Here is a 55,565-nt window from a genome sequence, read left to right on the forward strand (position 1 = left end):
CACCCAGCTCCAACACCGTGGGCTTGAGCGCATCCCCGGCGATCGCCGCCACCGACTGCCCCGCCGGCCCGCTGCCGGTCAGCGTCGCGGCCACCACCCGATCATCACGCAGCACCCGCTCCACCGTCCCCGAGCCGATCAGCAGCGTCTGGAACACATCCGCCGGGAACCCCGCCCGCCGGAAGCACTCCTCCAGGTACAGCGCGGTCTGCGGCACGTTGCTGGCGTGCTTGAGCAACCCCACGTTCCCCGCCATCAACGCCGGCGCGGCGAACCGCATCGCCTGCCACAACGGAAAGTTCCACGGCATGACCGCCAGCACCACACCCAGGGGCTGGTGCACCACGAACGCCCGCTCCGCCCCCACCGCCGCCGCGTCCTTCGGTACGGGCTCCAGCATCGCCGGGCCGTGCTCGGCATACCAGCGCAACGCCTTCGCACACTTGCCCACCTCCGCCTTGGCAGAAGCCAGCGTCTTGCCCATCTCGGTCGTCATCAGCTCGGCGACGGCGTCGCTGTCGCCGTCCAGCACATCGGCCGCCGCCGACAGCCACCCCGCCCGCTCCTCCGGCGAGGTCAACCGGTAGCCCGCGAACGCCCGGGCCGCACGAGCCAGCTTCTCCTCCAACGCCTCCTCCCCCAACGGCTCATAGGTCTTCAGCGTCTCGCCGGTCGCCGGGTTAATCGTCGCGATGGCCATGGTGTTCTCCCGGGTGTCGTGGTCGGGCAGGGGTGCTGCGGTGGTCGGTGGGTGGGTCAGGCGTGCTGCTCGCGCAGCAGGTTCTTCTGCACCTTGCCGGTCGAGGTCTTGGGCAGGTCCCCGCGGACGAAGCGCTTCGGCGTCTTGAAGGAGGCCAGCCGCGACCGGACGAAGTCGGCCAGCTCCTGGTCCTCGACGTCGGCCCCGGCCCGCAGCGTCACGTAGGCCACCGGGACCTCGCCCCACTTCTCGTGCGGCTCGGCGACCACGGCGGACTCGACGACCGCGGGGTGGGCGTCCAGGGCGCGCTCGATCTCCACCGAGGAGATGTTCTCGCCACCGGAGATGATGATGTCCTTGCTGCGGTCGCGGATCTCCACGTAGCCGTCCGGGTGGACGACCGCGAGGTCACCGGTGCGGAACCAGCCCCGCTGCCCGTCCGGGTCGGCGAGGGTGACCGCCGCGGTGGCCTCGTCGTCCCGGTAGTAGCCGAGCATGACGTCGTTGCCGCGGGCCACGATCTCGCCGATGGTCGTCGCGTCGCGCGGCACGTCGGCGCCCTGGTCGTCCACGACGCGCAGCGGGTCGGCGACGACGTTGCCCACCCCCTGCCGGGCCTTGAGCTCGGCCTGCTGCTCGGCGCCGAGGTCGTCCCACTCCGGGTGCCACTCGTTGAGCGCCAGCGGACCGTAGGTCTCGGTCAGCCCGTACAGGTGCGTGACCTCCATGTTCAGCGCCGACATGCGCGCCAGCAGGGTCGGGGTGGGCGGCGCGCCACCGGTCTGCACCTGGACCCGGGGCTCCACCGGGCCCGCGGCCGCCTCGTCGGCGTTCAGGATCATGGTCAGCACGGTGGGCGCCGCGCTGAAGTGGGTGATCCCCTCGGTGCGCAGCAGCTCCCAGATGCGGGCGGGCTCGACCTTGGGCAGGCAGACGTGCGTGGCGCCGGCGGCCGAGACCGCCCACGGGAAGCACCAGCCGTTGCAGTGGAACATCGGCAGGGTCCAGAGGTACTGGCTGCGGGAGCCGATCCCGGTGTGCATCGCCATCGCGAGGGCCTGCAGGTAGGCCCCGCGGTGGGCGTACATGACGCCCTTCGGCCGCCCCGTCGTGCCCGAGGTGTAGTTCAGCGCGAGCAGCCCGGTCTCGTCCGCGCACGGCAGCGCCAGCGGCTCGGCGCCGGCCAGCAGCTGCTCGTACTCGCTGTCCGGGTCACCGGCCAGCACCAGCGGGATCCCGGCCGCGCCGGCCACCTCGGCCGCGGTCGCCGCGAACTGCGGGTCGGCGACCAGCAGCGAGGCCCCGGAGTGGTCCAGGACGTAGCCGAGCTCCCCCGGGGAGAGCCGGGTGTTCAGCGGCACCATCACCGCGCCCGCCCACGGGATGCCGTTGTGCAGCTCCAGCATCGTGCCGCTGTTGGCGCAGAGCGCCGCCACGCGGTCCCCGGGTGCGATGCCGCGCGCGGCGAGCCCACCGGCCAGCCGGCGGGACCGGTCGGCGAACTCCCGGTAGGTGTGGCGGCGCTCGCCGTCGATGATCGCGGTGCGGTCGGGGAACACCCGCGCCGACCTCTCGAGGTAGGCCGTGGGGCTGAGCTGGCTGAACGTGAACGAGGCCATCCGGATCTCCTGACGGGTCGGCGGGGAGCGGATCGTGCGGTGCGTGCCGGTCAGCCCCCGCCCGGCCCGGGGGCGGCCGGCTCGGCGGGCGTCGTGGCGGGTGCGAAGCCGTACCGGCGGGCCGGGTTGTCGACGAGGACGGCGTGCCGGACGGCGGGGTCGGGCACCCACCGCTCCAGCCGCTGGCGCATCCCGGCGGCGTCGGGCAGCGGCAGCGTCACCCCGACGTGCGGCCAGTCGCTGCCCCACAGCAGGTTCTGCGGCCGCACCTCGACGAGGGCTCGGACCCGGGCGGCGATCGCCTCCTCGTGCCGTTCCCACGCCTCGGCGAACGCGGCGCCGCCGGGCGTCCCCCCGGCCCCGGCCGGCAGCAGGCGCTCCAGCCCGGACAGGGTCACCCAGACCTGGTCCTCGGCGAGCAGCTCCAGCACGAGCTGCACGGCGGGGTCGTCGACGCCGACGTCCGACGGCAGGTAGCCGAGGTGGTCCAGGACGACCGGCACCGGGCAGCGGCGGACGGCGTCGCCGAGCCGGTCGAGGTGCCGGCGCACGTCGGTCCAGACCTCGATGTGCCAGCCCAGGGGCGCCACCGTCTCGCCGACCTCCACCAGCGACTCGACGGGCACGCCGCCCGGGTACCCGTCCTGCACGCGGGTACCCCGCACCCCGGCGGCGTGCATGACGGCCAGCTCCTCCGGGGGCGTGCCCGGCGCGACGCAGGCGACGCCGCGCAGCGCGTCGGGCCGGGTGCGCAGCGCGGCCAGCAGGCACCGGTGGTCGTCGCCGTAGGCGCTGGGCTGCACCAGCACCCCGCGGTCGCAGCCGGCGGCGCGGAGGTGCTCCGCGTGGTCGTGCACGTCGACCGGCGGCGGCTCGTAGGCGGCCCCGCCGACCAGGCGGGGGTCGCCCACGCCGTCGGCGACGAAGACGTGGCAGTGGGCGTCGATCGCGCTCATGGACGGTCCTCCGGGGGCTGGGCCGCTCCGTCGCCGGCGCGCACCGCGGCGAGCTCGTCGAGCACCGGCAGCAGGTGGGTGCGGAACAGGGGGTAGTTCTCCGCCATCGGGAAGTGCCCGATCCCCGGCATGGTGCCGCCGCGGGCACCCGGGATCGCCGCCAGCGCCGCGGCGGTGTCCTCGGGGGTGCAGGCGTGGTCGTACTCGCCGGTGAGCAGGTACACCGGGCACCGCGCGGTGTCGATCTCGCCGGCCCGGCCGCGCAGGTCGAGGTCCTCCGAGTAGAAGTACGTGTCACCGCGGTAGATCCCCGGGCCGCCCTGGCTGTAGGTCCACCACACCTCGCGGCGGAAGACCTCCGGGCTGGAGGGCGACATCAGGCTCGCCGTCCAGGAGGCGACGGCCTGCTGGGCGTTGATGTCGGGGTGCAGCGACCAGTCCTGGAAGCGCCCCTCGACGTGCAGCGCCCCCGACAGCCCGATCACCCCGCCCCAGCGACCGGGGTCGCGCCGGGCGAGCTCGATGACCAGCGAGCCGGCCATCGAGCAGCCGAGCACGACGGGCCGGTCCAGCTCCAGCGCCGCGCAGACGTCCTCCACCAGGGCCACGTAGCGGTCGGTGGTGAGCAGGTACTCATCGGTCCACCACCCGTCCGGCGGGAGAGAGCGGCCGTGCCAGGGGAGGTCGAAGGCGACGACCCGGTGCCGGCCGGTCACCTCCGGATCGCCGAGCAGGTGGCGGAACTGGCGGCTGTCCGACCCGGCGGTGTGCAGGGCGAGCAGCACCGGTCCGCAGCCGGCCTCCTCGAAGTAGACGCGGTAGGGGGTGCCGGACGACCGGAGGTTCACGTAGCGGCCGACGACGTCCTCGATCACCGCCCCCTCCCCCCGCCGGCGGCGGCGCCGTGCGCCGCTCCCCGGTCGTGCAGCCGCGCGAGCTCGACGAGGCGGGTGATGACCCGCAGGTGCCGGATGAGCTGCTCGCGGCCGGCGACCACCTCGAGGCCGTCGGGCACCTTGGTCAGCGCCAGCAGGTCGTGCCGGCGCGGCGCGGCTCCGGGGTCGACGAGCTCCCGCCAGGCGGACAGCGGCCCGCGGAGCTCCAGGTCGGCGCCGGGGCCGCCGTCCCCGATGCCGACCACGCCCCGGTCGTAGCGGACGAGGACGTCCCCGCCGCGGTCGTCGACGAGGCGGGCGGTGAAGACGGAGAACCGCCCGATGTGCGCGTTCTCGGGGTCCGCCGCCACCGCGCGGGCCCAGCCGGTCAGCCACTCGCGCCCGGTCACGCCGGCAGCCTCCCCAGCACGCCGGCGACGCCGGCCAGCTCCGGGGACACCGGCTCGAGCCGGTCGAGCACGCCGGGGTCGTGGCCGGTGAGCACGTGGTCGACCGCCCCGGAGGAGACCAGGTCGCGGACCGTCTGCAGCCCCCGGTACAGACCGGGCAGGTCGGTGACGGCGATGAAGGGCATGTCGCGCTCCAGCTCCTCGGTGAAGTGGACGGCGTCGGAGGCGAGCAGCACCACCCCGGCGGCGGTGCGCACGGTGACCACGGCCTGCCCCGGCGTGTGCCCGCCCACCTCGGTGACGACGACCCCCGGTGCGACCTCGCAGGACCCGGAGAACCGGCGCAGCCGCCCCTCGGCCTCGGCCCGGGTCAGGGCCGCCACCTCGTCGGCCTCGGTGAAGTGCCCGATCAGCGGCTTGGCCGCCATCGGTGAGGTCCAGAAGTCGACCTCGGCGGCGCTGACCACCACGGTCGCCGCGGGGAACAGCCCGACGTTCCCGATGTGGTCGTAGTGGGCGTGGGTGACCACCAGGGTGTGCGGCGCGGCGGTGTCCACCCCGAGCCGCCGGTAGGCGTCGGCGGGGTCGACGAGCACCGTTCGCCCCCGCGCCTCCGCCGGCCCGCGGGCGAACCCGGTGTCGACCAGCACCGTCGTGTGCGCGTTGCGCAGGATCCACAGGTGGTAGTCGACGGTGAAGTCGGCGTCCGGTTCGCCGTACTGGGCGTAGTTGAGGAACACCTCGCTCCGCCGCGCCCGGCGGGTGCCGTGCCGGACGACGACCACCTCGTAGACGTCCTCCGGCGGCGCACCCGCTCCCGCTCCGGCTGCCATGGCCGCCGCCTCCCCGGCCCCGCCCATCAGGCCCCGCGGCCGCCCTCGTGCACGGCGACCGTCGGCTCGAGGCCGTCCGCGCCGACGACCTCACGCCACGCGTCGAAGCCCGCCTGGAACGCCACGATCCCGGCCTCGGGGAGCGCGATCTCGATCGCCTCGAGGATCTCCTCGGGGCTGACGCCCAGGTCCAGCGCCACCCGGATGTGGCTCTGGATGTGCCCCTTGGACGCCCGGATCACCGTCAGGCTGACGATGAAGATCAGCTCCTTGGTCTTCCGGTCGAGCCGGCGCTGGTCGAGGTAGGCGGCGCTGACCAGCCCGTTGGCCGCCTGCAGCACCGGGAAGTCGTGCTTGGCCATGACCTTGTGGTAGTCGAGGACGTAGCCCCGGGATCGGGCCATGTCGTCGATGTAGGCCTGCGGGTCGTCGGTCACGGGGTCTCCTCGTCGTCGGTGGCGGGTGGTGCGGGCCGGTCTGCGGCCCCGCTGCGCAGCGGGGTCCCGTTGACCGCCTCGTAGTGGCGGGCGATCTCGGTGTGGTCCAGGCCGGTCCCGCCGAGCGCCTCGCGCGCCCCGACCGCCGCGGCGTACGCGGCGTCGGTGACCGGCGTGCTGGCGCCCTGCGCCGCGGCCAGGGACCGGGCGATGCCCAGGTCCTTGATCATCAGGTCCATGGCGAAGCCGGAGTCGTAGCTGCCGGTCAGGACGTGCTTCGGGTACTTGACCTCGGTGGCCTGGGAGCGGCCGGTGGAGGCGTTGAGCACCTCGACCATCACCTCGGGGGCGATGCCGAAGCCCGCGGCGACGGTGAGCACCTCGGCGGCGGCCGCCAGGTTCGTCGCCGACAGCAGGTTGTTCAGCGCCTTGGCGGCGTGACCGGCGCCCGCGGCGCCGACCACGAGCACCGCTCCGCCGAGCGGCTCCAGGTGCGGCCGGGCGCGCTCGACGTCCCCGGGATCGCCCCCGACCATGATCGACAGCTCCCCCGTGACGGCTCTCGCGACGCCCCCGGAGACGGGCGCGTCCACGTACCCGGTGCCCCGCGCCCGCGCGTCGGCGGCCAGCCGCCGGGTGCTCGCCGGCTCCGAGGAGCCCATGTCGATCACCAGCGCCCCCTCCGGCAACCGGGCCAGGAGCCCGTCGGTCAGGAGCACCGCCTCGACGACTCGGCTGTCGGGCAGCATGAGGACGACGGTGTCGACGTCGGCGGGGAGCTCGGCGAGCGAGGGCAGCGCCCGGCAGCCCAGCTCCTCCCCCAGGGCGGAGGCGACCGCGGGGTCGGCGTCGAACAGCACCGTGTCGAACCGGGCGGCGTGCCGGCGGGCCATCGGTGCGCCCATGCGGCCCAGCCCCACGAAGAGCGTGCTCACGAGGCCGCGAACCGGTTGCGCAGCTCCACCTTGCGGATCTTCCCGCTCGGCGTCTTGGGCAGCGAGTCGACCAGCTCCAGCCGCTCGGGCAGGAAGTGCTTGCTCAGCCCCTGCGCGAGGAGGAAGTCGCACACCTCCGCCAGCGTCGGCTCGGCGCTCCCCTGCGGCACGACGACGGCGCAGGCCCGCTCGCCCAGCCGCACGTCGGGGATCCCGATGACCGAGGCCTCGACGACCTGCGGGTGCTGGAACAGCAGGCTCTCGACCACGGTGACGGGGATGTTCTCGCCCCCGCGGATGACGATGTCCTTGGTGCGCCCCTCGAGCAGGACGTACCCCTCCTCGGTGCGCCGCGCGGTGTCGCCGGTGGTGAACCAGCCGTCGGCGTCGATCTCCCGGGCCGTCGCCTCCGGCAGGTCCAGGTAGCCCAGGAAGAGCCCGGGGCCCCGGATCCGCAGCGCCCCGATGACCCCGGGGCCGGCCTCCTCCCCGGCCGTGTCGACGACGCTGACGTCGGTGCCGGGCACGGGGACGCCGTCGGTCGCCTGGGCCGCCGCCGGCAGGGAGGGCGCGCAGGAGATCCCGATGCCGAGCTCGGTCATGCCCCACGCCGGGCAGACGTAGCAGCCGAACAGCTCGCCGGCGACCGTCGGCAGGGTCCGCGGCACGGGCGCCCCGGCCAGGACGACGGTGCGCAGCGAGCACTCCTCGTCGTGCGCCAGCTCGGTCAGCACGAGGTCCTGCAGGAACGTCGGCGCCGAGAACATGGTCGTGACGCCCTCCTCCCGCACCACGGCGACGGCCTGCTCGGGCACCCAGCGGTCCAGGTAGACCCCCGTGCCCCGCAGGTAGGTGGTCAGGAGGACGCCCCAGAGGAAGCCGGTGTGGTGCCCGACGGGCGAGGCGATCAGGTTGACCAGGGGCTCGCCGAGGGTGTCCCGGCCCACGTGCGCCACCCAGTTCCGCAGCACGGCGAAGAGGGTCTGGTGGGTGTTCATGACCCCCTTCGGCTCGCCGGTCGTGCCGGAGGTGAAGCCGACGTGGCAGAGCGCGCGCGGATCGGGCGCGGGCAGCTCCACCTCGGGGGCGTCCAGCAGCGAGGAGAGCGGCCGGGCGCCGTCCCCGGCCGTGGGTTCCCCGGCCGGGCCGCCGGCCACCACGACGTGCCGCACCGACGGCAGCCCGCCCCGCAGGCCCTCCACCAGCGCCCGCGGGCTGTTGCTGCCGAACCGCTCCGCCACCACCACGACGGTGGCCCCGGTGCGGCGCAGGATGACCTCGACCTCCCGCTCGCCGTAGGCCACCGGGATGCCGCTGTACACCGCCCCCAGCTCGTTGATCGCGAAGATGAGCGCCGCGAAGTCGGTCGAGTTCGGCAGCATCACCGCCACGAAGTCACCGGCGCGGACGCCCAGGGCGTGCAGCCCGCAGGCGTAGCGGTGGGCCCGTTCGTCGAGCTCGGCGTAGGTGGTCCGCCGGGCACCCGGCGCGCCGCTGACCCGGTCGATCGCCGCCACCCGCTGCGGCTGCTCGGCGGCGGCCGAGGTGAGCAGCGCGCGCAGCGGCCGCGCCTCCCACGCCCCGCTCTCCTCGTACTCGCGGGCGAGCCCGGGGGTCAGCCGGCTGTCGGGTCGCACGCCCGGGTGGGCGGCGGCCGGGTCCGGGGGTGGCGTGCTCGTTCGCTGGTCGGTCACCACGGTCGCTCCTCGTGCGGGTCGGTGGGCTCGGATGCGGGGGTCAGGCGGCCGGGGAGCAGGTGAGGACGACCTTGCCGGCGACGCTGCCGGAGCGGACGGCCTCGAGGGCGGCACCGGCCTGCTCGAGGGGGTAGGTGCGGGCGACCGGCACCGTGAGCCGCCCCTCGACGTACAGCTGCAGCAGGTGCTCGATCGCGGCCCGGACCGACTCCGGCTCCCGGTCGCGGTAGTCGGACACCTGCAGGCCCAGGACGGCGAGGTTCTTCACCAGGACGTGGCCGGCCTTGATCGTCGGCAGGTCGCCGGAGGCGAACCCGATGACGACCAGCCGCCCCTCCCAGGCGGTGCAGCGCAGCGACTGGGCGAACACCTCGCCGCCCACGAGCTCGAGGACGACGTCGGCCCCGCGCCCCTCGGTCAGCGCCAGGACCTCGTCGCGCATCGCGGGGCCGGCCATCACCACCGCGTCGGCCCCCTGCTGCCGGGCGAGGGCCGCCCGCTCCTCGTCCTGCGCCACCGCGATCACCGTGGCCCCGAGCGCCTTGGCGATCTGGACGCCGGCCGAGCCGACGCCGCCGCCGGCGCCGGTGACCAGGACCGTCTCCCCCGGGCGCAGGCCGGCCCGCCGCACCAGGGCGAAGTGCGCGGTGATGGCGCCCAGCCCGAAGGCCGCGGCGTCGACGAAGGGCACCTCGTCGGGCAGCGCGACCACCTGGGCCGCCGGCACGGCGACCAGCTCGGCGTAGCCGCCGTGCTCGATCTGGGCCAGCACCCGGTCGCCGGCGGCGAAGCGGTCCACGCCCTCCCCCACCGCGCGGACCGTGCCGGCGATCTCCTTGCCGGGGGCGAACGGGCGCTCGGGGAGGATCTGGTAGCTGCCGGCCACGACGAGGACGTCGGGGAAGTTGACCCCGGCCGCCGCCACCTCGACCAGCACCTCGCCGGGGCCGGCCACGGGATCGGCGAGCTCGCCGGGGACGAGGGTGTCCGGCGGGCCGAACTCCTGGACCACTGCTGCTCTCATGCGGGGCTCCTGGTGGGGGTGGCGGGCCGGCCGAAGGTCAGCGCCTCCGGGCCGGTCCGCAGCGGCGGGTAGGGCAGGGGCCCCGGCGGCGACCGGAGCTCGTCCACGACCGGGACGGGGAGCGCGCCGACGTCGAACCCGGGCCCGGCCACCCGGTGCGCGGAGCGGGTGCGCAGCGTCTGGCTGCGCGCGGCCTCCTCGAGCGTGGCGACGACGCAGCAGCACACGTCCTGCCCCTCGAACAGCTCGCGCCAGTGGGCGGCGGGGTGCGCGGCGATCCGCTCGGCGACCGCGGCGATCACCTCCTCCTCCCGGCCGGCGTCGGACCGGAGGGGGTCGGGCAGGTCGACGAGCTCGCAGAAGCGGCGCCAGAAGCGTTCCTCCAGGGGCGCGGCGGCCACGTGCCGGCCGTCGGCGGTCCGGTACAGGTGGTAGCGCGGGCTGCCGCCGGTGAGCAGGTCGCGGCCGGGCTCCGGCCAGGCCCCGCTGCCGGCGTGGGTGGCGAGGTAGCCGTAGGCCAGCGTGCTCAGGTTCGGGGTCATCCCGACGTCGAGGTGGCAGCCCTCGCCGGTGGCCTGCCGCCGGAAGAGGGCCAGCAGGATGTTCACCACCGCGGGGTAGGTGCCGCCGGCGATGTCGGCGATCACCGTGGGCGGGAGGTGCGGGTCGCCGCGGTCGTCCACGACGACCCCGAGCAGCCCGGACTCGGCGAGGTAGTTGAGGTCGTGCCCGGCGCGGCCGGCCGCCGGCCCGGTCTGGCCGTAGCCGGTGATCGAGCAGTAGACGATCCCGGGAGCCACGGCCCGGAAGTCCTCGTAGCCCAGGCCCAGCCGGTCCATGACGCCGGGCCGGAACTGCTCGACGACGACGTCCACCTCGGGCGCCAGGGCGAGGAGCCGGTCGCGGACGGCGGGGTCCTTGAGGTCGACGGCGGCGCTGCGCTTGCCCCGGTTGAGCAGCGCGTAGTTGGCGCTGGTGTCGCCCAGGCGGGGCACGTAGCCGCGCATCTCGTCGCCGTGCGGGGGCCGCTCCACCTGCAGGACCTCCGCGCCGGCCTCGGCGAGCAGCAGCGTCGCCAGCGGCCCGGGCAGCAGGGCGGAGAAGTCGAGCACCCGGACGCCGGCCAGGGGTGGCGCCGGCCGGCCGGCCCCGCCGGCGCTCACGGCTGCGCCCCGACCAGCGTGCGGGCCGCCGTCCGGGCCGCCTCCACCGCCCCGCAGGCCGCGCGCAGCGACACCGCGTCGCGCAGCAGGCCCTCCACGGGGTACTCGGTCATGTAGCCGTAGCCGCCGTGCGACTGCACCGCGGCCGCCGCGACGTCGAGGGCCGCGTCGCAGGCCGGCAGCAGGGCCGCGGCCACGGCGTCCGGGCGGTCGAGGTCGGCCGTGACGGCGGACACCAGGAGCGTGCGGGCGGTCGCGGCCTGGGCGGCCAGCGCGGCGCGGACGGTCGGGAGCTCGGTGAGCGGGGCACCGAACTGCACCCGGTCGGCGCTGTACCCCAACGCCGCGGCGGCCGCGGCCTCGGCGATCCCGGCGGCGACCGCGGCCGCGCCGGCGTCCAGGAGCGTGCGGGCGCGCCCGGCCTGCGGGCCGCGGAGCACGTGGTCGTCGGGCACCCGGGCGTCCAGCCCGACGCCGACGGTCAGCGCGCCGTCGAGCCCGGTGCGCGCGACCGGGGCACCGAACGTGATCCCCTCCGGCGGGACGAGGACGGCGGTGCCGGCGTCCAGGAGCACTACCAGCCGCGGCTCCCGGCCGGCGGGGTCGATCCGGTCGAGAGCGCCGGTCAGCCGCCCCCCGGCCAGGGTCACCGAGCCCGGGTCGGCCACCGCCACCGCGACCGGGGCCCCGTCGTGCAGGCCGTCGAGCAGCGCGGGCAGCCGGCCGGCGGCCAGCACCGGGGCCGCGGCGTGCGCCTGCACCGACGCCCACGCCAGGGCCGGCCACGTCCCGGCGAGCCGGGCGAGCGCGACCAGCATCGTGGCGGCCGGCGCCCCCCCGCCGCCGTCGGACTCCGCTGCGCCGAGGGTCCACAGGCCCTGCTCGGCCAGGACCCGCCGCGCGGCGTCGACGTCGTCCGGGCGGTCGTCGCCCACCCGCGCGAGCCGGTCCGCGGCGAGGTCGTCGACCAGGTCGAGGACCGCCTGCTGGTCGTCGTCGAGCCGGGGCCCGGCCCAGGGCCGCCTCACGACCAGAAGGTTTCCGGGTCCGGCGACCGCTTGGCGCCGAAGGCGTTCCCCGTCTCGTGCGCCTCCTTGGTGGCCAGGTACAGGGTGAGCTGCTGGTCGTGGGCCATGCGCGCCTGTCCGAGCACGCCGGTGTGCCGGGCGGAGAAGGCGCCCTTGAGCGCCCCGATGGCCATCGGGCTGCGGGTGGCGATCTCCGCGGCCACCTCCTGCGCCCGCGACACCGCCTGGCCGGCCGGGACGACCTCGTTGACCAGGCCCATCGCCAGCGCCTGGGCCGCGGTGTACTTGCGGTTGAGGTACCACATCTCCTTGGCCCGCTTCCGGCCGATGGAGTCCTCCAGGTACCAGGTGCCGTAGCCGGCGTCGAAGCTGCCCACCATGGGCCCGACCTGCCGGAAGACGGCGTTCTCCGCGGCGATGGTGAGGTCGCAGACGTTGTGCAGCACGTTGCCGCCGCCCACCGCGAAGCCGTTCACGGCGGCGACCACCGGCTTGGCGATGGTGTCGATCGCCTCGTACACGTCGATGATCGGCAGCACCTGGGAGTAGTCCAGCGAGGTCGTCTCGTCGTGCTCGCCACCGATGCAGAAGAACTTGTCGCCCGCCCCGGTGAGCACCGCGGCGCGCAGCGAGGGATCGGTGCGGAAGCGCTGGAGGGCGTCCTTGAGCTCCAGCAGGGTCTGCGCGCGCAGCTTGTTGCCGGCGCCCTCCCGGTCGATCGTCAGGGTCAGGACCGGCCCCGAGGTCTCGCTCCGGATGTCGGTGTAGTCGCTCATCGAACCTCTCCGTGCTCGTCGGCGCCCGCGCGGAAGCCGCGACCGCTCTTGGTGCCGAGGTAGCCGGCCGCGACCATCTGGTGCAGCAGCGGCGGTGGGGCGAACTGGGGGTCGAGCGTCGCCTCGTAGGCGGACTCGGTGGCGTGCCGGTGGACGTCGATGCCGATCAGGTCCAGCAGCGCCAGCGGGCCGAGCTTGTAGCCCAGCCCGAGCTGGATCGCCACGTCGATGTCCTCGGCGCTGGCCAGCCCGTCGTCGTACTCCTGCACGACGTCGTTGAGGTAGGGCATCAGCAGCCGGTTGACCAGGAAGCCCGGTCGGTCCTTGACCTCCACCGGCGACTTGCCGAGGTCCTCGACGAAGGCGACCAGGTCGGCGACGACGTCGGCGTCGGTCTGCAGCGCCCGGACCACCTCGACCAGGGCCATCACCGGTGCGGGGTTGAAGAAGTGCAGCCCCGCCATGCGTCCGGGCCGGTCCAGGGAGGCGGCCAGGTCGGTGACCGACAGCGCCGAGGTGTTCGTGGTGAGCACCGCCTCCGGCCCGACGACCTCCGCGACCCGTCCGAGCAGCTCCACCTTGACGTCGTGCTGCTCGACGACCGCCTCGACCACCAGGTCCACGCCGGCGAGGTCGGCGACGTCGGTCGTGCCGCGGATCCGGCCGAGGACGGCGTCCCGCTCCTCCTCCGTGGTCTTGCCGCGGCTGACCCCGCCGTCGAGGAAGGTCCGCACCGCGTCCCGGCCGCGGTCGATCCGGGCCTGCTCGGTCTCCAGGACGACGACGTCGCGACCGGAGGCGGCCACCACCTGCGCGATCCCGGCGCCCATCGTCCCGAACCCCAGGACGGCGACCCGCGGGAAGGTCCTCATGCTCGAACTCCGTTCGCTGCTGCCGGCCTCAGGCACCGAAGGCCTTGGTGGTCTCGTAGGTGTAGAAGCCGCGGCCGGTCTTCCGCCCGAGGTCGCCGGCGGCGATCATCCGATCGACCAGCGGCGGGGGCGCGAAGCGCGGCTCGCGCAGCTGCTCGTAGAGCCGCATCGACACCGCCTTGTGCACGTCGAGGCCGACCACGTCGAGCAGCTGGAAGGGACCCATGGGGTGGCGCAGCGCCCCCAGGACGGCTCGGTCGATCGACTCGACGGTGCCCAGCCCCGCTTCCAGGGCGCGGATGCAGTTGTTCTCCCAGGGGATGAGGAAGCGGTTGAGGATGAAGCCGGGGCGGTCCTTGGTCAGCACCGTGGTCTTCCCGACGCCGGCGAGGAACTCCAGCGACCGCTTCGTGGCCTCCGGGGCGGTGTGCCGGCCCTCCGCCACCTCGACCAGCTTCATCAGCTGCGCGGGGTTGCAGTAGTGGGTGCCGACGACCCGCTCGGGGTGCCGGGAGCCCGACGCGATCGACGTGACCGACAGCGTCGAGGTGTTGGTGTGGAAGAGCGTGTCGCGGGAGACGACGCCGTCGAGCTCGGCGAAGAGCGCCTTCTTGACCTCGAGGTCCTCGAAGACCGCCTCGACGACCACGTCCGCCGGGGCCAGGTCGCGGAGCTCGGTGGTGCCCGACAGGTTGGCCAGGGCGGCCTCGAGCTGCTCCTCGGTGAGCTTGCCGAGCGAGGCGCTGCGGCGCAGGAAGCTCTCCACGGTGCCGAGGCCGCGCTCCACGGCGGCGTCGTCGAGGTCGCGGAGGATCGTGCGGTGGCCGGCGCGCGCTGCGACGACGGCGATGCCCGCCCCCATCGTGCCGCCGCCGACCACGGCGACGGTGAGCTGGTCCTGGGTCATCGGTCTCTCTCCCTCGCCGGTACGGCGGTCGGGTGCGGGTGGGCGGTCACCGGGCGGTCTGGCCGCCGTCGACGACGACCACCTCGCCGGTCATGAAGTCCGACGCGGGGCCGGCCAGCAGCAGCAGCCAGGGGGCCAGCTCCTGCGCCTCCCCCATCCGGCGGGCGGGGACGGCGCGCAGCACCCGGGAGAGCGCCTCGCCGTCGGCGCGCAGCTCGGCGTTCATGTCGGTGGCGAAGTAGCCGGGGGCCAGGGCGTTGACCTGGACCCCGTGGCGGGCCCACTCGACGGCCATCGACCGGGTGAAGGCGACGACCGCGGCCTTGGAGGCGCAGTAGGCCGCGTGGCCGGGCACCCCCTTGAAGGCGAAGTTCGAGGCGATGTTGACGACCTTGCCCGACCCCTGCGCCACCATGTGCGCGCCGGCGGCGCGGGTGGCCAGGTAGGTGCCGCGGACGTTGGTGTCCATGACCCGGTCCCACTCGGCCGGGTCCTGCTCCAGCAGCGGGGTGCTGTCGATGACGCCGGAGTTGTTGACCAGGACGTCGAGGCCACCGAGCTCGGCCACCGTCGTGTCGACCAGCCGCTGGACGGCGGCCGCGTCGGTGACGTCGGTCGGCACGACCAGCGCCCGCCGTCCCGTGCCCTCGATCTCGGCGGCGACCTGCTCCAGCTGGTCGCGGCTGCGCGCCGCCACCGCGACGTCGGCGCCCGCGCCGGCCAGCGCGACCGCGAGGGCCCGGCCGAGACCGCGGCCGGCGCCGGTGACGACGGCGACCTTGCCGAGCAGCGGCTGCTCCGCGGTGCTCACCGCAGCACCCCCTTGAGCCGTCCGGCGGTGTCGCGGGCGATCAGGAGTCGCTGCACCTCGTTGGTCCCGTCGTAGATCTGGGTCACCTTGGCGTCCCTCAGGTAGCGCTCGATGCCGAGCCCGGACAGGTCGCCTACGCGGCCGAGCGCCTTCGTGGCCGCTACGGCGACCTGCCAGCCGATGTCGGTGCACGCCTGCTTCATCAGCCCGATCGCCCCGCCGCCGGCCCCGCCGGTGCGGTCGACCTCCCGGGCCACCGCGAGGAGCGTGAGCCGGCCACGCAGGATCGCGCCGCGCATGTCGGCCAGTGCGAAGGCCACGTCCGGCGGCAGGTCCGCGCCGTGCACCCGCTGCAGCGCGACCAGCGCGTGCGCGTAGGCGCCGCGGGCCAGCCCGACGCCCTGCGCCGCGGCGCTGATCCGCGACTTCGTCACCGAGCTGACGACGATCGCCCAGCCCTCGCCCTCCCCGCCGAGGCGGTGGGACACCGGCACCGGCGTCCGGTCGAGGAAGAGCTCGGCGGTGGTGGAGCCGTGCATCCCGGTCTTGCGCATCGGGGCGCCACGGGTGAGCCCCGGGGCGTCGCCGTCGACGACGAAGGCGGTGATCCCCCGCCGGCCGGCGCGCGGGTCGACGGTGGCGAAGCAGACCACCACGTCGGAGCGGTCGCCGGTGGTGATGAAGGTCTTGGAGCCGGTGAGGGCGTACCCGGTGGTCCGCCCGTCCGCGTCCGTCTCGGCGACCGCGAGGGTGCGGAGGGCGGAGGCGTCGCTGCCGGCCCCGGGCTCGGTGACGCCCAGCGACCCGTAGCGGCTGCCGTCGGCCAGGCCGGGGACGTACCGCCGCGCCAGGTCGGGGCCGCCCGCGTGCAGGATCGGGTACGCGGCGTGCATCTGGGTCATGTAGACGAGGCTCGTGGCCGGGCAGCCGGCGGTGATCTCCTCCATCGCCGCCGCGTAGGCCACCGTGCTGTCGCCGGTGCCGCCGTACTCCTCCGGCACCAGGAGCCCGCCCAGCCCGGCGCGGGCGAGCGCCTGGTAGCTGTCGTGGGCGAAGACGTGGTCGCGGTCGCGGGCGGCCGCGCCGGGGGCGACGTGCTCGGCGACCACCTCGCGGGTGCGCGTCCGCACCGCGCGCTCGCGGGGGTCGAGCAGTGCGTCGGCGACCTCCTCGTCGAGGGCGCCGTGCAGCGCCAGGTAGGCGTCCGGCTCGAGGTCGTGCACCGGCGCCCCGCCGGTGGTGGAGACGGTCACGCGTCCTCCTCCGGACGCGCGGGCGCGTCGTCGAACCGCGGCGCGCGGCGGGCCTTGAAGGCGGCGATGCCCTCGGCCGCCTCGGCGCCGCCGGTGACCAGGCCGGCCAGCGCGGTCTCGAACGCCAGGCCCGCCTCCAGCGGGGTGTCGGCTCCGTGCCGCAGCGCCAGCAGGACCGCGCGCACCGCCCGCGGCCCGCGGGCCGCGATGCGGCCGGCCAGCTCCTGCGCCGTCGCCAGGACCTCCTCGACCGGCACCGGCGGCACCGGCGTGAGGCCGAGGGCGTGGGCGCGGTCGGCCGCGATGCGCGCACCGGTGAGCATCGTGTGCGCCGCGACCGGCTGCCCGACCCGGCGGGCCAGCCGCTGCGTGCCGCCGTAGCCGGGCATCAGCCCGAGCCCCGCCTCGGGGAGGCCCAGCTCGGCGGTGTCGGCCAGGACCGGGAAGGTGCACGCCAGCACCAGCTCGAACCCGCCGCCCAGGGCCAGCCCGTTGACGGCGGCGATCACCGGGACCGGGCAGCGCTCGACCCGCCCGACCACGGCCTGGCCGGCGGCGAGGACGTCGTAGGCCTCGTCTCCCGACAGCCCGGCGAGCTCGTCGAGGTCGGCCCCGGCGCTGAACGCCCGGTGGCCGCTGCCGGTGAGCACGATCGCCCGCACGCCCTCGGCCGGCAGCGCGGCGACCACCGCGTCGAGGTCGGCCAGGACCCGGGCGTTCAGCGCGTTGTGCACCTCGGGCCGGGTGATCCGGATCGTCGCCACCGGGCCGTCCCGGAGCACCTCGAGCACCTCCGAGCCGCTCACGAGACCCGCCGCCCTTCCGCGGCCGCCGGTGCGGCGACCGCGCCCGAGGCGAGGAGCCGGTCGATGGTGGCGGGGTCGAACCCGGCCTGCTGCAGCACCTCGACCGTGTGCTCCCCGAGCTCGGGGAAGCGCTCGTTGCGCGGCTCGGGGATCGACGCCAGCCGGAAGGGGCTGCGCACGCCGTTGAGCACGCCGTCGTAACCGGGGACCGGCAGGATCGCGCCCCGGGCGACCACCTGGGGGTCGGTGGTGACCTCGGCCAGCCCCTGCACCAGCGAGGCGGGCACCCCGGCGTCCGCGAGGACCGCCAGCCACTCGCCCGCCGGCCGCCGCGCGAGGACCGCGGTGATCGCGGTGATCAGCTCGCCGCGGTGCGCGCGCCGCCCGGCGTTGTCGCGGAGGCGGTCGTCCTCGGCGAGGTCGGGCAGGCCGACGGCGGCGCAGAAGCGCCGCCAGATGACGTCGTTGCCGATCGCGATGACGATGTCCCGGTCGGCGGTCGGGAACGGCTGGTAGACGGCCAGGACCGAGTCGGTCCCGCCGCTGGGGACCGGCTCCGGGTCACCGGCGAGGTAGGCCGCCACCCGGGGCGCGAGCAGGGCCAGGTCGGAGTCCAGGAGCGAGACGTCGACGAGGTCGCCCCGCCCGGTCGTGCGCTGCCGGACGACGGCGGCGCTGACGGCGAGCGCCGCCGCCATCCCGGTGACGATGTCGGAGAGCGCGGTCGAGACGCGCTGGGGGGACCCGCCGGCCGGGCCGGTCACCGACATCAGCCCGGAGCGGGCCTGGGCGACGAGGTCGTACCCCGGCAGCTCGGCGTCCGGTCCGGTGAGCCCGAGCCCCGACATCGCGCAGTAGACGAGCCGCGGGTGGCGGGCCCGGACGTCCTCCGGGCTCAGCCCGAGCGGCGCGAGCTTCGCGGGGTTGAGGTTCTCGATGAGGACGTCGGCGCCGGCCAGCAGCCGGTGCAGGACGGCGATGCCGTCCGTGGTCCGGAGGTCGATGGCCACGCTGCGCTTGTTGCGGTTGGCCGAGGCGAACCAGGCCGATGCCCCGTCGACGCTCGGCGGGCTCCACCAGCGGGCGTCGTCACCGGTCCGCGGGCGCTCCACCTTGACCACGTCGGCGCCGAGGTCGGCGAGGTACATGGAGGCCGTCGGGCCCGCGTAGGACGTCGACATGTCGACCACGCGGAGCCCCTGCAGGGGCGCGTGGGAGCCCGCCCTGGTCGTCGTCGGTGGCACTGGTCGGCACCGCCCTCTCGTGTCTCGCGGCCTGCGCCGAAACGTAGGCAGTCACCGCGCCGGGTGTCAATGTCGGACATTTACCGACGACCCCGTTCCACCTCGCCCGCCGGGCCACCCGTGGGCTCGGGCGCGCCGGTGACTTGCGAGGTTGACGCGCCGTAACGGGAACTGCGTAGTGCCGGAGGCCCCGAGGGCGGGCGGGTCCGCCGACCGAATTGGACCGTGACCCTTGACACAGCTGCTTAATGTCCGACATTGTCCCCGGCACGTGGTCCCCGACCACACGGGACCGGCGCGGTGGGCGCCCAGCGCACCCACACGGGATCCCTCCCGGCGACTCCACCGTTCCCCCGCCACGGCGGCCCGGCCGCGCGCCGTGGCGGGGGTCCCGGTACCGACCACAGGATCCGCGCTCGCGGAACCTGGCCCCGAGACGGAGGACGAGCATGACGACAGCCGCGCAGGCCACCGACGAGCACGAACGGAACCGCAAGCACGCCCAGCGGGGCGCCTTCTACGGGTTCTACGTGGACATGTTCGACATCTACCTGCCGATCATCGCCCTGGCGCCCGCGATCGGGTACTTCATCTCCCCCGATCTCGACGCGTCCACCACGGCCGTCATCACCGGCATGATCTTCGCCGCGACGCTCGTCGGCCGGCCGCTCGGCGCGCTCATCTTCGGGCGCTACGCGGACATGCACGGCCGCAAGAACGCCACCGTCATCGCCGTCGCCGGCTTCGGCATCCTGACGATCGTCGTCGGGCTGCTGCCGGGGTACCAGACCTGGGGGATCGGCTCGGTCGTCGTCTTCGTGCTGCTGCGCTTCGTGATCGGCATCTTCGTCGGCGGGGAGTACACCGCGGCCAGCCCGCTGGCGATGGAGTACTCCCCCAAGGAGAAGCGCGGTCTCAACGGCGGCCTGATCATGACCGGCTTCCCGCTCGCCTACGTCTCGGTCGCCGTGATCACCTTCGTCATGCTGCAGATCGCCCCCGCGGGCGACCTCGACTCCCCCTACGTGCAGTGGGGCTGGCGCATCCCGTTCTTCATCGGCGGCGCCATGGCCCTGGCCTTCGTCGTCTACTACCTGAAGAGCGTCCGGGAGTCGGAGCTGTTCGAGGGCAGCGGCGGCGGGGGAACCCCGGTCAAGGACCTGTTCACCGGCCAGAACAGGAAGAACTTCATCCAGGTCTTCATCCTGATGACCGGCTTCTGGCTGTCGCTGAACTGCGTGACCGCCATCCTCCCGGGCCTGCTCAGCTCGGAGAGCAACCTGTCCCCGACCCAGGTCACCGCGACCCTGATCGTCGCCTACCTCGTGGTGGCCGTCATGTACGTGGTCTGCGCCGTGATCAGCCAGCGGACCGGCCGCCGGCCGTTCCTGATGGTGTGGGGCGGGATCGCCGGCATCGGCGGCACCGCGGTCTACGCCGCCTACCTGGCGTGGAAGCCGCAGAACCTGTTCGTCGTCATGGTCATGGTCACGCTCATCGCGGTGCTCGTGGTCTCGGTGTGGGGCCTGACGACGGTGTACATCAACGAGCGCTTCCAGACCGGGGTGCGGGCGACCGGCTTCGGGCTCGGCTACAGCCTCGCGGTGGTCATCCCCTCGTTCTACGCCTTCTACCAGTCCGGGCTCTCCGCGGTGATGCCGTTCGAGTGGACGGTGCTGCCGCTGCTGGTGATCGGCTGCGCCTTCATCACGTTCGGGGCGGCGATGGGTCCGGAGACCAAGGACGTCGACTTCGCCGCGGCGGACAAGGAGCCGGCGCTCGACCACTGACGTCGCCGGTCCGACGGCGGCCCCCGCCGCTGGGTGGCCCCGGGTCTCGGGACCCGGGGCCACCCCTCGGCGGACGTATGATCAACAGCGCCGAAACGCAAGCTCCCCCGCCGGGCGCCCGGGACGGGGTGGCCCTGGCAGACGAGGGGACGCAGTGGCGGAATCCGTGGCGGTGCGCGGCAGCATCGGCAAGAAGGTGCTCCGGCCACGCCAGCAGGTCGAGGACCAGATCAAGGCGGCCATCCTCTCCGGCTCGCTGCGCCCGGGCGACCGGCTGCCCGGCGAGGTCGAGCTCGCGCGGCAGTTCGCGGTCAGCCGCACCACCGTGCGCGAGGCGCTGCGGTCGCTGTCCACGCAGAACCTGATCACCACGACCCCCGGCGCCGGGGGCGGCAGCTTCGTCCGCCAGATCGACCACTCCGCGCTGCGCAGCGCCCTCGTCGACTCCGTGCACCACCTGCTGGCGCTCGGCGGGATCGAGTTCGAGGAGGTCGCGCTGGTCCGGCAGCACCTCGAGGTGCCGGCCGTCCGGCTGGCGGCCGTCCACCGCACCGAGGAGGACCTGCAGGAGCTCCGCGACGTCGTGGCCCTGCAGAAGTCCATCTCCGTGGAGGACCCGCGCGTCCCGGCGCTGGACGAGCAGTTCCACGGGGCCATCGCCCGGGCGTCGGGCAACCGGGTGCTCGCCTCGTTCGTGAGCGCGCTGCACCTGGAGACCGAACCGGTGCACTACCTGGACCTCTCCCCCGAGGTCGGGCGGACCACCGTCCGGCAGCACCAGCGGATCGTCCGCGCGCTCGCCGACCAGGACCCCGCCGCCGCCGAGGAGGCGATGATCGAGCACCTGACGTACCTGCGCGGGCACCTGCTGGCCTACCAGCAGCGCTGAGGCGCCGACCGCACCTCAGACCGCGGGGAGCAGGAGCAGCGCGGTCGGCACCAGCAGTAGCAGGACTGCGGCGGCCAGCGCCGCCGCGCGCGCCGCGGGCGGGAGCGGGTCGGCCGGCTCCAGCAGCCGGACCACCCGGGCCCGGACCCCGGGCCCGGCCACCGCGAGGGCCCCGGTCGGCACCCCGCCGGCACCCTCCGCGGCCGCGACGATCGCCTCCGCCAGCGTGCGGCGCGGAGAGGAGCCGCGCAGCGAGCCCAGGGCCACGTCGTCCGCCCGCATCTCGACCAGCTCGCGGACCGCCCCGTAGGCCCGCTCGGCCGCCGGCAGCACCGGCAGCGCCGCCTTCCAGGCCACGAAGGGCAGCAGCAGCAGGTGGTGGCGCTCGCCGAGGTGGGCCCGCTCGTGCGCGACGACGGCGGCCAGCTGGTCCCCGTCGAGCTCGGCGACCATGCCGGAGGAGAGCACCAGCAGCGGCCGGGCGCCCGGGATGCAGAAGGCCACGGGCACGGGGTGCTCGAGCAGCCGGGCGTCGGGCTCGGGGGCCGGCTGCACCACCAGCTCCAGCAGCGCCCGGTGGCGGCGCCGGGTGCGGGCGATGCGCACCCACGAGAGCACCAGCACGCCGACCAGCTCGAACGCGAGCACCCCGGCGAGGGTCAGCGCGACCCAGTGGTCACCCCGCACCGCCTCCGTCGCGGCCCGGCCGTGCAGCACCGTCCACAGCGCCTCGGGCAGCGAGTGCCCCCAGGGCGCCAGCCCGTGCACCAGCAGCGCGCCGATGATCGACAGCCCGCCGGCGAGCCCGATCGCCTGCCAGCAGAGCAGCGCGACCAGCGGGTCGCGCCGGGGCCAGGTGGCGCGGGCGAGCAGCGCGGGCACCGGCCAGGCCAGCAGCGCGGCGAGGACGGCGAGGAGCGCGGCGGTGGTGGGCAGCACCGGGCGGGTCCCGGGTCAGCCCTGAGGGGCGTCGTCGGTACCGGCGGCGGCCAGCAGGTCGCGCAGCATCCGGGCCTCGTCGGCGTCGACGGCACCGACGAAGCGGGCCAGCACGGCCTGCCGGTCGGCGGCCTGCCCCAGCACCTCGCGCATCACCTCGGCGGCGTGCTCCTCGCGGCTGGTCCGCGCCGAGAAGCGGCGCGGGCGGGCCTCGTCGTGGACGACGAAACCCTTCTGCTCCAGCCTGCTCAGCACCGTGTGGACGGTGGTCAGCGCGAGCCCGCGGTCGCCCAGCCCGTCGCGCAGCAGGGTCGCCGCCACCGGGCCGTCCGCGGCCCACAGCCGCTCCATGACGGCGCGCTCCAGCTCCCCCAGCGAGGCCATCGCTCTCCTGTCCGGCAGATCACACCCGACTCTTCTACGTGTCGTAGAAAAGGTCTTCTACGAGGCGTAGAAATGACGATGTCGATAGTAGACCGCAGAAGGGACCCGGGCCGTGGACGTCCTGGACATCGCTCGCTGGCAGTTCGGGATCACGACCGTCTACCACTTCATGATGGTCCCGCTGACCATCGGCCTGGGGATCCTGCTGGTGGTCATGCACACCATGTGGGTGCGCACCGACAACCCCGAGTGGCTCCGGATGACCCGCTTCTGGGGCAAGATCTTCCTGATCAACTTCGTCCTCGGGGTCGCCACCGGCCTGGTCCAGGAGTTCCAGTTCGGGCTGGCCTGGAGCGAGTACTCCCGCTTCGTGGGCGACGTCTTCGGCTCGCTGCTGGCCCTCGAGGCGCTGCTGGCCTTCTTCCTCGAGTCGACCTTCCTCGGCCTGTGGATCTTCGGCTGGGGCCGGATCCCGAAGAAGCTGCACCTCGCGACGCTCTGGGCGGCGGTGATCGGCTCGACGGTCAGCGCGTACTTCATCATCGCGGCCAACTCGTGGATGCAGCACCCGGTCGGGGTCGTCGCCGACGACGCGACCGGCCGGCCGGTGCAGGTCGACTTCCTCGCCGTGCTCACCAACAACACCGCGCTGGCCGCCTTCACCCACACGATCGTCGCCGCGCTCATGGTGGCCGGCGCCCTGCTGGTCGGCGTCGGGCTCTACCACCTGCGCCGGCGGAAGCTGGCCGGGAAGCCGGCCGACGAGATCGACCACGGGGTGTGGCGCCGCTCCGTCCGGATCGGCGGCTGGGTGTCCCTCGCGGCCTTCGTCCTGGTCGCGGCCACCGGCGACTGGCAGGCCAAGCTGATGTACCACCAGCAGCCGCTGAAGATGAGCTCGGCCGAGGCGCTGTGCGACACCGAGGCGCCGGCGTCCTTCTCGATCTTCGCCTGGAACAAGCTGGGCTCCAACGAGTGCGACGACGTCCACTCGATCACCGTGCCGGGCCTGCTCTCCTTCCTCGCGCACGGCGACTTCACCAGCGAGGTACCGGGCGTCAACGAGCTCCAGGAGCGGTACTCCGAGGTCTACGGCGCCACCTACCCCGACGACCCGTCGCGCTTCGGCACCCTGGCCGGGGAGCCGGTGGACTACCAGCCGGTGCTCGCGGTCACCTACTGGAGCTTCCGGCTGATGATCGGCATGGGCGCGGTCTCGGCAGGGGTGGCCGCCTACGCGCTCTGGTCGACGCGGCGCGGCCGGGTGCCGACCTCCCGGATCGGCGTGTACGGCTCGCTGGCGGCCGTGGGCGCGCCCTTCGTGGCCAACGCCTCGGGGTGGATCTTCACCGAGATGGGCCGCCAGCCCTTCGTCGTCGTCCCCAACCCGGACGTGCCGGTCGACGACCAGATCTGGTTCTTCACGGCGCAGGCGGTCTCCCCCGGGGTCACCCCCGCGGAGGTCTGGACCTCGCTGGGCGCGCTGACCCTCGTCTACGGCGTGCTCGCGGTGATCGAGCTCTGGCTGATCACCACGTTCATCCGGTCGGGCATCACCGCGGGGGACACCAGCACCACGCCGCCGATCGGCACCGGCCGGGACGACGAGCGTCGCGAGGGCCCCGACGGGGACGCCGGTGGCGCCGGCGGTGGCCGCCGCGCCGACGACGACGTCCTCCAGTTCGCCTACTGACCCCCACCCGCAGACCCCGAGGAACCCGTCATGGACCTGCAGACCCTGTGGTTCGCCGCCGTCGCCGTGCTGTGGATCGGCTTCCTGCTCCTGGAGGGCTTCGACTTCGGTGTCGCCGCCCTGCTGCCGGTGCTGGGCCGCCGGACCGCCGACCGGCACCTGATGCTGCGCAGCATCGGCCCGCTGTGGGACGGCAACGAGGTGTGGCTGATCACCGCCGCCGGAGCGGTGTTCGCCGCCTTCCCCGGCTGGTACGCCACCTGGCTGCCGGCGCTGTACCTGCCGTTCGTCTTCGTGCTCTTCGGGCTGATCATCCGCGCGGTCGCCTTCGAGTGGCGGCACCAGTCGCACGACCCCCGCTGGGACGGCACCTGGACGCACGTGATCACGGTCGGGTCGCTGATTGCCGCACTCGGCGTGGGCGCGGCGCTCGGCACCACCACGCTGGGCCTCCCGATCGACGGCGACGGCATCCGCGTGGGCGGCAGCTTCGCCGGCGTGGGCTGGGCGGCGCTGCTCGGCGCGCTCGCGGTGCTCGCCTTCTCGGTGGTGCACGGCGCGCTGTTCCTGGCGCTGAAGACCGACGGCGACGTCCGGCTGCGCGCCCGGGCCTTCGCCCTGCGCTGGTCGCCGGTGGCGGCCCTGCCGCTGCTGGCCTGGGCGGGCTGGGTGCACCTGCGCGCCGGGACGTCGGTCACCGCGGTGCTGTGGGTCGTCGGCGCGCTGGCCGTCCTGGTCACCTGGGCGCGCATCCGCGTCGACCGGGAGGGCCAGGCGTTCGCCGGCTGGGCGGTGATGCTCGTCAGCTCGGCCGCGACCATCTTCGGCGCCGCCTACCCCGTCGTCGTCCCCTCGACGATCGACCCGGCCTTCGACGTGACGATCGCCGAGGCGTCGGTCAGCGACTACACGCTCACCGTGATGACGTGGGCGGCCGCCGTCGGGCTGCCGGTCGTGCTGGCCTACCAGGCGTGGACGTACTGGGTCTTCCGCAAGCGGCTGACCGCCGAGCCGCAGCACGAGGACGCCCCCCGCAGCGGGGACGCCCCCGCGCCGAGCGAGCTGCCGGCATGAGTGCCGGCGCCGACGCCCCGCGGGGCCCGCTCGCCGCGCTGGCCGGGGTGCCGGGCCTTCCCGGCGCCCTGGTCCGGGCCGCGCTGGCGGCCCTCGTCCAGGCCACCGGCCTGGTGCTCCTGGCCGCCGGGCTCGCGCACGCGGTCGCCCGCGCGAGCGGGCTCGCCGAGGGCTCCCCGACCGTGCCGCTCGCGCTCGCGGCGGCGGGCGTCGCGGTGCGGGCCGCCGCCGGCAGCCTCGGCGAGGCGGTGGCCGCCCGGGACGCGCGCCGGGCCGAGGAGGTGCTCCGCCGGCGGCTGCTGGGCCGGCTGGCCACCTCGCCCGCCGCGGTCGCCGCGGCCGGCGGGCCCGCACCGGCCGCGGTGCTCGCCACCACCCGCCTGCACGACCTCGGGCCCGCGCTGGCGAGCTACCTGCCGGCGCTCGCGCAGACGGTCGTCGTGCCGCCGGCGCTGCTGCTGGCGCTGGCGTGGACCGACCCGCTCTCCGCGGTGCTCGTCGCGGCCACCCTCCCGCTCGTGCCGGTCTTCATGGTGCTGGTCGGCAAGCACACCCAGGACGCGACGGCCGGCTCCGCGCGGGCGCTGGACCGGATCGCCGCCCACGTCGCCGAGCTCGTGCGCGGCCTGCCCGTGCTCGTCGGGCTCGGCCGGGCCGCCGAGCAGACGGCCGCGCTCGCGGCGCTCGGCGAGGCGCACCGCACCCGCACGCTGTCCACGCTGCGGATCGCCTTTCTCTCCGCCCTCGTGCTCGAGCTGATCGCCACCCTCTCGGTCGCCCTCGTGGCGGTCACCGTGGGCGTCCGGCTGGTCGAGGGGCACATCGCCCTGGGCGTCGGCCTCACGGCGCTGCTGCTCGCCCCCGAGGCGTTCGCCCCGCTGCGGGCGCTCGGCGCCGCCCACCACGCCGCGGAGGACGCCGCCCTCGCCGCCGCCGAGGCGCGCGCGGTGCTGGCCGCGCCCGCCGACGCCGGCGCCGCCCCGGCGCCGGGCGACGACGACCCGCGCGGCGCCGACGTCGCGGTCGCCGGGCTGACGGTCGCCTACCCCGGCCGCACCGCGCCGGCCCTGCCGCCGACCGACCTCGTCGTCCACCCCGGGGAGCTGGTGGCGCTCCGCGGGCCCAGCGGGTCGGGCAAGTCCACGTTGCTGGCCGCCCTGGCCGGGCTCACCGACCCGGGAGCCCGCGTCGCCGGCTCGCTCGCCACCGGCGGCCCGGTCGCGGTGGTGCCCCAGTTCCCGCGCACCACCGGTGCGACCGTCGCCGACGAGCTGCGCCGGCACGCCGCCGCGGAGCCGGGCGTGGACGAGATCGTCGCCGAGGCCTACGTCGTCGAGGCGCTCGGCCGGCTCGAGGCCACCGACCTGGCCGGGCGGGCGCCGGAGTCGCTCTCCCCCGGCGAGCTGCAGCGGGTGGCGCTCGCCCGGGCCCTGGTGCGGGTCCGCCGCGGCGCCCGGCTGCTGCTGCTGGACGAGCCGACGGCGCACCTGGACGACGACGCCCGCGGGCTGGTCGCCGCCGTCCTGGCCTCGCTGCGCGGCACGGTCACCACCGTGCTGGTCACGCACGACCCGGTGCTCGCCGGCCTCGCCGACCGCACCGTCGACCTCCCCGCGCCGGCGGTCGCCGGACCTCCCGTCACAACCGCCCCCCCGGTGCGGCCGGCGCGTCCCGCCGCCGCGGACCCCGTGCCGGAGGCGACGACGCCGGCCCCCGCGGCGGGCGCCCTGCGCCGCGCGGTGCTGGCCGGGGTGCTCGCCTCCGGGGCGGGTGTGGCGCTGACGGCGGCCTCGGGCTGGCTCATCGTGCGGGCGGCGGAGATGCCCCCGGTGCTCACCCTCCTGGTCGCCACCGCCGGGGTCCGCTTCTTCGGCCTGGCCCGGGCGGTGCTCCGCTGGCTCGAGCGGCTCTCCGCCCACGACGCCGCCCTGCGGGAGGCCGCCGGCCTGCGGGTGCGGGTCTGGCGCGCGCTGGCCGCCCAGGGGCTGGCCGCCGACCGCACGCCCGGATCGGCCCTGGCCCGGGTCGTCGGCGACGTCGGCGTGGTGCAGGACCTCGGCGTGCGGGTCCGGCCCCCGCTACTGGTCGCCGCCACGGTGCCCGCCGTCACCGTCGCGGTGCTGGCGCTGGTCGACGCCGCCGCCGCGGGCCTGGTGGCCGCCGTCCTGGCGCTCACGGTCGGCGCCGTCCTGCTCGCGCACCGCGGGCTGGACGCCGGCGCCGCCCGCGCGGAGAGCACGCTGCGCGTCGCGGCGCTGCGGGAGACCGGCACCGTGCTCGAGGGGCTGGCCGACCTGCGGGCGCACGGGCTGGCCGCCCGGGCCGCCGCGGAGCTCGACGCGGCCGCCGCGCGCCAGGGCGGCCGCGCCCGCACCCGGGACCGCGCCGCCGCCGTCGGCAACGGGCTGGTGGTGCTGGGCACCGGGCTGGCCGCGGTCCTCGGCACCGTCGTCGCCTCGGCCGGTGGGCTCGCCGGGCCCGCGCTGGCCGTGGTCGCCCTCGCGCCGCTGGCGCTGGCCGAGCCGCTGGCCGGGCTGGTCGCGGCCCTGCAGCGCCGCGGCGCCCTCGCCGACGCGCGCGCCCGCATCGACGCCGTCCTCACCGCCCCCGTCGCCGCCGAGCCCGCCGAGCCGCTGCCCGCCCCGACCCACGTCCGGTCGCTGCGCACCGAGGCGCTCGTCGCCGGCTGGCCCGGCGGGCCCGACGTGCTCCGCGGGATCGACGCCCGTGCGGCGGCCGGCGAGGGGTGGCTGGTCGTGCGCGGCCCGTCGGGCACGGGCAAGTCGACGTTCCTCGCCGTGCTCATGGCCTCGCTGCGCCCCCGGGCGGGCAGCTACGCGGTCGACGACGTGCCCGCCGACCGGCTCCTCGGCGACGACCTCCGCGCCCGGCTGGCCTGGCTGCCGCAGGAGGCGCACGTCTTCGCCTCCTCCATCCGCGCCAACCTGGCGACGGCCGCACCGCGCGGCGTCCTCGGCGGGCCCGAGGGCGAGGCGCGGATGCGCGCAGCGCTGACCGCGACCGGCCTCGCCGGGCTGCTGGCCACTCTCCCCGACGGCCTGGACACCCCCGTCGGGGCGGGCGGCACGGCGCTCTCCGGTGGCGAGCGGCGGCGGCTGGCCGCGGCGCGCGCCCTGCTGGCCGACCGGGACGTGGTCCTGCTCGACGAGCCGACCGCCCACCTGGACGCCCCGACCGCCGCGGCGCTGCTGCGCGACCTGCGCGCCGCGCTCGCCGGACGGGTGGTCGTCTGCGTCACCCACGACGACGACGTCGAGCGCCCCGGCGACACGGTGCTGCACCTGGGCGAGCCGGCGGCCCGGGCGACCGCCTGAGGGGTCTGCAGGGCGCTCTCCCTCTGCCCACCCCACGGGGCAGAGGGGGAGCGCCCCCGGCACCCCACCTGCTCCCGGCGAGGACCTCGGAGGCCCGGCGGTCAGGCGACCGGCACGTCCACCGGGATCTCCGGCCCGAGGCGGGCGCCCTGGAGCAGCGGCAGGTCGTCGCCGGACCAGAAGCTCCCGGGGTCGTAGGCGTTGAGCGGGCGGTCGCCGGGCAGCAGCCCCATCGCCGTGTAGGTGGCCGCCACCAGCTCGGCGCAGAAGACGGTCTCCGCCGCGGTCTGCCGCCGCAGCCGGCCGTTCACCCAGCCGCGCACCAGGCCGCGGGTGGTCGGGAACGGCCGCCCGTCGAGGCGGGCGATGGTCCGCAGCACGGCATCCTCCATCGCCGGGGTCACCCCGCCGTCCTCGGCCGGGCCGACGAGCTGCCGCAGCCACGCCCGCTGCCCGTACCGGCCGCGCCAGGTGAGGACGGCGTCGCGCAGGTCGTGCAGCTGGACGCCGCGCTGGTGGGTGCCGCTCCACGCGTCGGGCAGCGATTTCCCGAGCTCGGCGTGCCACAGCAGCGGGGGCAGGTCCTCCAGCACCACCGCCATGCCGACGTGGTTCACCGGCGCGTTGGTGACCGCGCGGATGGCGCGGTCGGCGAGCGAGGGGCCGCGGAAGACCCAGACGTCGCCGGTGCGCGTCAGGTCGACCGCGGCGTCCAGGGAGAGATCGGGCACGGGCCGCTACGTTACGGACGTGCGCCTCTGGAAGCTGCTCGGACTGGCCGGCCTCGCGGGAGTGACCGCCGGCGGCGTCGTGCTCGCCCGCGACGAGCGGCAGCGCCGTGCCTGCACCCCGGACGACGTGCGGGCCCGGCTGCACGAGCGGGCCGCGGCCGCCCCCGAGCCGGAGACGCCGGCCCCGGCCGCCGCCGAGCTCACCGCAGGCCGGAAGCACCGGCTGGCGCGCGTGCTGCGCCGCCGCTGAGCGCGGAGCCGCCGTGGCCGGGCCGGTCGTGCACGACCGGCATGCGGCCGGGTGCCGGGGGTAGGGACGGCGGACCCACCGCCAACTCCTGAGGAGCCGACATGGCCCGCAACACCCTCTCCCGCTCGCTGCACGACCTCGGCCTCTCCGCCTGGTTCGGCGGAACCCTGGCCAACGCGGTCGCCCTGAACGCCGCCGCGGGCGAGGCCGGCGACGACGCGGCCACCGGGCGCGTGGCCAACGCGGGCTGGGACCGCTGGACCCCGGTCAACCTCGTCGCCATCGGCGCCCACCTGGTCGGCAGCGTCGGCCAGCTGCAGGCGAACAGGCAGCGCGTGGCCGCCCAGGAGGGCGTCGCCGGGATGTCGACCCTCAAGACCCTCGTCACCGCCGCGGCGCTGGGCGCCACCGCGTACAGCCGGGTGCTCGGGCAGCGCATCTCGGACGCGGGCTCGGTGCCCTCGAAGTCCGGCACCCGGCCCAGCAAGCTCACCAAGGCCGCGCGGGCCGACCTCGCCGCCGCCCAGCAACAGCTCGACACGCTGCAGTGGGTCATCCCGGCCCTCACCGGCGCGCTCGTCGCGATCAGTTCCTACGCCGGTGAGCAGCAGCGGCCGAGCGAGGTGGCCAGGGGCGTCTCCGCCCGCTGACCGGAGGTCCCCGGCCGGCGCGGCCCCCGTCCCGCGCCGGCCGGGGGCCGGCCTGCTCAGGACGCCGCGGGAGCCTCGGGCAGGACGACGATCCCGTCGCGGTCGGCGCAGAGCCACTCGCCGTCACGGAACACCACACCGGCGAAGGCCACCGGGACGCCGGCGCGGCCCGAGTGCAGACCTCGCTGGCTCTTGCGCGGCATGGCCGCCAGCGCCCGGACGCCGAGCGGCTGCCCGGCCAGCTCGTCGGCGTCCCGGATGCACCCGTTGACGACGATCCCGGCCCAGCCGTTGGTCGCCGCGGAGACCGCCAGGTTGCCGCCGACCAGCCCGCACCGTCGCGACCCGCCTCCGTCGACGACCAGCACCCGCCCCTCGCCCGGGCCCTCGACGGCCTCCTTGACCAGGGTGTTGTCCTCAAAGACCTTCACGGTCGCGATGCGTCCGCTGAAGGCGACGGCCCCGCCGAAGATCTGGAAGACCGGATCGCAGACCTGCGCCTCCGGGTGGGCGTCGGAGACGTCGGTCGTCGCGGGGTTGCCCGTCGGGTCGGTCATCTGGTCGCTCGCTCTCGGGTCGGCGTCATGGGACCTCTCGCAGCAACGTTATAACCTATAACGCAACGAGAGGAGACCGATGCGCGACGCCGGCGCGGAGTACGCGACCAAGAGCGACCTCGCCTACACACGGGTCCGCGGCTTGATCCTGTCGGGGGAGCTGGCCCCGGGGGACGTCCTTCCGCAGGCCGCGCTGGCCCGCACGATCGGGATGAGCACCACTCCCCTGCGCGAGGCGCTGCGACGGTTGAAGCAGGAGGGGCTGGTCGAGCTCGACGCGCACCGGGACGCGCGGGTGCGGCCGCTGGAGGCCGCCGAGGCCCGCGACCTGCTGGAGCTCCGGCAGACCCTCGACCCGCTCGCGGCCTCGCTGGCCGCCCGCCGCCGCACCGACGAGGACCTGACCGAGCTGCGGGCGGCGCTGGACGGGCTGGAGACGCTGAGCGCCTCCCCCTCGGTGGGCGAGCTGGAGAGCCACCACCGATTCCACGCCGCCATCCACCGCGCCTCGCGGAACGCGCTGCTCGTGCAGACCCTCGACGGGCTCTGGGTGAAGACGGACCGCTACCGCAGGCACGGCCTCGAAGCCGGTCGCAGCGACGAGGAGCGCGCCGCCCGGGCCACCGAGCACCGGCTGCTCTACGAGGCCGTCCGGGACGGCGACGCCGAGGCCGCCGGGGAGCTGATGCGCCGCCACGTCGACACCAGCCTGGGCGCCCGGTCGCTGGACCGCCTGGGCGACCCCGAGCCGCCGCGGTGACCGCCCCGGGGCGCCGCGTGCTGGGCCTGCTCCTGCTGCACTCCGCACTCACCCAGGTCATCACCTTCGTGCTCCGCCCGACCTCGGCCTACCGCGCCCTCGAGCTCGACGTCCCCACCGCCTGGCTGGGCGCGCTCACCGCCTCCTTCGCCGTCGTCCCGCTGCTCCTGGCGGTGCCGTCCGGGCAGGCGACCGACCGGTTCGGCGAGCGACGGGTGATGCTGGTCGGCGCCGTGCTCCTGGCGCTCTCCGGCGCGGTCTTCGCCACCGGCCGGGGCGGCGCCGCCGGGCTCGTGCTGGGCAGCGTCGTGCTGGGCACGGGCCACCTGCTGTCGGTGGTCGGCCAGCAGGCCGCCGTCGCCAACACCGCCGGGCCCGGCCGCTTCGACACGGCCTTCGGCTACTACACCTTCGCGGCCTCGCTGGGCCAGGCCATCGGTCCCGCGCTCATCACGCTCATCGGAGGGGACGGCGCCCTGCCCGACACGACCCCCATCTTCCTGACGGCCACGGCGCTGGGGGTCGTCCTGCTGCTCTGCACGGCGTTCCTGCGCCTGCCTGGCCGGGAGATCGCCGGTGGCCCGGCCGAGAACGGCGGCATGGCGACCCTGCTGCGGCTGCCGGGGCTGCTCCGCGCGCTGCTGGTCAGCTGCGTCGTCCTGGCCGCCGTCGACATCACCCTCGTCTACCTGCCGGCCCTCGGTGCCGACCGCGGGCTGGCCGCCGGGGTGGTCGGTCTGCTGCTCACGCTGCGCGCGGTCGCCTCGATGACCTCCCGGTTGTTCCTCGGCCGGCTCGTGGCGCGGGTCGGCCGCCGCCGGCTGATGGTCACGAGCGTGGCGCTCTCCGCGGTCTCGATGGCGGTGCTCGCCGCGCCGCTGCCGGTGGTCGCCATGACGGTGGTGGTGGTCCTGCTCGGACTGGGCCTCGGGGTCGGCCAGCCGCTCACCATGTCCTGGCTCGCCGAGGTGGCGCCGTCGGGGCTCCGTGGACGCGCGATGTCCCTCCGGCTCACCGGCAACCGGCTCGGCCAGGTGCTCATCCCCAGCACCGTGGGGCTCGTCGCCGCGGGAGTGGGTGCCGCCGGCGTGCTGTGCGCGACCGCCGCAGCGCTCGCGGTGGTGGGGGTCGCCGCCCGGCGGCTCGCCGTGGACGGCGGCCGCGGCACCTGAGGGCGGCCGCGGGGTCAGCGCGCGGGCGGCCCGGCGACCCGCACCACGACGTCGTCGGTGAACTCCTCGGTCGAGGCGCCGCCGCCGAGGTCGCGGGTGCTCACGCCCGCCCGCACGGCCGCCCGGACGCCCTCCTCGATCCGCACCGCGGCGTCGGCCGCCCGCTCGTCGCCGTACCGGGTGGCCAGCCAGTCCAGGAGCATGGCGGCGGACAACATCATCGCGACGGGGTTGGCCAGTCCCTGACCGGCGATGTCGGGCGCTGAGCCGTGCGCGGCCTGGGCCATGCACCGGTCGTCCGAGGCGTTGACCGACGGGGCGATGCCCAGCGAGCCGGCCAGCTCACCGGCCAGGTCCGACAGGATGTCGCCGAACATGTTCTCCGCCACGACGACGTCGAAGTCGGCCGCCCGGCGCAGCAGGTGCACCGTCATGGCGTCGACGTGGACGTCGTCGACCTCGACGTCGGGGTAGCCCTCGGCCACCTCGAGGCAGACCTGCTTGAACAGGCCGGAGCTCAGCCGGAGCACGTTCGCCTTGTGCACGATCGTCAGCCGCTTGCGGCGCCGGCGGGCCAGCGCGAACGCGGTGTGCGCGATGCGCTCGATCGCCGGCCGGGTGAAGACGCCCATCGCGATCGCGACGTCCGCCGTCGGCATGTACTCGCCGGTGCCGGCATGCGTGTTGCGGTCGGCGTAGAAGCCCTCGGTGTTCTCGCGGACCACCACCAGGTCGGTGTCCGGTGCGATCGCGCGACCACCCTCGAAGGCGCGCGCCGGCCGGATGTTGGCGTAGAGGTCGAAGCGCTTGCGGATGGCGCCACTGGGATTGAGCGCCGACCGGTGCGGCTCGGGGTAGGCGGCGCTGTCGTGCGGCCCCAGCAGCCAGCCGTCGAGGCCCGCGAGCGCCTCCACGGTGGCAGCCGGGATGGCGCTGCCGTGCTGCTCGATGGCCGATGCCCCCAGGGGCAGCTCCTGCCAGGCGACGGGCTCGGCCCCGGCGGCGGCCAAGGCCGCGTCGACCACGCGCACCGAGGCGGGGACGATCTCCGGACCGATGCCGTCGCCGGGCATCAGGCCGAGCCGGTAGGAGCGGCCGGCGGTCACGACCGGCTCGCGCCGTCGCCCGGGCGCACGGGGCCGGCGCCGCGGTCGCTGTCCGACAGGTGCTCGAAGGTCTCGCCTGTGGCGGTGACGGTGCGGGTGACGTCGCGGCCGCCGTAGACCCAGTAGATGGTCATCGGCCCGTCGCCGCGGTTGCGGAAGCAGTGCGGGACGCCGGCGGGGACCCAGGTCGCCTGGCCGGCGACCAGGTCGAACTCGTCGTCGCCGACGACGGCCGTCGCCTCGCCCGCGAACACGAGGACGGTCTCCTCCACGTTGTGCGAGTGCAGCGGGATGCCCGTGCCGGGCGAGAAGACCGTCATCCCGGTGGTGACGCGGTTGTGCTCGCAGTTCCACCTGCCGACGAACGGGATCGTCGCGACTCCGTTGCCGCGGTCGAAGCGCTCGATGTCGTCGGGGCGCAGCACCATCGACGGCGGGACGGGCTGGGCGCGGTCGCCCCCGGCGCTCACGCCGCCACCTCGGCGCTGTGCGAGACCAGCAGCTGCCCCGGGGTGTTCACCTGCTCGGCGAGCACCTCGCCGGCGATCATGCGCCACTGCGCGAAGTGCGGCGCCCGCTTGTGCGCCTCGAACGCCCCCGCGTCGGTGTAGAGCTCGTAGAGCAGGAAGCGGTGCCCGTCGCCCTCGACCGCGCAGACGTCGAATCGCAGGCACCCCGGTTCCTCGCGCACCGACGCCTCCGCGTTGGCCGCCATCCCCGCGAGGAACTCCTCCCGCTTCCCCGGCCGGACCTGCATCTGCACCACCAGGCTGAACATGCGCGCCTCCTCGTCGTCCCGCTGTATACAGCTTGCATACAGTACGGCCAGCCGAGGAGAGAGGGGCACGCGATGACCGACCGGATCCACCCCGGGGACCTGCGGACGTTCGGCACCCGGGTGCTCGCCGCGCTGGGCGTGCCCGAGGACGACGGCGCCCTGGTGTCCGACAGCCTGGTGCAGGCCGACCTGTGGGGTCACCAGTCGCACGGGTTCCTGCGGCTGCCCTGGTACGCCGCCCGGCTGCGCTCCGGCGCGATGCGCGCGGTCACCGATCCGGCCGTCCTCTCCGACACCGGCCCCCTGGTGCTGCTCGACGGGCGCGACGGCATCGGCCAGGTGCTGGCCGACCGCGCCCGCGCCCTGGCCACCGCGCGCGCCCGCACCCACGGCGTCGGTGTCGTCGGCGTGCGGAACTCCAACCACTTCGGTACGGCCATGTACTTCACCCGCCGGGCCGCCCACGACGGGTTCGTCGCCCTCCTCACCACCAACGCCAGCCCGGCGATGGCCCCGTGGGGTGGCCGGGAGAAGGTGCTCGGCACCAACCCATGGTCGATCGCCGCACCCGCGCCGGACGGGCGGGTCGTGGCCGTCGACATCGCCAACACCGCGGTCGCCCGCGGCAAGCTCCACCTGGCGCAGAGCCGTGGCGAGGCCATTCCCGACGACTGGGCGCTCACCGCGGACGGCGCGCCGACGACGGACCCGGCGGAGGGGGTGCTCGGCGTGATCCTCCCGATGGCCGGCCACAAGGGCTACGCGATCACCTTCCTCGTGGACGTGCTCTCCGGTGCCCTCACCGGGAGCGCCGTGGGCACCGGCGTGCACGGCCCCTACGAGCCCGAGGCGCGCAGCGGGTGCGGGCACCTGTTCCTGGCCCTCGACCCGGCGGCGTTCGGCGACCCCGCCGGCTACGAGGAGCGGGTCCGGCAGCTGATCGGCGAGGTGCGGTCCGTACCGCTGGCGCAGGGCGTCGACGAGGTGTTCCTGCCAGGGGAGGTCGAGGACCGCGCCGAAGCGGCGGCCCTCGCCGCCGGGGGCGTGCAGCTCGCCGAGGGCGCGCTGGCCGGGCTCCGGGAGCTGGCCGGCGCGACCGGCGTCCCGGTCGAGGGCCTGCCGTGACGGGCCCGGGCCCCGGCGAGGCCAGCAAGGCCGACCTGGTCCACCGGCAGCTCAAGGAGGAGATCGAGCTGGGCGAGCTCGCCCCCGGCACGCCCCTCTCGGAGCTGTGGCTGGTCGAGCGCACCGGTGCCTCCCGCACCCCCGTCCGGGAGGCGTTGCGGCGGCTGGCGGCGGAGGGGCTGGTCGACCTGGCACCGCGGCAGGGCGCCCGCGTCTCGCGGGTGTCCCTGCAGAGCGTCCGCGACCTGTTCGACTTCCGCGCGCTGCTGGAGCCGGCCGCGATCCGCCAGGCCACCGAGGCGGCGGCCGCCGACCCCGAGCTGCGCCGGGTGTTCACCGGGATGGGCAACGAGTTCGCCCGCACGGTGCGCCGGGTGCCGTCGCTGGCCCGGTCCCGGGCCTTCTACGCGCTGGCCGACCGGTTCGACTGGGCCATCATCGGCGCCACCCGCAACGAGCACCTGCGGCGCACCATCGCCGAGCTGCGGCCGCACACCGCCCGCCTGCGCAACCTCTCCCACGTCGATCCCCAGCGGGTGGAGGTCTCCGTCACCGAGCACCTGCGGATGTGCGACGCGCTGCTGGCCGGCGACGCCGACGAGGCGGCGGCCGCCGTCGCCGACCACCTCGCGCAGAGCTTGGCGACGATCTTCCGCAACCTCGGCCGGGGCCCTGCGGAGGGTGTCGAGCTGCTCGGCGAGACCCTCAGCGGGCGGCCTTGACCGCCAGCACCGGGCAGTTGGCGTCGAGCAGGATCCGCTGCGCCTGGCTGCCGGTGATGAGCTTCCCCGTGGGGGTGCGCCGGCGCAGGCCGATGACGATCATGCTGGCCCGGAGCCGGTCGGCGGTCTCCACGAGCTCCTCGGACGCCTCGTGGCCGCCCACCTGCTGGGCGATCTCGTAGACGCAGCCGGAGCGCTCCAGCTCCGCCCGCACGGCGGCCAGCGCCTCCGGCGAGGCGAACCGGTTGTCCACCAGCGAGTCCCCGCGGGAGGTGTTGACGACGTGCAGCGGCTCGTCCCGCAGCCGCGCCTCGCGGATGGCGGTGGCCAGGGCTGCTTCGCCCTCGGGGGTCGGCACGTAGCCCACGACGATGGTCATGGGCGGAGCCTGCCCGATCCGGCGGCGCACGTCTGCATTGCGCGCCTAACGGTCCTTTCGGTCGTTGCGTCAGCACAGGTCGTTGCGTCAGCACAGGCGGTTGCGTCAGCGCGGCCGCGAGGTGAAGCGGCGCTCCGGCCGCCCCGCCGTCCCGTACCGCTGCCGGACGACGGCCTCCTGCTGGGCGACGAGCTGCTCGAGGTAGCGGCGGGCGCTCACGCGGGCGAGGCCGGTGCGCTCGCTGCACTCGGACGCCGAGAGCCCCTCGGCGTCCGCGGCCCGCAGCGCCGACCGCACCAGCTCCAGCGTCTCCGGGGCGATCCCCTTGGGGGTGCGCACCGGCGCCGGTTCGGCGCCGCGGGCACCGCCGAAGACCCGGTCGACGTCCTCCTGGGCCGCGTGCTCCAGGGTGTCGATCTCCGCCCGGAGGCGGGCGAAGTCGCGCAGCCGCGTCTCGAAGGCCCGCCGGTCGAACGGCTTCACCAGGTAGTGCAGGACACCGCCGTGCAGGGCGCTGCGGATGCTGTCCACGTCGCGCGCCGCGCTGATCACCATCACGTCGACCGACGACCCGGCCGAACGCAGGCTGCGCAGCACCTCGAGGCCGGTCATGTCGGGCAGGTAGACGTCGAGGAGCACCAGGTCGGGGGCCAGCTCCGCGACGGCGGCCAGGGCGTCGGCGCCGGTGGCGGCGGTGCCGACCACCTCGAAGCCGTCGACCGCTGCGACGAACCCGGCGTGGACCTTCGCGACCATGAAGTCGTCGTCGACGATGAGGACGCCGATCACGGGGCGACCAGCGCCGGCTCGGCGGGGAGGCGGGCGGTGAAGGTGCTGACCCCGTCTGCGGTGGCCGTCACGCCACCGCCCCGCCGCGCGCAGGCCAGCTGCACGACCGACAGGCCGATGCCCCGCTCGCGCGAGCCGGCGGACTTGGTCGACACCCCCCGGCGGAAGACCTCGCGCTCCATCCCGGCCGGGACACCCGGGCCCGAGTCGCGCACGACCACCTCCACCTCGCCGTCGACCAGGCCGAGCGCGACCTCCACCCACGGGGAACGGGACCCCGTGGCGGCGTCCAGGGCGTTGTCCACCAGGTTGCCGACCACGGTGGCGACGTCGGCGCTGAGGTCGCCGTCGAGGACCGGGAGATCGGAGTCGGCCGCGATGCGGAGCTCGACGCCCAGCTCGGTGGCCTGGCTGACCTTGGCGATGAGCAGCGCCGCCACCGAGGGGTCGTGCACCGCCTCGGTGACCGCGCCGGTGAGCTCCGAGCGGCTGGAGCTGATCCGGTGGACGAACCGCACCGCCTCGTCTGCCTCCCCGAGCTCGATCAGGCCCGCGATCGTGTGCAGCCGGTTGCTGAACTCGTGGGCCTGGGCGCGCAGCGTGTCGGTGACGTGCCGGGTGAGGTCGAGCTCCCGGCGGAGCTCGAGCAGCTCCGTGCGGTCGCGCAGGGTCGCGACCGAGCCGATCGGCCGTCCGCGGCTGGCGATCGGCAGCCGGTTCACGACCACCACGCGCCCCGCGCTGGCGACCGCCCGGTCGCGCTCCACCTCGCCCGACAGCAGGGCGTCGCGCATCTCCTCCCCCACCCCGAGCTCCTCGAGGGTGCGGCCGAGGGCGTCGCCGGGGATGTGCAGCAGCCGGATCGCCTCGTCACTGACGAGCGTGACGCGGCCTCGCAGGTCCAGCCCGACCACGCCCTCGCGGATGCCGTGGAGCATGGCGTCGCGGTGCTCCACCAGGCCGGTGATCTCGGCCGGCTCGAGGCCGAGGGTCTGCCGCTTGACCCGCCGGGCCACCAGGAGCGAGCCACCGATGCCCAGGGCGCTGGCCAGGCCGAGGTAGGTCAGCAGGTTGGGGGCCGCGGCGGCGAGGCTGTCCAGCACCGAGGGGTACTGACGGGTGACCGCCACGAACCCGGCGACCTCCCGGCGCGGCCCGGCGAGCACCGGCGCCATCGCGACCGCCGCCGGGGCGCCGCCGACCTCCCGCTCCCCCACCCAGGCCCTGCCCCGGAGCACCGTGCTGTCCCCGAGCGGGAAGCGGGCGCCCAGCTGGGCGGGGTCGGCGCTGGCCAGCACCGTGCCGTCGGCGTCGGCCACCACGACCGAGGCCGAGCCCGAGACGCTGCGGGTGCTCTCGGCCGCCACCCGGACGTAGGCCACCGCGCCGCCGTCGACCGCCTCGCGGAAGATCCGGGCGTTGGCCAGCGTCTCGGCGACCGAGAGCGCCCGCCCGCCCTCGACCTCCTGCGCGCGCTTCGCGGACTGCGCCACGGTGACGGCGGTGACGCCGACGAGGACGACGCAGATGATCACCACCTGCAGGGCCAGCAGCTGGCCGGCCAGCGAGAGCCGCCGGGGCACGGTTCCTCCTGAGGGTCGGGTCGGGCGCGGACGGCGCCCTGGGGCACCCCAGCACGTGTCCACCGGCACGGTGACCGTGGACACAACGACCACAAAGCTCAATGCGCACGCAAGCGTGACACGGAGCACGCCGGTTCCCATCGTCCTCTCTGACGGCGTCCCCGCCGACCCCACCAGGAGGTACACATGCGTACTGCTTCCCTTCGCAGATTGACGTTCGGCGCCGTGGCTGCCGGGCTCGTGCTCACCGGCTGCGGCACCACGGCCGAGGGCGGCTCCGCCGCGGCCGGCGCCGACGGCCCGATCGAGGGGCTGCGGGTGCTGGTGCCGAACTCGGCCGGCAGCGGCTACGACACCACGGCGCGCACCGTCGCGCAGGTGATGGAGACCAACGACCTCGCCTCCTCCATCGAGGTGTTCAACCTCGAGGGCGCCGGCGGGACGGTCGGCCTGCAGCGCCTCGTCAACGAGGAGGGCAACGCCGACATGCTCATGCAGATGGGCCTCGGCGTCGTCGGCGCGCAGTACAGCAACCAGTCCGAGGCCACCCTGGACCAGACCACGCCGGTGGCGCGGCTGATCGAGGAGGCCGAGGCGATCGTCGTCCCCGCCGACTCCCCGTACCAGACGCTCGACGAGCTGGTCCAGGCGTGGAAGGCCGACCCGGGCAACGTCCCCGTCGGCGGCGCCTCCAACCCCGGCGGCCCCGACCACCTGACGCCGATGCTGCTGGCCGAGGAGGTCGGGATCGACCCGACCACCGTCAACTACGTCTCCTACGACGGCGGCGGCGAGCTGCTGGCCGGCATCCTGGGCTCGCAGATCGCCTTCGGCGCCACCGGCGTCGGCGAGATCGCCGAGTCGGCCGCGAGCGGCGACGTCCGGGTGCTCGCGGTGACCACCGAGGAGCCCGTCGAGGGCATCGACGCCCCCACGCTGACCGAGGAGGGCGTGGACCTGGTCTTCACCAACTGGCGCGGCCTGGTGGCGCCCCCCGGCCTGGACGAGGAGCAGACGCAGCGGCTGGTCGACGCGGTGACCGAGATGCAGGGCACCGAGGAGTGGCAGCAGGCCCTCGAGGACAACGGCTGGGGCGACGCCTTCCTCGCCGGTGACGAGTTCGAGCAGTTCCTCGGCGAGGAGAGCGAGCGCGTGCAGACCGTGCTCAGCGAGCTGGGGCTGGCGTGAGCTCGGCCGCCCCCCACGAGGGACGGCAGGGGCAGGGCCGCTCCGAGCTCGGCGTGGCCCTGTTCCTGGGCGCCCTCGGCGTCCTGGTCGTCGTGCAGGCCTTCCTCCTGCCGGAGAGCCTCATCGCCCGGGGCCCGGTGGGCCCCCGGACGGTGCCCCTCGTGGTGGGCGGCCTCCTCCTCGTCGTCGCGGTGGTCCTCGCCGTCGACATCCTCCGGGGTGGACGCGGCGAACCCGAGGGCGGTGAGGACATCGACCTCACCGGCCGCAGCGACTGGCGGACGATCGCCGTCCTCGTCGCCGCCTTCCTCGCCAACGCGCTGCTCATCGAGCCGCTCGGCTGGCCGGTGTCCGGGGCGATCCTCTTCTGGGGCTCGGCCTTCGCCCTCGGCAGCCGGCACTACGTCCGCGACGCCGTGATCGCCGTCGTCCTCTCGGTCGGCAGCTGGTACCTGTTCGTCCTCGGCCTGGGCATCGCCCTGCCGGTCGGCGTCCTGGAGGGGATCCTCTGATGGAGGCGTTCGGCGACCTGCTCGGCGGGTTCGGCACGGCCCTCACGCCGACCAACCTGATGTTCGCGCTGCTCGGCGTGCTCCTCGGCACCGCGATCGGCGTCCTGCCGGGCATCGGCCCGGCCATGACGGTGGCGCTCCTGCTGCCGCTCACCTTCGGCCTGGAGCCCGTCCCCGCGCTGATCATGTTCGCCGGGATCTACTACGGCGGCATGTACGGCGGGTCCACCACGTCGATCCTGCTCAACACCCCGGGTGAGAGCTCCTCCGTGGTGACCGCCATCGAGGGCAACAAGATGGCCCGGAAGGGCCGGGCCTCCCAGGCGCTGGCCACCGCGGCCCTCGGCTCCTTCGTGGCCGGCACGATCGCCACGCTGCTGCTGGCCCTCCTCGCGCCCACGGTGGCCCGGCTGGCCATCGAGATCGCCCCGCCGGACTACTTCGCCGTCATGGTGCTGGCGTTCATCGCGGTGACCTCGGTCCTGGGCAGCTCCCGCGTCCGCGGGCTGGCCTCGCTCGGGCTCGGGCTGACGATCGGGCTCATCGGCATCGACGCGACCTCCGGTCAGCAGCGGCTGACCTTCGGCATCCCCGAACTGGCCGACGGCATCGACGTCGTGGTGGTCGCCGTCGGCCTCTTCGCCGTCGGTGAGGCGCTGTGGACCGCGGCGCACCTCCGCCGTCGCCCGCTCGAGGTCATCCCCGTCGGCGGGGCGCGGATGAGCCGGTCGGACCTCAGCCGCTCGTGGAAGCCGTGGCTGCGCGGCACCGCGATCGGGTTCCCCTTCGGGGCCGTGCCCGCCGGCGGTGCGGAGATCCCGACCTTCCTCTCCTACGTGACCGAGAAGAAGCTCTCCAAGCACCCGGAGGAGTTCGGCCACGGCGCGATCGAGGGCGTGGCCGGCCCGGAGGCCACCAACAACGCCTCCGCCGCCGGCGGCCTGGTGCCGCTGCTGACCCTGGGCATCCCCACGACCGCGACCGCGGCGGTCATCATCGCCGCGCTCGAGAGCTACGGGATCCGGCCCGGGCCGCTGCTCTTCGAGAACGAGCCCGAGCTGGTCTGGGGCCTGATCGCCAGCCTCTTCATCGGCAACGCGGCGCTGCTGCTGCTGAACCTGCCGCTGGCGCCCTACTGGGCGAAGCTGCTGCAGATCCCGCGCCCCTACCTGTACGCGGGCATCCTGTTCTTCTCCAGCCTCGGGGCCTACGCCGCGAACGCCTCGCCGTTCGACCTGTTCCTGCTGCTGGGGATCGGCGCGCTCGGCTTCATGATGCGGCGGTACGGGCTGCCGGTGCTGCCGGCGATCATCGGTGTGATCCTCGGACCCTTCGCCGAGGAGGAGCTGCGGCAGGCGCTGCAGATCAGCAACGGCGACCCGGCCGGGCTGATCACGCCGATCTCCATGGTCGTCCTCGCGATCGTGGTGCTGATCCTGACCTGGCCCCTGGTCCGCCGGCTGCTCCCCCAGAAGGCCACCGTCCCCTTGTTCTCCGACGCGGTGCACGAGATCGACGAGGCGCACGGCCACCACGGGCTCACGACCGCGGTCTCTGTGCCGCGGGAGCGGCACGGGGACGACGACCCCGGCGAGACGCCCTCGCGGCGGGACCCCGGGGAGCCGGGCTCCTGACCGCACCGACCCCTCGAGGGCCCCGCGTCCCCGCCCCGCCGTTCAGCCGGCGCCGGACGGGAGCGCGGGGCCCTCGTCCTTGAGCGCGACCCCGGAGGCCCCGAGCTCCCGGGCCGCCGCCAGCAGCCGCACCACCACGTCGGCCGCCTCCGCGTACCCCAGCCCGTGCGGCGGCCGGACGTTCGAGACGCAGTTGCGCTCGCTGTCGGCCCGGCCCGGCCGCGGGTCCCAGGTGAGGTAGACGCCGAGGGAGTCCGCCGAGGAGAGCCCCGGCCGCTCGCCGATGAGCACCAGCACCACCCGGGCGCCCAGCGCCGCGCCGATCTCGTCGCCGAGCGCCACCCGCGCCTGCGTCGCGAGCACCACCGGGCCCACCGACCAGCCGGCCAGCCGGTCGAGCAGCGCCCGCGTCAGCGCGGCCCCGTGCTCGTGCACCGCCCGCGGGGAGAGCCCGTCGGCCAGCACGATCGCGACGTCGGCCCCCGCCGGCGCGAGCGCGCACCCCGGAGCCAGCCGCCGGCCGAGGTCGGGGCGCTGCAGGTACTCGGCGCGGTCGGCCACCGCGGAGCGCACCTCGATCACCGGCACCCCGTCCAGCCCGGCGCGCACGACCGCCGGGTCGAGCGGCGCGTGCACCGCGTCCCGGGCGACCGCGTGCGCCAGCCGGAACTCCAGCTCCCGGGCGGTCGGCAGCCCGTCGCCGGCCCGGCCCAGCGCCACCCGGGCCCGGGTCGCCGCGCGCAGCACCGCCCACGGGTCGTTGCCGGTGATGCTCATGCCCGGGCCGCCGCGAGCAGCGCCTTCGCCGCGGGGGCGTCCGGGGTCAGCGCCCGCACCCGCCCGTCGCCGTCCAGCAGGTCCATGCGGGTCAGCCACGCCTCGAACTCCGGGGCCGGTCGCAGCCCGAGCACCCGCCGGGCGGTGAGGACGTCGGAGAAGGAGAGCGACTGATAGTGCAGCATCACGTCGTCGGAGCCGGGGACGGCGATGACGAACGAGCAGCCGGCCACCCCGAGCAGCAGGGTCAGGGTGTCGGTGTCGTCGGCGTCGACCTCGGCGTGGTTGGTGTAGCAGACGTCCACCCCCATCGGCAGGCCGAGCAGCTTGCCGCAGAAGTGGTCCTCCAGCCCGGCGCGGACCACCTGCTTGCCGTCGTAGAGGTACTCCGGTCCGATGAACCCGACGACGGTGTTCACCAGCAGCGGCTCGAAGTGCCGGGCCACCGCGTACGCCCTCGCCTCGAGGGTCTGCTGGTCCACCGGCCGCCCGTCGACCCCGCGGTGGGCGTCGGCCGAGAGCGCCGACCCCTGCCCCGTCTCGAAGTAGGTGACGTTGCGCCCGACGGTGCCGCGGCCGAGCTCCAGCGCGCCCGCGCGCGCCTCGGCGAGCAGGTCCAGCGTCACGCCGAAGCCGCGGTTGGCCGCCTGCGTGCCGGCGACGGACTGGAAGACCAGGTCGACCGGGGCGCCCTGCTCCATCGCCCGCAGCGTGGTGGTCACGTGCGCCAGCACGCAGGACTGGGTGGGGATCTCGTAGCGGCGGATGACCGCGTCGACCAGTTCCAGGAGGGCGACCGTCCGGGCCGGCGAGTCGGTGGCCGGGTTGATGCCGATGACCGCGTCACCGGAGCCCTGCAGCAGCCCGTCGACGATCGACGCCGTCACCCCCACCGGGTCGTCGGTGGGGTGGTTGGGCTGCAGCCGGGAGGCCAGCCGCCCGGGCAGGCCCAGGGTGCTGCGCAGCCCGGTGACCACCCGCGCGCGGCGCCCCACCGCGACCAGGTCGGCGTTGCGCATCAGCTTCGAGGTCGCCGCGACCATCTCGGGGGTGAGCCCGCGGGCCAGCGCGCTGATGGAGGTCTCGTCACCCTCGGCCGCCCAGGTCAGCAGCTCGTCTCGGAACTCCCCCACGGTCAGCCCGGCCACCGGGGCGAACGCGACCCGGTCGTGCGTGTCGAGGATCAGCCGGGTGACGTCGTCCTCCTCGTAGCCCACCACCTGCTCCTCCAGGAAGGTGGCCAGGGGCATGTCGGCCAGCACCACCTGGGCGGCCACCCGCTCCGCGGCCGACTCGGCGGCGCACCCGGCGAGCACGTCACCGGAGCGGGCCGGTGTCGCCTTGCCCAGCAGGTCCGACAGCGAGCGGAACTCGTACGTGTGCCCGCCCAGGGTCGTGCGGCGCACGGTCATCGCACCTCCTCCTCGGCCGCGGCGAGCAGCTCGAACTCCTCCTCGGGGGCGGAGGCGACGAGGTGGTGGCGGCTGTAGAGGGCGAAGTAGCCGAGGAAGACCGCGTAGGCGCCGAGGGTCCACAGCGCGGCGACCTCGTCGACGAGGAAGGTGGCGACGACGGCGGCCGCCGCGAGCACCAGCGCGACGCCGGTGGTGACCGTGCCGCCCGGCGTCCGGTACGGCCGGGGCAGGTCGGGCTCCCGTCGGCGCAGCACGATGTGGCTGACCATCATCAGCACGTAGGAGACCGTGGCGCCGAAGACGGCCATGTTGAGCAGCATCGCCCCCTGGCCGCTGAGCGAGAGCACGAAGCCGATCGCACCGGGCACGAGCAGCGCCAGCACCGGGGCCTTGCGGCCGTTGGTCACCGACAGCGCGCGGGGCAGGTAGCCGGCGCGGGAGAGCGCGAAGGTCTGCCGCGAGTAGGCGTAGATGATCGAGAAGAAGCTGGCCACCAGCCCGAAGAGCCCGGCGTAGTTCACCACCGTGACCAGCGTCGACGCCGAGCCGGCGATCTGCAGCGCCTCGACCGGCGGGTTGCCGCTGGCCGACATCGCCTCCGACCCCCCGGCGCCCGCGGTGAAGACCAGCATGAGCAGGGCCAGCACCAGCAGCAGGCCCATGGCGGCGACGATGCCGCGCGGCATGGCCCGGGCCGGGTCGCGGGCCTCCTCCGAGGCCAGGGGCACGCACTCCACCGCCAGGAAGAACCAGATGGCGAACGGGAACGCCGCCCAGATGCCCATCAGGCCGAAGGGCAGGAAGTCCGAGGCGCCGGCGGCGTCGGTGGGCGCGATGTCGAGCAGGTTGGCCGGGTCGAACGCCGGGATCGCCCCGAACAGGTAGACCACCAGCCCGGCGACGGCGATGCCCGCGATGACGAGCATGACCTTCAGCGCCTCGCCCACCCCCATGAGGTGGATGCCGATGAACAGCGCGTACACGGCCAGGTAGACCCACCAGCCGTCGGTGATCCCGAACAGCCCGAGGGACTCCACGTAGGCGCCGATGAAGGTGGCGATGGCAGCCGGGGCGATGGCGTACTCGATGAGCACCGCGACGCCGGTGGCGTACCCGCCCCAGGGGCCGAGCGCCCGGCGGGCGAAGGTGTAGCCACCGCCGGCGGTCGGCAGGGCCGAGCCCAGCTCGGCGAGGCCGAAGACCATCGCCGAGTACATGACCGCCATGAGGAGGACGGCGATCAGCAGCCCGCCGAAGCCGCCCTCGGCGAGGCCGAAGTTCCAGCCCGCGTAGTCACCGGAGATGACCGCGGCGACGCCGAGCCCGGCGAGCAGCACCCAACCCGCCGTCCCGGTGCGCAACTGCCGCTTCTGGTGGTAGCCGGCGGCCACCGTCTCCGCCTCCACCCCGTGCCGGGTGACGGGCCGGGCAGGGCGTACGCGTGGTTCAGCGGTCATGGCCGGCCTCCGGGTGAGCCCCCGCAGGTCGGGTGGGGTCAGCCTGGCCCGGCGGCCCTGCGAGGGCAATGCCCTGCGACGGGACGGAACGCGCTGTTCACGCGCCCGCCTCAGATGCTGCGCCAGCGCCCCTCGGTCGCGTTGCCCTCGGGCCGGGACCGGAAGACGTTGCCCTCGGTGGGCGGCGTCTCGTCCCCGGCGAGCGCGAAGGTCTGCAGCAGCGGCTCGACGAGGACGTCGTACAGCCCGGGGAGCAGCCGGAAACCTGCGGTGACGACGTGGTTGAAGGCGCCGGCCTGCACCATCCGGCGCGGCCGGTCCACCGTCGCGAGCACCCGGCGGGCCACCCGCTGCGCGGAGTAGACCGGCGGGGGCGGTCGCCCGGTGGACCCCGCGTAGGAGGCGCCCTGGTAGTAGATCGGAGTGTTCACGCCCCCGGGCTGGACCACCGAGACGGAGATCCCCGGCTCGTCGCGGGTCTCCTGCTGCAGCACGCGGGCGAGGGCCAGCTGCCCCCACTTGGCGACGGCGTAGCTGCCCAGCACCGGCGTCGTGACGGTGCCCAGCAGCGAGTTCACGATCACCAGGTGGCCGGCGCCCTGGCGGCGGAAGACCGGCAGCACCTGGCGGGCCACGGTGGCGGTGCCGTGCAGCGAGGTGTCGACGACGCGCTCGTAGACCTCCTTGGGCACGTCCTCGATCCGGCCGTAGGCCATCACCTGCGCGGAGTGCACGACGACGTCGAGGCGGCCGAACTCGCGGACCGCGGCCGCGACCGCCGCGGCGACCGCCTCCTCGTCGAGGATGTCGGCGGGGCACACCGTCACGGCTCCCGCACCGGCGGCGCGGAGCTCCTCGGCGGTCTCCTCGAGCGGCGACCGGCCGCGGGCGACCAGCACCAGCCGCGCGCCGCGGCCGGCGAGCCGCACCGCCGTCGCCCGGCCGATGCCGCTGGACGCGCCGGTGATCAGCACGGTGAGCGGCGACCCGCTCGGGTCGGGGATCGGCACGGGGAACTCCTCGTTCGGGCGGCGCCGGCTGCCGGGGCACCGGTTGTCCGCAACCGACTACCCGACCGGCCCGGCGGTCATGCGGTGCGCCGGTCGAGCTCGGCGAGCAGCCAGCCGGGCCCGGTGGTGGTGACGCCGTCGGGCAGCCGGGCGCGCAGCCCCCGGTCTGCGGTCACCACCAGCACCTCCTCCCCCGCGGCGGCCAGGTCCGCCGCCGTCGCGGCCACGGCGTCGTCCCCGCTCCCCGGGGCGCGCACCACGCGGACCCCGTCGGGCGCGGGCACGTCCCGGGCCCGCCCCTCCACGACGGCCACGACCGCGCCGCAGGCGAGGTCCTCGCCGTCCGGGCCCGCGGTCCGCGTCCCGGCCAGGGCGGCCAGGCGATCGAGCAGGCGGGTCGTCGCCCCGGCCCGGTCCCGCCACCAGCCGTCGGGGCGCGCGCCGACCACGTTGGCGACGTCCACCACCAGCACCGTCATCCCGCCCTCCTCGTGCCGTGCTCAGCACCCGTCCCAGCCGGTCCGGGCGCACCTACGCTGCCCGGCATGTGCCGGAACATCCGCCCGCTGGCCAACTTCGCACCCCCGGCGGCCGACGACGAGATCCACGCCGCCGCCCTGCAGTACGTGCGCAAGATCAGCGGCACGACGAAACCGTCGCGCGCCAACGCCGAGGCGTTCGAGCAGGCCGTGGCCGAGGTGGCCGCCGCCTCGGCCCGGCTCCTCGACTCGCTGGTCACCACCGCGCCGCCCAAGGACCGCGAGACCGAGGCCGCCAAGGCCCGCGCCCGGTCCGCCGCCCGCTACGCCGGCTGATCCCGGGCCGGGTGGGTGTCGCGCCACCCGGTTGCCCACCACCGGCATGACCGGGTGGGCGACCGGGTAGTTCCCGGGGCACCCCGTCCACCGAGGAGCCGCCTCCTCGCCGTCCCGAGAGGCACCTCCGCCGTGGGAGCCCCCCTGCCGTCCACCCCGTCCACCACCCGCCCCGCCGACCACCGGTTCGCCGGGAACCGCGCGGTCGAACGGCCCGCCGGCCGGGGCAGCACCCGGTGCGCCCACTGCACCGACGGGCTCGGCCGCCCCCGGGAGGTGCAGCCGGGCTCCTTCCGCGAGCGCGTGCACCGCAACCACGGCGTCGCGATCGCCTACCGCGTGGCGGTGTTCACGGCCGGCCTGCTGCTGGTGCTCATCGGCCTCGCCCTGACGGTGCTGCCGGGGCCGCTCACCATCCCCCCGGTGCTCGCCGGTCTGTGGGTGTGGTCCACGGAGTTCGACTGGGCGCGCCGCTTCTTCACCGCGTTCCGGCGCAAGGCCCGGGAGGCCTGGCAGCACGCCCGGCAGCACCCGGTCAGCTCCCTGGCCGTCACCGTGGGCGGGCTGGCGCTGGCGGGCGTCGCGTTCTGGGCGGTCGGCCACTTCCAGCTGGTGGACCGGGCCGTCGCCGCGCTGGGCGGCTGACGGCCCGACCGGTCAGCTCCCCGACGCCGGCCCGATGTCGCGCGGGTCCGGCGTGCGGAAGGGCGGGTCCTCCGGCGGATCGGCGTCCTCGCCCCCGGCGCCCGTCCCGGGGCGGTCGGTCTCGGGGGCGCGGTCCGGCTCCTCACCCCCCACGCCGAAGCCCTCGGCGGGCTGAGGGGCACCGGCTCCGGGGTCGGCGGCGGGGATGCCGTCGTCCGGCCGGCCGAGGTTGGGTTCGAGGGGGCTCGTCATCGACATGGGCGCTCCCCTACCCCGGCCCGGGGTCGCCCTCCCCTCCGATCCGCTCCGCGCGGGTCGGCGAGAATCGCCGGTATGACCTCCGGCACGACGCCCTCCACCGACCTGCACCTGCGCCGCGCCGCCTTCGCCGACCTGACCCCCTTCGAGGTCTACGCCCTGTGCCGGCTGCGCGTCGACGTCTTCGTCGTCGAGCAGGAGTGCCCCTATCCCGAGCTCGACGGGCGCGACGTGGAGCCGGCGACCGAGCACCTCTGGTTCGAGGAGGCCGGAGAGGTGCTGGCGACGGTCCGGGTCCTCGACGACGGCGCGACGCGGGCCATCGGCCGGGTGGCGACCGCGGAGCGGGCGCGCGGGCGCGGGCTGGCCGGGCGGCTGATCGGGGAGGCGCTGGCCACCTACGGCGGCGGGCCGCTCACGCTGGGGGCGCAGGCCCACCTGGAGCACTGGTACGCGCGGTTCGGCTTCCGCACCAGCGGGCCGGGCTACGTGGAGGACGGCATCCCGCACGTCCCGATGCGCCGGGAACCGGGCTGAGCCCGGCAGGCGACACCGGCCGGCCACCGCGTGCGGTGCCCGGAGGCCCGCACAGGGTCACCTAACCTGCAGGGGTGACGACGGCGACGGAGCTCCCCCTGCCGGCCGCCTCACCGGGCGGCCGGGACCGGGACACCGCGACGACCGCGCGCTGGTCGCCGGTGGAGCTGCTGCCCGCGGTGCTCGTCGGCCTCCTCGGCGGCTGGCTGCTCCTCCCCGGCCACGGCCTGTGGTTCGACGAGCTCTTCACCGCCGAGGTGGCCCGCCTCCCGCTGGGCGACATCGTCGGCGCGATCACCAGCGGCGAGGGCACCGCGAGCTACCTGGCCGGCGTGCCGCCGTCGTACAACGCCCCCTACTACCTGGTCACGCACCTGTGGGTGTCGGTGCCGGGCCTGGCCGGTGACACCTCCCTCCGCGTGCTCTCCCTCCTGGCGACGGCGGGCGGCCTCGCGCTGATCACCCGGGCGCTCACCCGCCTCGCCGGCCGGGGCACCGGGGTGCTCGCGGGGCTGGTGCTCGCGGCGAGCCCCCTGGTGCTCGAGCAGTCGGTCGAGGCCCGCAGCTACGGGCTGGCCGTGCTGGCCACCGGGGCGGCGGCGCTCGGGCTGGCCCGCTGGCTGCAGGAGCCGCCCCGCGGCCTGCTGCTGTTCGGCCTGGCCGGGGCGGGCATGGGGCTGGCGCACTGGTACGCCGTCACCGTGCTCGCGGCCTTCGTCGCCGCCGCGGTCCTGCTGCGGCGCCGGCGCGCCCTCCCGGTCGTGCTCACCGGCGCGCTGGCCGCCCTCCCGGCCGTGGGCTTCGTGGCGCTGGCCGTCCTGAACGGGACGGGTGCGCGGAACGCCGAGCACCTGCGCGACACCGACGGCCGGCTGGTCGCCCTCGCCGCCGAGGCCTGGGCCGGGGGGCGCACCCCGCTGCTCTACCTCTCGGTGGGCCTGGCCGTGGTCGGGGCGTTCCGCGCGGCCGGTGCGCGGGTGGTCGGCACCTGCTGGCTGGTCGCACCCCTGCTGCTGCTGGTGGCCGCCGAGGTGGTGCGGCCGGTCTACCTGCCCCGCTACCTGCTGGCCGGGCTGCTGGGGCTGGGTGTGCTCGCCGCGGCCGGCGCCATGGCGCTCCCGCGGCCCGCGCGGGTGCCGGTGGGCGCGCTCCTGGTGGGCTGCTCCCTGCTGGCCTCGGCCCCGCTGGCCGACCGGGGCCCGCGCGAGCGGGCCGACGACCTGGTCGCCGCGCTGGCCGAGGTGCACCGGCCCGGTGAGCCGGTCGTCGCGGCCGACCAGCGGTCGGCCACCGGCCTCGACCACTACGTCCGCATCCTGGCTCCCGAGCTGCGCCCGGACGTCGTCCTCCCCCCGGACGACGCGCCGCCGGGCGAGGACCGGGTCTGGGTCGTGCGCCGGCTCCTCGACGGCGAGCCCGAGCCCACCGACGACGACGCGATCCTCCGGGCGGCGGGGCTGCGCATGGTCGACCAGAGTGAGTTCCCGGCGAGCAAGACCCACCTCGTCCTGCAGCTCTGGAGCCGCTGACCGCCTGCGTCAGCGGCGGGCCCGCGCCGCCCAGGTCAGCGACCGCAGCGACTGCCGCACCCGGGCCCGGGCCGTCCAGGCCGACCGGCCCGAAGGGCGCCGGTGCCGCACGACGGGCACGCTCGCCACCGGCCGGCCGGAGCCGCCGACGGCGAGGACGACGCTCGGCGCCCCGCGTTCCTGCACGGCAGGAACGACGGCCGCCCGCACGTCCGGGCCCATGGCGAGGAAGGCCCCGGCGTCCGGCGGCAGACCGGTCAGCCGACCCGCCACGCGCCGGTGCAGCGTGCCGGTGAACCGCCGCAGGGGCGACTCGTAGCGGCCGCGCCGCCCGGCGAACACCGCCGCCACGTCCCCGGTGGCCAGCCGGTCCAGCAGCAAGGGCACCGCCTCGGGCGGGTCCTGCAGGTCCGCGTCCAGGCACACCCAGACGTCGGCGGCCGCCTCCTCGGCGAGCCCGCGCGCCAGCGCCGCGTGCTGCCCGACGTTGACCGCCAGCTCGGTGACCGCGATCCGGCCGTCCCCGGCGGCGAGGGCCCGCGCCACGTCGGCGCTGTCGTCCGGGGAGGCGTCGACGACCAGGCGGAGCCGCCACGACCGGCCGGCGAGCGCCACGGCCAGCCGCTCGGCGAGCTCCGCGAGGGTCGCCTCGTTGCCGTACACGGGGACGACGACCGCCACCTGCGGATCCGCTCCCCTACCGGCGATCACCCGGCCGCCCAGGTCCGGGCCAGGCCGTCGGCGAGGTCCACCGTGGGGGCCCAGCCCAGCAGCCGCCGGGCCAGCGACGGGTCGCAGACCCAGTCGGCGGTGTCCCAGCCACGCCCGGGGTGCGCGCCCGGTGCGATGGCGATCGGGCGGCCGGTCACCCGCTCGGCGGTGGCGACCAGCTCCTCGGTGGCGGTCTGCACACCGGTGCCGATGTTCAGCACCACGCCGGGGGCCAGGTCGCCGTCGACCGCGGCGCGGACGCAGGCGTCGACGACGTCACCCACCCACACCCAGTCCCGCCGGCTGACGTGGGCGGGCAGGGCCACGGTCCCGCCGGTGCGGGCGGCGGTCATCACGACCGGGACCAGCCGCGTGGGGTGGTCACCCGGCCCGTAGACCTGGAAGGCGCGCAGCACCGCCGCCCGGATCCCGCGCTCGGCCGCCGCCGCCTGCAGGAGCAGCGAGCCGGCGGCCTTGGTGGCGCCGAAGAAGCCGCGCGGCTCCAGGGCGGCGTCCTCGGCCAGCGGGTGCGGCGCGGCGGCGTACTCGGTCGACGAGCCCAGCCTGACCACGGCCGAGCAGCGGTCGGGCAGCGCGTCGACCAGCCACGGGCTGGTGTTGACCGCGGTCGTCGCGGCGCGTTCGGCGGGCGTCGCCTTCGCGCGGCCGGCGGCGAGCGCGAACACGACGTCCGGGTCCGCGGCCCGCACGGCGGCCGCACCGGCGACCGGATCCGCCAGGTCGACGTCGCGGCGGGTCAGCCCGGTGACGTGCCAGCCGTCCTGCTCCAGCCGCGCCACCAGGTGCCGGCCGACGAACCCCCCGGCTCCGGTCACCAGCGCCCTCACGCCGGCTGCGCCACCCGTGCCGCGTGCTCCTGCGCCATGGCCGCGACGGCGGCGACGAATGCCCGGCGGGACTCGACGGCGCGCTCGGCACCGGCCCGGCGCAGTTCGTCGAGGCCTCCGAGCAGCCGCGGCACCTCGACGAAGGGGTCGCGGCCGGCCATGTCCGCGGTGAAGGAGCGGCGCAGGAAGGTGAAGTGGGTGTCGATCCGGATCAGCTCCGCGGCCAGCAGGTCACCGGGCACGGGGAACCCTCCACCGGGGAGCGTCAGGCCGCCCACCCCGAACGGCACGGGCACCTGCGACCGCACCGCGTCGACGGTGCCGTCCACGAGCGGGGCGAACAGGGCGGTGGACCCGCGGTCGATGCGCAGGTCGTTGAGGCCGACGTAGATCCGCGAGAGCGGCCGTCGCGCGAGCTCCGCGACCCGGTCGACCGCGTCCTGGGTCTCGACCAGGATGCCCAGACCACAGCGCCCCGCGACCAGGTCGAGCGTCCGGTCGACCTCCTCCGCGGAGCGCACCATGGGCAGCAGCAGCTCGTCGGCACCGCGGTCGACCGCGTCGTCCACCTCGGCGGCGGTCCACGGCCCGAAACCGTTGACCCGGCAGAGCAGGCGACCGGAGGTCGCCGCGCGCATGCGGCTCAGGTCCCCAGGGGTGTCCTCGTTGACCTGGGTGCCCTCCCCCGCCTGGCGCCGCAGCTTGCCGCGGCGCTCCCAGTCGACGACGATGCCGGCCGCACCGGCAGCCACGACGTCGCGCCCCCAGTGGGGGTCGACGGTGAAGAGGAACAGATCCATGCGCGGTAGCTTAGGCTTTCCTAACCTGTTCGCGCCGCCGGGTTGCGGTGGGTCTGCTCAGAAGGCCGGATCCGCGACGACGGGGCGACCGGCGCGCCCGGCGGCCGGGAAGGTCAGCGCCGCGCCGGCGACCTCGATCGAAACCTCCTGCCCGACCGCGGGCAGCTCCGCGCCCTCCAGCCGGGCCGTGACCGTCCCGCCGTCGGCCAGGGTCAACCACACGCGGGAGTCGTGCCCGTAGAAGTCCACCTCGCGCACCCGCGCCCGGGCTCCCGTCCCGAGCGGTGGCCCCAGCCGGAGCTGCTCCGGCCGCAGCAGGACGCGGGCCGGCCCGTCGGCCACCGCGCCGGCGACCGGAAGGTCACCCAGGACGCAGAGCGCGCTGCCGTCGCGGACCTCCGCGTCGAGGACCACCGACTCGCCGACGAACGCGGCCACGTCGAGGTCGGCCGGGCGCCGGTACAGCGTGCGCGGGTCGGTCAGCTGCACCAGCCGGCCGTCCCGCAGAACCGCCACCTGGTCGGCCATGGACAGCGCCTCGGCCTGGTCGTGGGTGACCAGCACGGCGGTCGCGCCGGCGACGCTGAGCGCTGCGGCGACGGCCCGCCGGGTGTCCTCGCGCAGCGCGGCGTCCAGGGACGAGAACGGCTCGTCGAGCAGCACGAGCCCGGGCTCGGGAGCCAGCGCCCGGGCCAGGGCGACCCGCTGCTGCTGGCCGCCGGAGAGCTGGTGCGGCGACCGGTCGGCCAGGTCGGCGTCCAGGCCCACCAGGGCCAGCAGCTCGGCCACCCGTCCGCGATCGCCGCGCCGCCGGCGGGGCAGGCCGAAGGTGACGTTCCCGGCGACGCTGAGGTGCGGGAACAGCCCACCCTCCTGCGGCACGAAGCCGATGCCCCGCTGCCGGGCCGGCACGCCCCGCCCGGCGCCCGCGACGGTGCGGTCGTCGAGGGCGACGGTCCCGCGGTCGGGGTCGTCGAACCCCGCGACGAGCCGCAGCAGCGTCGTCTTGCCGCAGCCCGAGGGGCCGAGCAGCGCGGTGAACCCGCCGGCCGGCACGTGCAGGTCCACACCGGCGAGCACGGGGGTGGCGCCGAAGGCCTTGGTCAGGCCGGTCACGGTGAGGGAGCTCATGGGGTCGGACCTCGTCGGATGTCGCGGGACAGCAGGACGGTGGCCGGCGCGGACAGCAGCACCATGACGGCCGCGTACGGGGCGGCGGCCCCGTACGAGAGCGCGCTGCTCGCCGACCAGAACGCGGTGGCGAGCGTCGCCGTGCCGGTGGGGGCGAGCAGCAGGGTGGCGGTGAGCTCGGTGACCACCGCGAGGAACACCAGGGCCGCGCCCGCCCCCAGGCCCGGCGCGAGCAACGGCAGGGTGATGCGGCGCAACCGGTCGACGCCGGAGGACCCGAGGGAGGCTGCGACGTCGTCGAAGAGGGGCGGGGACTGCTCGACCGCCGCACGGACCGGGACGATCGCCCGGGGGAGGAAGAGGATCGCGTACGCGGCCAGCAGCACCGGGACGGTCTGGTAGAGCCACGGCGTCGCCCGGATGCTCAGCGTGACCAGCGCCAGCGCGACGACGATGCCGGGCAGCGAGCTGCCCAGGTACGTGGCGCGCTCCAGGAGCGTCGCCGTGCGCCCCCGGGCGCGGACGGCCAGCCACCCGGTGGGCAGCGCCATGGCGGTGGTGACCGCGGCCGCCCCGGCGGCCAGGGCCAGCGTGGTCCCGGTCGTCCCGGCGAGGCCGGCCCAGTCGAGTCCGGCCGACGCGCCCCCGGCCAGCCAGTGGGCGAGCGCCCCCAGGGGGACCAGCAGCGCCAGGCCGACGAGCCCGGCGAGCGCCAGCAGCGCGGGGGTGGTCAGCGCCCGCAGCTCCACCGGCCGGACCGGACGGGCCGCACCCCGCCCGCTGCCGGCGTAGCCGCGGTGCCCCCGCAGCCGGACCTCGGCGAGCAGCAGGAGCAGGCACAGCAGGATCAGCACCCCGGCCAGCACGGTGGCCGCCGGGCCGTTGAAGGTGGCCCGGTACTGGTCGTAGATGGCGGTGGTGAAGGTCGGGTAGCGCAGCATCTGCAACGCCCCGAACTCGGCCAGCACGTGCAGCGCCACGAGGAGGGCGCCGCCCAGCACCGCGACGCGGAGCTGCGGGAGCTGCACCCTCCGGAAGACCGCCCAGCCGGAGAGGCCCAGCCCGCGAGCCGTCTCCTCCAGCGCCGGGTCCAGGCCCCGGAAGGCGGCCACCACCGGCAGGTACACGAATGGGAAGTACGACAGCGAGACGACCAGCAGCGCCCCCGCGTAGGTGTCCAGCCCCGGGAGGAGGGAGATCCACGCGAAGCTGTTCACGAACGCCGGCACGGCCAGCGGAGCCACCA

The 55,565-nt window shown here is 75.5% G+C and carries 58 protein-coding genes (1 of these 58 running past the window's edge); 18 read left to right on the top strand and 40 right to left on the bottom strand.

Annotated elements, in window-relative coordinates; genetic code table 11:
* From ACI792_RS11240 to ACI792_RS11330, 19 genes are all read right to left on the bottom strand, one after another.
* On the bottom strand, positions 1–700 hold a 700-nt coding region (locus ACI792_RS11240; protein ID WP_456602640.1), incomplete at its 3' end, for an aldehyde dehydrogenase family protein.
* 56 nt (positions 701–756) lie between these two features.
* Positions 757–2,319: an acyl--CoA ligase family protein gene (locus ACI792_RS11245; RefSeq protein WP_456602641.1), complete on the bottom strand. Its 1,563-nt coding sequence runs from the start codon at positions 2,317–2,319 to the stop codon at positions 757–759.
* A gap of 50 nt (positions 2,320–2,369) precedes the next feature.
* Positions 2,370–3,275 carry an amidohydrolase family protein gene (locus tag ACI792_RS11250; protein ID WP_456602642.1) on the bottom strand — a complete coding sequence of 302 codons (906 nt, stop codon included), beginning with the start codon at positions 3,273–3,275 and terminating at the stop codon, positions 2,370–2,372.
* A complete protein-coding gene (locus ACI792_RS11255; RefSeq protein ID WP_456602643.1) occupies positions 3,272–4,150 on the bottom strand; it encodes an alpha/beta fold hydrolase in 879 nt (292 codons plus the stop codon). Before ACI792_RS11255 ends, ACI792_RS11250 begins: the two co-directional genes overlap by 4 nt.
* Positions 4,147–4,560 (bottom strand): hypothetical protein, encoded by a 414-nt coding sequence (locus ACI792_RS11260; protein ID WP_456602644.1) that lies wholly within the window; start codon positions 4,558–4,560, stop codon positions 4,147–4,149. The genes ACI792_RS11255 and ACI792_RS11260 overlap by 4 nt, the downstream gene beginning before the upstream one ends.
* Positions 4,557–5,393 (bottom strand): N-acyl homoserine lactonase family protein, encoded by an 837-nt coding sequence (locus tag ACI792_RS11265; protein WP_456602645.1) that lies wholly within the window; start codon positions 5,391–5,393, stop codon positions 4,557–4,559. Before ACI792_RS11265 ends, ACI792_RS11260 begins: the two co-directional genes overlap by 4 nt.
* Positions 5,394–5,419: 26 nt before the next feature.
* Complete coding sequence (locus ACI792_RS11270) at positions 5,420–5,830, bottom strand: carboxymuconolactone decarboxylase family protein (RefSeq protein ID WP_456602646.1); 411 nt, start codon at positions 5,828–5,830, stop codon at positions 5,420–5,422.
* Complete coding sequence (locus ACI792_RS11275) at positions 5,827–6,765, bottom strand: NAD(P)-dependent oxidoreductase (protein ID WP_456602647.1); 939 nt, start codon at positions 6,763–6,765, stop codon at positions 5,827–5,829. Before ACI792_RS11275 ends, ACI792_RS11270 begins: the two co-directional genes overlap by 4 nt.
* On the bottom strand, positions 6,762–8,459 hold the full coding sequence (locus ACI792_RS11280; RefSeq protein WP_456602648.1) for an AMP-binding protein: 1,698 nt from the start codon (positions 8,457–8,459) through the stop codon (positions 6,762–6,764). Before ACI792_RS11280 ends, ACI792_RS11275 begins: the two co-directional genes overlap by 4 nt.
* Before the next feature lie 43 nt (positions 8,460–8,502).
* Positions 8,503–9,486, bottom strand: a complete 984-nt coding sequence (locus ACI792_RS11285; protein ID WP_456602649.1) for an NADPH:quinone oxidoreductase family protein — start codon at positions 9,484–9,486, stop codon at positions 8,503–8,505.
* Positions 9,483–10,649 carry a CaiB/BaiF CoA transferase family protein gene (locus ACI792_RS11290; protein ID WP_456602650.1) on the bottom strand — a complete coding sequence of 389 codons (1,167 nt, stop codon included), beginning with the start codon at positions 10,647–10,649 and terminating at the stop codon, positions 9,483–9,485. Before ACI792_RS11290 ends, ACI792_RS11285 begins: the two co-directional genes overlap by 4 nt.
* Complete coding sequence (locus ACI792_RS11295; protein ID WP_456602651.1) at positions 10,646–11,677, bottom strand: acyl-CoA dehydrogenase family protein; 1,032 nt, start codon at positions 11,675–11,677, stop codon at positions 10,646–10,648. Before ACI792_RS11295 ends, ACI792_RS11290 begins: the two co-directional genes overlap by 4 nt.
* Positions 11,674–12,453, bottom strand: a complete 780-nt coding sequence (locus ACI792_RS11300) for an enoyl-CoA hydratase-related protein (RefSeq protein WP_456602652.1) — start codon at positions 12,451–12,453, stop codon at positions 11,674–11,676. The genes ACI792_RS11295 and ACI792_RS11300 overlap by 4 nt, the downstream gene beginning before the upstream one ends.
* Positions 12,450–13,325: a 3-hydroxyacyl-CoA dehydrogenase family protein gene (locus tag ACI792_RS11305; RefSeq protein WP_456602653.1), complete on the bottom strand. Its 876-nt coding sequence runs from the start codon at positions 13,323–13,325 to the stop codon at positions 12,450–12,452. Before ACI792_RS11305 ends, ACI792_RS11300 begins: the two co-directional genes overlap by 4 nt.
* Positions 13,326–13,353: 28 nt before the next feature.
* Entirely contained in the window at positions 13,354–14,232 is an 879-nt protein-coding gene (locus ACI792_RS11310) for a 3-hydroxyacyl-CoA dehydrogenase family protein (RefSeq protein WP_456602654.1), read from the bottom strand.
* Between the two features lie 46 nt (positions 14,233–14,278).
* Complete coding sequence (locus ACI792_RS11315; RefSeq protein WP_456602655.1) at positions 14,279–15,043, bottom strand: SDR family NAD(P)-dependent oxidoreductase; 765 nt, start codon at positions 15,041–15,043, stop codon at positions 14,279–14,281.
* Entirely contained in the window at positions 15,040–16,296 is a 1,257-nt protein-coding gene (locus ACI792_RS11320) for an acyl-CoA dehydrogenase family protein (protein ID WP_456602656.1), read from the bottom strand. Before ACI792_RS11320 ends, ACI792_RS11315 begins: the two co-directional genes overlap by 4 nt.
* A complete protein-coding gene (locus tag ACI792_RS11325) occupies positions 16,293–17,102 on the bottom strand; it encodes an enoyl-CoA hydratase/isomerase family protein (RefSeq protein WP_456602657.1) in 810 nt (269 codons plus the stop codon). The genes ACI792_RS11320 and ACI792_RS11325 overlap by 4 nt, the downstream gene beginning before the upstream one ends.
* A complete protein-coding gene (locus tag ACI792_RS11330; RefSeq protein ID WP_456602658.1) occupies positions 17,099–18,346 on the bottom strand; it encodes a CaiB/BaiF CoA transferase family protein in 1,248 nt (415 codons plus the stop codon). Before ACI792_RS11330 ends, ACI792_RS11325 begins: the two co-directional genes overlap by 4 nt.
* A gap of 449 nt (positions 18,347–18,795) precedes the next feature.
* Between ACI792_RS11330 and ACI792_RS11335 the strand changes: the two genes are divergently transcribed.
* Positions 18,796–20,136: an MFS transporter gene (locus ACI792_RS11335; protein ID WP_456602659.1), complete on the top strand. Its 1,341-nt coding sequence runs from the start codon at positions 18,796–18,798 to the stop codon at positions 20,134–20,136.
* Positions 20,137–20,290: 154 nt separating this feature from the next.
* Positions 20,291–21,025, top strand: a complete 735-nt coding sequence (locus ACI792_RS11340; protein ID WP_456602660.1) for a FadR/GntR family transcriptional regulator — start codon at positions 20,291–20,293, stop codon at positions 21,023–21,025.
* Positions 21,026–21,040: 15 nt separating this feature from the next.
* Here ACI792_RS11340 and ACI792_RS11345 read toward each other — a convergent pair whose 3' ends face one another.
* Entirely contained in the window at positions 21,041–21,964 is a 924-nt protein-coding gene (locus tag ACI792_RS11345) for a M56 family metallopeptidase (protein WP_456602661.1), read from the bottom strand.
* A gap of 15 nt (positions 21,965–21,979) precedes the next feature.
* Positions 21,980–22,348, bottom strand: a complete 369-nt coding sequence (locus ACI792_RS11350; RefSeq protein WP_456602662.1) for a BlaI/MecI/CopY family transcriptional regulator — start codon at positions 22,346–22,348, stop codon at positions 21,980–21,982.
* Between the two features lie 112 nt (positions 22,349–22,460).
* Between ACI792_RS11350 and ACI792_RS11355 the strand changes: the two genes are divergently transcribed.
* From ACI792_RS11355 to cydC, 3 genes are read left to right on the top strand one after another with little or no spacing between them, the layout of a single operon-like run.
* Positions 22,461–24,041: a cytochrome ubiquinol oxidase subunit I gene (locus ACI792_RS11355; RefSeq protein ID WP_456602663.1), complete on the top strand. Its 1,581-nt coding sequence runs from the start codon at positions 22,461–22,463 to the stop codon at positions 24,039–24,041.
* 30 nt (positions 24,042–24,071) lie between these two features.
* Entirely contained in the window at positions 24,072–25,115 is a 1,044-nt protein-coding gene (gene cydB / locus ACI792_RS11360; protein ID WP_456602664.1) for a cytochrome d ubiquinol oxidase subunit II, read from the top strand.
* On the top strand, positions 25,112–28,450 hold the full coding sequence (gene cydC / locus ACI792_RS11365) for a thiol reductant ABC exporter subunit CydC (RefSeq protein WP_456602665.1): 3,339 nt from the start codon (positions 25,112–25,114) through the stop codon (positions 28,448–28,450). The genes cydB and cydC overlap by 4 nt, the downstream gene beginning before the upstream one ends.
* 101 nt (positions 28,451–28,551) lie before the next feature.
* Here the strand turns inward: cydC and ACI792_RS11370 are convergent, their stop codons facing one another.
* Positions 28,552–29,181: a hypothetical protein gene (locus tag ACI792_RS11370; RefSeq protein WP_456602666.1), complete on the bottom strand. Its 630-nt coding sequence runs from the start codon at positions 29,179–29,181 to the stop codon at positions 28,552–28,554.
* Positions 29,182–29,200: 19 nt separating this feature from the next.
* Here ACI792_RS11370 and ACI792_RS11375 point away from each other — a divergent pair, with 19 nt between their 5' ends.
* Together ACI792_RS11375 and ACI792_RS11380 are read left to right on the top strand one after the other, a co-directional pair.
* Positions 29,201–29,431: a hypothetical protein gene (locus tag ACI792_RS11375; RefSeq protein ID WP_456602667.1), complete on the top strand. Its 231-nt coding sequence runs from the start codon at positions 29,201–29,203 to the stop codon at positions 29,429–29,431.
* Positions 29,432–29,532: 101 nt separating this feature from the next.
* The gene (locus ACI792_RS11380; protein WP_456602668.1) at positions 29,533–30,081 is read left to right on the top strand and encodes a hypothetical protein; all 549 of its coding nucleotides are present in this window, start codon (positions 29,533–29,535) and stop codon (positions 30,079–30,081) included.
* Between the two features lie 56 nt (positions 30,082–30,137).
* On the opposite strand, the gene rraA is transcribed toward ACI792_RS11380, so the two are convergent.
* Positions 30,138–30,638, bottom strand: a complete 501-nt coding sequence (rraA, locus tag ACI792_RS11385; protein WP_456602669.1) for a ribonuclease E activity regulator RraA — start codon at positions 30,636–30,638, stop codon at positions 30,138–30,140.
* 79 nt (positions 30,639–30,717) lie between these two features.
* Here rraA and ACI792_RS11390 point away from each other — a divergent pair, with 79 nt between their 5' ends.
* Together ACI792_RS11390 and ACI792_RS11395 are read left to right on the top strand one after the other, a co-directional pair.
* Positions 30,718–31,398: a GntR family transcriptional regulator gene (locus ACI792_RS11390; protein ID WP_456602670.1), complete on the top strand. Its 681-nt coding sequence runs from the start codon at positions 30,718–30,720 to the stop codon at positions 31,396–31,398.
* On the top strand, positions 31,395–32,570 hold the full coding sequence (locus ACI792_RS11395; protein WP_456602671.1) for an MFS transporter: 1,176 nt from the start codon (positions 31,395–31,397) through the stop codon (positions 32,568–32,570). The genes ACI792_RS11390 and ACI792_RS11395 overlap by 4 nt, the downstream gene beginning before the upstream one ends.
* 14 nt (positions 32,571–32,584) lie before the next feature.
* On the opposite strand, the gene ACI792_RS11400 is transcribed toward ACI792_RS11395, so the two are convergent.
* The 3 genes from ACI792_RS11400 to ACI792_RS11410 are packed head-to-tail and all read right to left on the bottom strand — an operon-like array spanning position 32,585 to position 34,454.
* Positions 32,585–33,676, bottom strand: a complete 1,092-nt coding sequence (locus ACI792_RS11400; RefSeq protein WP_456602672.1) for an isocitrate/isopropylmalate dehydrogenase family protein — start codon at positions 33,674–33,676, stop codon at positions 32,585–32,587.
* Positions 33,673–34,146 carry a cupin domain-containing protein gene (locus ACI792_RS11405; RefSeq protein ID WP_456602673.1) on the bottom strand — a complete coding sequence of 158 codons (474 nt, stop codon included), beginning with the start codon at positions 34,144–34,146 and terminating at the stop codon, positions 33,673–33,675. The genes ACI792_RS11400 and ACI792_RS11405 overlap by 4 nt, the downstream gene beginning before the upstream one ends.
* Complete coding sequence (locus ACI792_RS11410) at positions 34,143–34,454, bottom strand: putative quinol monooxygenase (RefSeq protein ID WP_456602674.1); 312 nt, start codon at positions 34,452–34,454, stop codon at positions 34,143–34,145. The genes ACI792_RS11405 and ACI792_RS11410 overlap by 4 nt, the downstream gene beginning before the upstream one ends.
* Positions 34,455–34,526: 72 nt before the next feature.
* Here ACI792_RS11410 and ACI792_RS11415 point away from each other — a divergent pair, with 72 nt between their 5' ends.
* Positions 34,527–35,579, top strand: a complete 1,053-nt coding sequence (locus ACI792_RS11415) for an Ldh family oxidoreductase (protein ID WP_456602675.1) — start codon at positions 34,527–34,529, stop codon at positions 35,577–35,579.
* Positions 35,576–36,301 (top strand): GntR family transcriptional regulator, encoded by a 726-nt coding sequence (locus tag ACI792_RS11420; RefSeq protein WP_456602676.1) that lies wholly within the window; start codon positions 35,576–35,578, stop codon positions 36,299–36,301. The genes ACI792_RS11415 and ACI792_RS11420 overlap by 4 nt, the downstream gene beginning before the upstream one ends.
* On the opposite strand, the gene ACI792_RS11425 is transcribed toward ACI792_RS11420, so the two are convergent.
* From ACI792_RS11425 to ACI792_RS11435, 3 genes are all read right to left on the bottom strand, one after another.
* Positions 36,285–36,680, bottom strand: coding sequence for a universal stress protein (locus ACI792_RS11425; RefSeq protein ID WP_456602677.1), 396 nt, complete (start codon positions 36,678–36,680; stop codon positions 36,285–36,287). The two genes, ACI792_RS11420 and ACI792_RS11425, sit on opposite strands and share 17 nt — an antisense overlap.
* A 105-nt stretch (positions 36,681–36,785) precedes the next feature.
* Positions 36,786–37,469 (bottom strand): response regulator, encoded by a 684-nt coding sequence (locus ACI792_RS11430; protein WP_456602678.1) that lies wholly within the window; start codon positions 37,467–37,469, stop codon positions 36,786–36,788.
* Complete coding sequence (locus ACI792_RS11435) at positions 37,466–39,052, bottom strand: ATP-binding protein (RefSeq protein WP_456602679.1); 1,587 nt, start codon at positions 39,050–39,052, stop codon at positions 37,466–37,468. Before ACI792_RS11435 ends, ACI792_RS11430 begins: the two co-directional genes overlap by 4 nt.
* A gap of 225 nt (positions 39,053–39,277) precedes the next feature.
* Here ACI792_RS11435 and ACI792_RS11440 point away from each other — a divergent pair, with 225 nt between their 5' ends.
* Genes ACI792_RS11440 through ACI792_RS11450 form a run of 3 tightly spaced genes read left to right on the top strand, consistent with a single transcriptional unit; the run spans position 39,278 to position 42,386 of the window.
* Entirely contained in the window at positions 39,278–40,240 is a 963-nt protein-coding gene (locus ACI792_RS11440) for a Bug family tripartite tricarboxylate transporter substrate binding protein (protein WP_456602680.1), read from the top strand.
* Positions 40,237–40,752: a tripartite tricarboxylate transporter TctB family protein gene (locus tag ACI792_RS11445; RefSeq protein ID WP_456602681.1), complete on the top strand. Its 516-nt coding sequence runs from the start codon at positions 40,237–40,239 to the stop codon at positions 40,750–40,752. Before ACI792_RS11440 ends, ACI792_RS11445 begins: the two co-directional genes overlap by 4 nt.
* Positions 40,752–42,386, top strand: coding sequence for a tripartite tricarboxylate transporter permease (locus ACI792_RS11450; protein ID WP_456602682.1), 1,635 nt, complete (start codon positions 40,752–40,754; stop codon positions 42,384–42,386). The genes ACI792_RS11445 and ACI792_RS11450 overlap by 1 nt, the downstream gene beginning before the upstream one ends.
* Before the next feature lie 42 nt (positions 42,387–42,428).
* Here ACI792_RS11450 and eutC read toward each other — a convergent pair whose 3' ends face one another.
* The 5 genes from eutC to ACI792_RS11475 form a co-directional block, all read right to left on the bottom strand.
* Positions 42,429–43,163 (bottom strand): ethanolamine ammonia-lyase subunit EutC, encoded by a 735-nt coding sequence (eutC, locus tag ACI792_RS11455; RefSeq protein WP_456602683.1) that lies wholly within the window; start codon positions 43,161–43,163, stop codon positions 42,429–42,431.
* The gene (locus ACI792_RS11460; RefSeq protein WP_456602684.1) at positions 43,160–44,575 is read right to left on the bottom strand and encodes an ethanolamine ammonia-lyase subunit EutB; all 1,416 of its coding nucleotides are present in this window, start codon (positions 44,573–44,575) and stop codon (positions 43,160–43,162) included. Before ACI792_RS11460 ends, eutC begins: the two co-directional genes overlap by 4 nt.
* Positions 44,572–46,035, bottom strand: a complete 1,464-nt coding sequence (gene eat, locus ACI792_RS11465; RefSeq protein WP_456602685.1) for an ethanolamine permease — start codon at positions 46,033–46,035, stop codon at positions 44,572–44,574. Before eat ends, ACI792_RS11460 begins: the two co-directional genes overlap by 4 nt.
* A 110-nt stretch (positions 46,036–46,145) precedes the next feature.
* The gene (locus ACI792_RS11470; RefSeq protein ID WP_456602686.1) at positions 46,146–47,045 is read right to left on the bottom strand and encodes an SDR family NAD(P)-dependent oxidoreductase; all 900 of its coding nucleotides are present in this window, start codon (positions 47,043–47,045) and stop codon (positions 46,146–46,148) included.
* Positions 47,046–47,122: 77 nt separating this feature from the next.
* Positions 47,123–47,524, bottom strand: a complete 402-nt coding sequence (locus ACI792_RS11475) for a hypothetical protein (RefSeq protein WP_456602687.1) — start codon at positions 47,522–47,524, stop codon at positions 47,123–47,125.
* A 66-nt stretch (positions 47,525–47,590) separates the two neighbouring features.
* Between ACI792_RS11475 and ACI792_RS11480 the strand changes: the two genes are divergently transcribed.
* Together ACI792_RS11480 and ACI792_RS11485 are read left to right on the top strand one after the other, a co-directional pair.
* A complete protein-coding gene (locus tag ACI792_RS11480; RefSeq protein ID WP_456581577.1) occupies positions 47,591–47,860 on the top strand; it encodes a DUF2277 domain-containing protein in 270 nt (89 codons plus the stop codon).
* A gap of 132 nt (positions 47,861–47,992) precedes the next feature.
* On the top strand, positions 47,993–48,505 hold the full coding sequence (locus tag ACI792_RS11485) for a PGPGW domain-containing protein (protein ID WP_456602688.1): 513 nt from the start codon (positions 47,993–47,995) through the stop codon (positions 48,503–48,505).
* A 12-nt stretch (positions 48,506–48,517) separates the two neighbouring features.
* On the opposite strand, the gene ACI792_RS11490 is transcribed toward ACI792_RS11485, so the two are convergent.
* Positions 48,518–48,757, bottom strand: a complete 240-nt coding sequence (locus ACI792_RS11490; RefSeq protein WP_456602689.1) for a hypothetical protein — start codon at positions 48,755–48,757, stop codon at positions 48,518–48,520.
* Between the two features lie 81 nt (positions 48,758–48,838).
* On the opposite strand from ACI792_RS11490, the gene ACI792_RS11495 reads away from it, so the two are divergent.
* Together ACI792_RS11495 and ACI792_RS11500 are read left to right on the top strand one after the other, a co-directional pair.
* A complete protein-coding gene (locus ACI792_RS11495) occupies positions 48,839–49,300 on the top strand; it encodes a GNAT family N-acetyltransferase (RefSeq protein WP_456602690.1) in 462 nt (153 codons plus the stop codon).
* A gap of 74 nt (positions 49,301–49,374) precedes the next feature.
* Positions 49,375–50,829, top strand: a complete 1,455-nt coding sequence (locus tag ACI792_RS11500) for a hypothetical protein (protein WP_456602691.1) — start codon at positions 49,375–49,377, stop codon at positions 50,827–50,829.
* 9 nt (positions 50,830–50,838) lie between these two features.
* Here ACI792_RS11500 and ACI792_RS11505 read toward each other — a convergent pair whose 3' ends face one another.
* The 5 genes in view from ACI792_RS11505 to ACI792_RS11525 are tightly spaced (at most 57 nt apart) and all read right to left on the bottom strand, a layout consistent with a single transcriptional unit that may run on beyond the window.
* Positions 50,839–51,510 (bottom strand): glycosyltransferase, encoded by a 672-nt coding sequence (locus ACI792_RS11505; protein WP_456602692.1) that lies wholly within the window; start codon positions 51,508–51,510, stop codon positions 50,839–50,841.
* 26 nt (positions 51,511–51,536) lie between these two features.
* The gene (locus ACI792_RS11510; protein ID WP_456602693.1) at positions 51,537–52,376 is read right to left on the bottom strand and encodes an NAD-dependent epimerase/dehydratase family protein; all 840 of its coding nucleotides are present in this window, start codon (positions 52,374–52,376) and stop codon (positions 51,537–51,539) included.
* An 8-nt stretch (positions 52,377–52,384) separates the two neighbouring features.
* Complete coding sequence (locus ACI792_RS11515; RefSeq protein ID WP_456602694.1) at positions 52,385–53,188, bottom strand: aldolase/citrate lyase family protein; 804 nt, start codon at positions 53,186–53,188, stop codon at positions 52,385–52,387.
* Between the two features lie 57 nt (positions 53,189–53,245).
* Positions 53,246–54,319, bottom strand: a complete 1,074-nt coding sequence (locus tag ACI792_RS11520; protein ID WP_456602695.1) for an ABC transporter ATP-binding protein — start codon at positions 54,317–54,319, stop codon at positions 53,246–53,248.
* Positions 54,316–55,565, bottom strand: partial view of an ABC transporter permease gene (locus ACI792_RS11525; protein WP_456602696.1) — the 3' portion only. Its footprint extends 148 nt past the window's final position; only the last 1,250 of its 1,398 coding nucleotides appear in the window; the start codon falls outside the window, past its right edge; its stop codon occupies positions 54,316–54,318. Before ACI792_RS11525 ends, ACI792_RS11520 begins: the two co-directional genes overlap by 4 nt.

This window comes from Blastococcus sp. SYSU DS0669 (assembly GCF_054050895.1).

Bases quoted from the DNA above. Each gene is read 5' to 3' on its own strand.
- ACI792_RS11245 (WP_456602641.1), bottom strand. From the start codon at position 2,319: ATGGCCTCGTTCACGTTCAGCCAGCTCAGCCCCACGGCCTACCTCGAG.
- ACI792_RS11250 (WP_456602642.1), bottom strand. From the start codon at position 3,275: ATGAGCGCGATCGACGCCCACTGCCACGTCTTCGTCGCCGACGGCGTG.
- ACI792_RS11265 (WP_456602645.1), bottom strand. From the start codon at position 5,393: ATGGCAGCCGGAGCGGGAGCGGGTGCGCCGCCGGAGGACGTCTACGAG.
- ACI792_RS11285 (WP_456602649.1), bottom strand. From the start codon at position 9,486: ATGAGAGCAGCAGTGGTCCAGGAGTTCGGCCCGCCGGACACCCTCGTC.
- ACI792_RS11300 (WP_456602652.1), bottom strand. From the start codon at position 12,453: ATGAGCGACTACACCGACATCCGGAGCGAGACCTCGGGGCCGGTCCTG.
- ACI792_RS11305 (WP_456602653.1), bottom strand. From the start codon at position 13,325: ATGAGGACCTTCCCGCGGGTCGCCGTCCTGGGGTTCGGGACGATGGGC.
- ACI792_RS11310 (WP_456602654.1), bottom strand. From the start codon at position 14,232: ATGACCCAGGACCAGCTCACCGTCGCCGTGGTCGGCGGCGGCACGATG.
- ACI792_RS11335 (WP_456602659.1), top strand. From the start codon at position 18,796: ATGACGACAGCCGCGCAGGCCACCGACGAGCACGAACGGAACCGCAAG.
- ACI792_RS11350 (WP_456602662.1), bottom strand. From the start codon at position 22,348: ATGGCCTCGCTGGGGGAGCTGGAGCGCGCCGTCATGGAGCGGCTGTGG.
- cydB (WP_456602664.1), top strand. From the start codon at position 24,072: ATGGACCTGCAGACCCTGTGGTTCGCCGCCGTCGCCGTGCTGTGGATC.
- cydC (WP_456602665.1), top strand. From the start codon at position 25,112: ATGAGTGCCGGCGCCGACGCCCCGCGGGGCCCGCTCGCCGCGCTGGCC.
- ACI792_RS11380 (WP_456602668.1), top strand. From the start codon at position 29,533: ATGGCCCGCAACACCCTCTCCCGCTCGCTGCACGACCTCGGCCTCTCC.
- rraA (WP_456602669.1), bottom strand. From the start codon at position 30,638: ATGACCGACCCGACGGGCAACCCCGCGACGACCGACGTCTCCGACGCC.
- ACI792_RS11390 (WP_456602670.1), top strand. From the start codon at position 30,718: ATGCGCGACGCCGGCGCGGAGTACGCGACCAAGAGCGACCTCGCCTAC.
- ACI792_RS11410 (WP_456602674.1), bottom strand. From the start codon at position 34,454: ATGTTCAGCCTGGTGGTGCAGATGCAGGTCCGGCCGGGGAAGCGGGAG.
- ACI792_RS11415 (WP_456602675.1), top strand. From the start codon at position 34,527: ATGACCGACCGGATCCACCCCGGGGACCTGCGGACGTTCGGCACCCGG.
- ACI792_RS11425 (WP_456602677.1), bottom strand. From the start codon at position 36,680: ATGACCATCGTCGTGGGCTACGTGCCGACCCCCGAGGGCGAAGCAGCC.
- ACI792_RS11450 (WP_456602682.1), top strand. From the start codon at position 40,752: ATGGAGGCGTTCGGCGACCTGCTCGGCGGGTTCGGCACGGCCCTCACG.
- eutC (WP_456602683.1), bottom strand. From the start codon at position 43,163: ATGAGCATCACCGGCAACGACCCGTGGGCGGTGCTGCGCGCGGCGACC.
- ACI792_RS11460 (WP_456602684.1), bottom strand. From the start codon at position 44,575: ATGACCGTGCGCCGCACGACCCTGGGCGGGCACACGTACGAGTTCCGC.
- eat (WP_456602685.1), bottom strand. From the start codon at position 46,035: ATGACCGCTGAACCACGCGTACGCCCTGCCCGGCCCGTCACCCGGCAC.
- ACI792_RS11475 (WP_456602687.1), bottom strand. From the start codon at position 47,524: ATGACGGTGCTGGTGGTGGACGTCGCCAACGTGGTCGGCGCGCGCCCC.
- ACI792_RS11480 (WP_456581577.1), top strand. From the start codon at position 47,591: ATGTGCCGGAACATCCGCCCGCTGGCCAACTTCGCACCCCCGGCGGCC.
- ACI792_RS11490 (WP_456602689.1), bottom strand. From the start codon at position 48,757: ATGACGAGCCCCCTCGAACCCAACCTCGGCCGGCCGGACGACGGCATC.
- ACI792_RS11495 (WP_456602690.1), top strand. From the start codon at position 48,839: ATGACCTCCGGCACGACGCCCTCCACCGACCTGCACCTGCGCCGCGCC.
- ACI792_RS11515 (WP_456602694.1), bottom strand. From the start codon at position 53,188: ATGGATCTGTTCCTCTTCACCGTCGACCCCCACTGGGGGCGCGACGTC.
- ACI792_RS11520 (WP_456602695.1), bottom strand. From the start codon at position 54,319: ATGAGCTCCCTCACCGTGACCGGCCTGACCAAGGCCTTCGGCGCCACC.